The organism is Nostoc sp. NZL, assembly GCF_015714705.1.
GTDB lineage: Bacteria > Cyanobacteriota > Cyanobacteriia > Cyanobacteriales > Nostocaceae > Nostoc > Nostoc foliaceum_A.
In genome coordinates this window covers 1-57,671 of the sequence record NZ_WBKL01000064.1, presented here as the reverse complement: position 1 = coordinate 57,671, position 57,671 = coordinate 1, and the positions used below count along the sequence as shown (strand labels likewise).

At 41.6% G+C, this 57,671-nt stretch carries 55 protein-coding genes and 1 tRNA gene (1 of these 56 running past the window's edge); 32 read left to right on the top strand and 24 right to left on the bottom strand.

The genetic code is table 11. The annotated features are described in order from the left end of the window. Window positions 1–101, bottom strand: partial view of an S-(hydroxymethyl)glutathione dehydrogenase/class III alcohol dehydrogenase gene (locus F8R90_RS09305; RefSeq protein WP_190892313.1) — the beginning only. It extends 1,009 nt beyond the left edge of the window; only the first 101 of its 1,110 coding nucleotides appear in the window; its start codon is at window positions 99–101; its stop codon lies beyond the left edge, outside the window. A 285-nt stretch (window positions 102–386) separates the two neighbouring features. Between F8R90_RS09305 and F8R90_RS09300 the strand changes: the two genes are divergently transcribed. From F8R90_RS09300 to F8R90_RS09290, 3 genes are all read left to right on the top strand, one after another. Beyond that, complete coding sequence (locus tag F8R90_RS09300) at window positions 387–1,670, top strand: valine--pyruvate transaminase (protein WP_196510517.1); 1,284 nt, start codon at window positions 387–389, stop codon at window positions 1,668–1,670. A gap of 121 nt (window positions 1,671–1,791) precedes the next feature. Continuing rightward, window positions 1,792–2,499 carry a ribosome maturation factor RimM gene (rimM, locus tag F8R90_RS09295; protein ID WP_196510516.1) on the top strand — a complete coding sequence of 236 codons (708 nt, stop codon included), beginning with the start codon at window positions 1,792–1,794 and terminating at the stop codon, window positions 2,497–2,499. Window positions 2,500–3,017: 518 nt separating this feature from the next. After that, window positions 3,018–5,399 (top strand): phosphoketolase family protein, encoded by a 2,382-nt coding sequence (locus F8R90_RS09290; RefSeq protein WP_196510515.1) that lies wholly within the window; start codon window positions 3,018–3,020, stop codon window positions 5,397–5,399. A gap of 161 nt (window positions 5,400–5,560) precedes the next feature. On the opposite strand, the gene F8R90_RS09285 is transcribed toward F8R90_RS09290, so the two are convergent. Both F8R90_RS09285 and F8R90_RS09280 read right to left on the bottom strand, forming a co-directional pair. After that, the gene (locus tag F8R90_RS09285) at window positions 5,561–6,013 is read right to left on the bottom strand and encodes a YbjN domain-containing protein (protein ID WP_196510514.1); all 453 of its coding nucleotides are present in this window, start codon (window positions 6,011–6,013) and stop codon (window positions 5,561–5,563) included. Between the two features lie 94 nt (window positions 6,014–6,107). Further along, the gene (locus F8R90_RS09280; protein WP_196510513.1) at window positions 6,108–8,960 is read right to left on the bottom strand and encodes a hypothetical protein; all 2,853 of its coding nucleotides are present in this window, start codon (window positions 8,958–8,960) and stop codon (window positions 6,108–6,110) included. A 587-nt stretch (window positions 8,961–9,547) separates the two neighbouring features. On the opposite strand from F8R90_RS09280, the gene F8R90_RS09275 reads away from it, so the two are divergent. Both F8R90_RS09275 and F8R90_RS09270 read left to right on the top strand, forming a co-directional pair. Next, complete coding sequence (locus F8R90_RS09275; protein WP_196510512.1) at window positions 9,548–9,718, top strand: hypothetical protein; 171 nt, start codon at window positions 9,548–9,550, stop codon at window positions 9,716–9,718. Window positions 9,719–10,034: 316 nt separating this feature from the next. Continuing rightward, window positions 10,035–11,678 (top strand): DUF1565 domain-containing protein, encoded by a 1,644-nt coding sequence (locus F8R90_RS09270; protein ID WP_196510511.1) that lies wholly within the window; start codon window positions 10,035–10,037, stop codon window positions 11,676–11,678. 142 nt (window positions 11,679–11,820) lie between these two features. On the opposite strand, the gene F8R90_RS09265 is transcribed toward F8R90_RS09270, so the two are convergent. Further along, window positions 11,821–12,567 carry a Uma2 family endonuclease gene (locus F8R90_RS09265; RefSeq protein ID WP_196510510.1) on the bottom strand — a complete coding sequence of 249 codons (747 nt, stop codon included), beginning with the start codon at window positions 12,565–12,567 and terminating at the stop codon, window positions 11,821–11,823. Between the two features lie 103 nt (window positions 12,568–12,670). Next, window positions 12,671–14,884, bottom strand: a complete 2,214-nt coding sequence (gene glgP, locus F8R90_RS09260) for an alpha-glucan family phosphorylase (RefSeq protein WP_196510509.1) — start codon at window positions 14,882–14,884, stop codon at window positions 12,671–12,673. 609 nt (window positions 14,885–15,493) lie between these two features. Here glgP and F8R90_RS09255 point away from each other — a divergent pair. Continuing rightward, on the top strand, window positions 15,494–17,710 hold the full coding sequence (locus F8R90_RS09255; protein ID WP_196510508.1) for an FUSC family protein: 2,217 nt from the start codon (window positions 15,494–15,496) through the stop codon (window positions 17,708–17,710). Window positions 17,711–17,857: 147 nt separating this feature from the next. Here the strand turns inward: F8R90_RS09255 and fghA are convergent, their stop codons facing one another. The 7 genes from fghA to F8R90_RS09225 form a co-directional block, all read right to left on the bottom strand. Then, window positions 17,858–18,694 carry an S-formylglutathione hydrolase gene (gene fghA / locus F8R90_RS09250; RefSeq protein WP_196510507.1) on the bottom strand — a complete coding sequence of 279 codons (837 nt, stop codon included), beginning with the start codon at window positions 18,692–18,694 and terminating at the stop codon, window positions 17,858–17,860. Window positions 18,695–18,766: 72 nt separating this feature from the next. Then, entirely contained in the window at window positions 18,767–18,946 is a 180-nt protein-coding gene (locus tag F8R90_RS09245; RefSeq protein WP_230966211.1) for a hypothetical protein, read from the bottom strand. A gap of 71 nt (window positions 18,947–19,017) precedes the next feature. Then, entirely contained in the window at window positions 19,018–19,275 is a 258-nt protein-coding gene (locus F8R90_RS32785; protein ID WP_331000630.1) for a multinuclear nonheme iron-dependent oxidase, read from the bottom strand. A 126-nt stretch (window positions 19,276–19,401) separates the two neighbouring features. Continuing rightward, window positions 19,402–20,358, bottom strand: a complete 957-nt coding sequence (locus F8R90_RS09235; protein WP_196510505.1) for an arsenic resistance protein — start codon at window positions 20,356–20,358, stop codon at window positions 19,402–19,404. Further along, window positions 20,355–20,615: a hypothetical protein gene (locus tag F8R90_RS09230; RefSeq protein ID WP_196510504.1), complete on the bottom strand. Its 261-nt coding sequence runs from the start codon at window positions 20,613–20,615 to the stop codon at window positions 20,355–20,357. Before F8R90_RS09230 ends, F8R90_RS09235 begins: the two co-directional genes overlap by 4 nt. Before the next feature lie 48 nt (window positions 20,616–20,663). Beyond that, on the bottom strand, window positions 20,664–20,792 hold the full coding sequence (locus F8R90_RS33395; protein ID WP_269141749.1) for a hypothetical protein: 129 nt from the start codon (window positions 20,790–20,792) through the stop codon (window positions 20,664–20,666). Between the two features lie 169 nt (window positions 20,793–20,961). Further along, window positions 20,962–21,753, bottom strand: coding sequence for an ion transporter (locus F8R90_RS09225; protein WP_196510503.1), 792 nt, complete (start codon window positions 21,751–21,753; stop codon window positions 20,962–20,964). Window positions 21,754–21,841: 88 nt separating this feature from the next. Between F8R90_RS09225 and F8R90_RS09220 the strand changes: the two genes are divergently transcribed. Then, complete coding sequence (locus F8R90_RS09220) at window positions 21,842–22,267, top strand: nucleoside deaminase (protein ID WP_196510502.1); 426 nt, start codon at window positions 21,842–21,844, stop codon at window positions 22,265–22,267. A gap of 142 nt (window positions 22,268–22,409) precedes the next feature. Here the strand turns inward: F8R90_RS09220 and F8R90_RS09215 are convergent, their stop codons facing one another. Next, complete coding sequence (locus tag F8R90_RS09215; RefSeq protein ID WP_190900172.1) at window positions 22,410–23,072, bottom strand: response regulator; 663 nt, start codon at window positions 23,070–23,072, stop codon at window positions 22,410–22,412. Then, the gene (locus F8R90_RS09210; protein WP_196510501.1) at window positions 23,072–24,340 is read right to left on the bottom strand and encodes a sensor histidine kinase; all 1,269 of its coding nucleotides are present in this window, start codon (window positions 24,338–24,340) and stop codon (window positions 23,072–23,074) included. The genes F8R90_RS09215 and F8R90_RS09210 overlap by 1 nt, the downstream gene beginning before the upstream one ends. A gap of 381 nt (window positions 24,341–24,721) precedes the next feature. Between F8R90_RS09210 and F8R90_RS09205 the strand changes: the two genes are divergently transcribed. The 3 genes from F8R90_RS09205 (at window position 24,722) to F8R90_RS09195 (ending at window position 26,274) form a co-directional block, all read left to right on the top strand. Then, the gene (locus F8R90_RS09205) at window positions 24,722–25,219 is read left to right on the top strand and encodes a Spy/CpxP family protein refolding chaperone (protein ID WP_196510500.1); all 498 of its coding nucleotides are present in this window, start codon (window positions 24,722–24,724) and stop codon (window positions 25,217–25,219) included. A 197-nt stretch (window positions 25,220–25,416) separates the two neighbouring features. Further along, window positions 25,417–25,659 (top strand): regulatory protein SipA, encoded by a 243-nt coding sequence (gene sipA / locus F8R90_RS09200; RefSeq protein WP_196510499.1) that lies wholly within the window; start codon window positions 25,417–25,419, stop codon window positions 25,657–25,659. A gap of 57 nt (window positions 25,660–25,716) precedes the next feature. Next, window positions 25,717–26,274, top strand: a complete 558-nt coding sequence (locus F8R90_RS09195; RefSeq protein WP_196510498.1) for a peroxiredoxin — start codon at window positions 25,717–25,719, stop codon at window positions 26,272–26,274. Between the two features lie 52 nt (window positions 26,275–26,326). Here the strand turns inward: F8R90_RS09195 and modA are convergent, their stop codons facing one another. Together modA and F8R90_RS09185 are read right to left on the bottom strand one after the other, a co-directional pair. Then, a complete protein-coding gene (gene modA / locus F8R90_RS09190; protein WP_196510497.1) occupies window positions 26,327–27,127 on the bottom strand; it encodes a molybdate ABC transporter substrate-binding protein in 801 nt (266 codons plus the stop codon). A 274-nt stretch (window positions 27,128–27,401) separates the two neighbouring features. Continuing rightward, window positions 27,402–29,021: a cyclic peptide export ABC transporter gene (locus F8R90_RS09185; RefSeq protein ID WP_196510496.1), complete on the bottom strand. Its 1,620-nt coding sequence runs from the start codon at window positions 29,019–29,021 to the stop codon at window positions 27,402–27,404. Window positions 29,022–29,236: 215 nt separating this feature from the next. Between F8R90_RS09185 and F8R90_RS09180 the strand changes: the two genes are divergently transcribed. The 5 genes from F8R90_RS09180 to F8R90_RS09160 all read left to right on the top strand — a co-directional run bounded on the left by F8R90_RS09180 (window position 29,237) and on the right by F8R90_RS09160 (window position 33,534). Then, a complete protein-coding gene (locus F8R90_RS09180; protein ID WP_196510495.1) occupies window positions 29,237–30,892 on the top strand; it encodes a B12-binding domain-containing radical SAM protein in 1,656 nt (551 codons plus the stop codon). 331 nt (window positions 30,893–31,223) lie between these two features. After that, window positions 31,224–31,379, top strand: a complete 156-nt coding sequence (locus F8R90_RS09175; RefSeq protein ID WP_230966210.1) for an SDR family NAD(P)-dependent oxidoreductase — start codon at window positions 31,224–31,226, stop codon at window positions 31,377–31,379. Window positions 31,380–31,492: 113 nt separating this feature from the next. Then, window positions 31,493–32,335: an MBL fold metallo-hydrolase gene (locus F8R90_RS09170; RefSeq protein ID WP_196510494.1), complete on the top strand. Its 843-nt coding sequence runs from the start codon at window positions 31,493–31,495 to the stop codon at window positions 32,333–32,335. 138 nt (window positions 32,336–32,473) lie between these two features. Further along, a complete protein-coding gene (locus tag F8R90_RS09165; protein WP_196510493.1) occupies window positions 32,474–33,100 on the top strand; it encodes a CDP-alcohol phosphatidyltransferase family protein in 627 nt (208 codons plus the stop codon). A gap of 128 nt (window positions 33,101–33,228) precedes the next feature. Continuing rightward, window positions 33,229–33,534 (top strand): IS4 family transposase, encoded by a 306-nt coding sequence (locus F8R90_RS09160; RefSeq protein WP_230966208.1) that lies wholly within the window; start codon window positions 33,229–33,231, stop codon window positions 33,532–33,534. A gap of 523 nt (window positions 33,535–34,057) precedes the next feature. On the opposite strand, the gene F8R90_RS09155 is transcribed toward F8R90_RS09160, so the two are convergent. Together F8R90_RS09155 and holA are read right to left on the bottom strand one after the other, a co-directional pair. Then, window positions 34,058–34,540, bottom strand: a complete 483-nt coding sequence (locus F8R90_RS09155; protein ID WP_196510492.1) for a DUF4168 domain-containing protein — start codon at window positions 34,538–34,540, stop codon at window positions 34,058–34,060. Between the two features lie 109 nt (window positions 34,541–34,649). After that, complete coding sequence (gene holA, locus F8R90_RS09150; RefSeq protein ID WP_196510491.1) at window positions 34,650–35,639, bottom strand: DNA polymerase III subunit delta; 990 nt, start codon at window positions 35,637–35,639, stop codon at window positions 34,650–34,652. 211 nt (window positions 35,640–35,850) lie between these two features. Here holA and F8R90_RS09145 point away from each other — a divergent pair, with 211 nt between their 5' ends. After that, complete coding sequence (locus tag F8R90_RS09145; RefSeq protein WP_196510490.1) at window positions 35,851–36,639, top strand: DUF1868 domain-containing protein; 789 nt, start codon at window positions 35,851–35,853, stop codon at window positions 36,637–36,639. Between the two features lie 411 nt (window positions 36,640–37,050). On the opposite strand, the gene F8R90_RS09140 is transcribed toward F8R90_RS09145, so the two are convergent. Then, complete coding sequence (locus tag F8R90_RS09140; protein ID WP_196510489.1) at window positions 37,051–37,836, bottom strand: RDD family protein; 786 nt, start codon at window positions 37,834–37,836, stop codon at window positions 37,051–37,053. A 42-nt stretch (window positions 37,837–37,878) separates the two neighbouring features. After that, complete coding sequence (locus tag F8R90_RS09135; protein ID WP_196510488.1) at window positions 37,879–38,724, bottom strand: hypothetical protein; 846 nt, start codon at window positions 38,722–38,724, stop codon at window positions 37,879–37,881. Between the two features lie 80 nt (window positions 38,725–38,804). Here F8R90_RS09135 and F8R90_RS09130 point away from each other — a divergent pair, with 80 nt between their 5' ends. The 12 genes from F8R90_RS09130 (at window position 38,805) to F8R90_RS09080 (ending at window position 50,811) form a co-directional block, all read left to right on the top strand. Beyond that, the gene (locus F8R90_RS09130) at window positions 38,805–39,758 is read left to right on the top strand and encodes a stage II sporulation protein M (RefSeq protein WP_196510487.1); all 954 of its coding nucleotides are present in this window, start codon (window positions 38,805–38,807) and stop codon (window positions 39,756–39,758) included. A 466-nt stretch (window positions 39,759–40,224) separates the two neighbouring features. Further along, window positions 40,225–41,238, top strand: coding sequence for a PstS family phosphate ABC transporter substrate-binding protein (locus F8R90_RS09125; RefSeq protein WP_196510486.1), 1,014 nt, complete (start codon window positions 40,225–40,227; stop codon window positions 41,236–41,238). 111 nt (window positions 41,239–41,349) lie between these two features. Continuing rightward, window positions 41,350–42,264, top strand: a complete 915-nt coding sequence (gene pstC, locus F8R90_RS09120; protein ID WP_196510485.1) for a phosphate ABC transporter permease subunit PstC — start codon at window positions 41,350–41,352, stop codon at window positions 42,262–42,264. A 1-nt stretch (window position 42,265) separates the two neighbouring features. Beyond that, complete coding sequence (gene pstA, locus F8R90_RS09115; protein WP_069069878.1) at window positions 42,266–43,189, top strand: phosphate ABC transporter permease PstA; 924 nt, start codon at window positions 42,266–42,268, stop codon at window positions 43,187–43,189. Continuing rightward, complete coding sequence (pstB, locus tag F8R90_RS09110; protein ID WP_196510484.1) at window positions 43,183–43,977, top strand: phosphate ABC transporter ATP-binding protein PstB; 795 nt, start codon at window positions 43,183–43,185, stop codon at window positions 43,975–43,977. Before pstA ends, pstB (F8R90_RS09110) begins: the two co-directional genes overlap by 7 nt. 1,421 nt (window positions 43,978–45,398) lie before the next feature. Next, window positions 45,399–46,178, top strand: coding sequence for a phosphate ABC transporter ATP-binding protein PstB (gene pstB / locus F8R90_RS09105; RefSeq protein WP_190896125.1), 780 nt, complete (start codon window positions 45,399–45,401; stop codon window positions 46,176–46,178). 186 nt (window positions 46,179–46,364) lie between these two features. Next, entirely contained in the window at window positions 46,365–47,111 is a 747-nt protein-coding gene (locus F8R90_RS32780; RefSeq protein ID WP_230966207.1) for an IS1/IS1595 family N-terminal zinc-binding domain-containing protein, read from the top strand. A 39-nt stretch (window positions 47,112–47,150) separates the two neighbouring features. Next, a complete protein-coding gene (locus tag F8R90_RS32775; RefSeq protein WP_230966206.1) occupies window positions 47,151–47,654 on the top strand; it encodes a hypothetical protein in 504 nt (167 codons plus the stop codon). Between the two features lie 81 nt (window positions 47,655–47,735). Next, the gene (locus F8R90_RS09095) at window positions 47,736–48,440 is read left to right on the top strand and encodes an SDR family oxidoreductase (protein WP_190896129.1); all 705 of its coding nucleotides are present in this window, start codon (window positions 47,736–47,738) and stop codon (window positions 48,438–48,440) included. A gap of 106 nt (window positions 48,441–48,546) precedes the next feature. After that, entirely contained in the window at window positions 48,547–49,602 is a 1,056-nt protein-coding gene (gene hppD / locus F8R90_RS09090; protein WP_196510483.1) for a 4-hydroxyphenylpyruvate dioxygenase, read from the top strand. A 116-nt stretch (window positions 49,603–49,718) separates the two neighbouring features. Further along, complete coding sequence (locus tag F8R90_RS32770) at window positions 49,719–50,024, top strand: GNAT family N-acetyltransferase (RefSeq protein WP_331000629.1); 306 nt, start codon at window positions 49,719–49,721, stop codon at window positions 50,022–50,024. A 94-nt stretch (window positions 50,025–50,118) separates the two neighbouring features. Beyond that, a complete protein-coding gene (locus F8R90_RS09080) occupies window positions 50,119–50,811 on the top strand; it encodes an HAD family hydrolase (protein ID WP_196510482.1) in 693 nt (230 codons plus the stop codon). Between the two features lie 65 nt (window positions 50,812–50,876). Here F8R90_RS09080 and F8R90_RS33385 read toward each other — a convergent pair whose 3' ends face one another. Together F8R90_RS33385 and F8R90_RS09075 are read right to left on the bottom strand one after the other, a co-directional pair. Continuing rightward, the gene (locus F8R90_RS33385) at window positions 50,877–51,005 is read right to left on the bottom strand and encodes a hypothetical protein (RefSeq protein ID WP_269141747.1); all 129 of its coding nucleotides are present in this window, start codon (window positions 51,003–51,005) and stop codon (window positions 50,877–50,879) included. 7 nt (window positions 51,006–51,012) lie between these two features. Continuing rightward, window positions 51,013–51,086 (bottom strand) — tRNA-Pro (locus F8R90_RS09075). Between the two features lie 138 nt (window positions 51,087–51,224). On the opposite strand from F8R90_RS09075, the gene lipA reads away from it, so the two are divergent. The 4 genes from lipA to F8R90_RS09055 all read left to right on the top strand — a co-directional run bounded on the left by lipA (window position 51,225) and on the right by F8R90_RS09055 (window position 55,784). Continuing rightward, window positions 51,225–52,103: a lipoyl synthase gene (gene lipA / locus F8R90_RS09070; RefSeq protein WP_196510481.1), complete on the top strand. Its 879-nt coding sequence runs from the start codon at window positions 51,225–51,227 to the stop codon at window positions 52,101–52,103. A gap of 50 nt (window positions 52,104–52,153) precedes the next feature. Continuing rightward, window positions 52,154–53,083 (top strand): NAD(P)H-dependent glycerol-3-phosphate dehydrogenase, encoded by a 930-nt coding sequence (locus F8R90_RS09065; RefSeq protein WP_196510480.1) that lies wholly within the window; start codon window positions 52,154–52,156, stop codon window positions 53,081–53,083. 575 nt (window positions 53,084–53,658) lie between these two features. Next, complete coding sequence (gene sigC, locus F8R90_RS09060) at window positions 53,659–54,909, top strand: RNA polymerase sigma factor SigC (protein ID WP_196510479.1); 1,251 nt, start codon at window positions 53,659–53,661, stop codon at window positions 54,907–54,909. 419 nt (window positions 54,910–55,328) lie between these two features. After that, complete coding sequence (locus F8R90_RS09055) at window positions 55,329–55,784, top strand: Fur family transcriptional regulator (RefSeq protein ID WP_190728729.1); 456 nt, start codon at window positions 55,329–55,331, stop codon at window positions 55,782–55,784. 131 nt (window positions 55,785–55,915) lie between these two features. Here the strand turns inward: F8R90_RS09055 and F8R90_RS09050 are convergent, their stop codons facing one another. Then, the gene (locus F8R90_RS09050) at window positions 55,916–57,052 is read right to left on the bottom strand and encodes a peptidoglycan-binding domain-containing protein (RefSeq protein ID WP_196510478.1); all 1,137 of its coding nucleotides are present in this window, start codon (window positions 57,050–57,052) and stop codon (window positions 55,916–55,918) included. A gap of 9 nt (window positions 57,053–57,061) precedes the next feature. Further along, window positions 57,062–57,671, bottom strand: a 610-nt coding sequence (locus tag F8R90_RS09045) for a cobaltochelatase subunit CobN (protein ID WP_196510477.1), incomplete at its 5' end; no start/stop codon positions are given.

Here is a 57,671-nt window from a genome sequence, read left to right as displayed (position 1 = left end):
ACCTCAACTAACACTTCGCCAGCTTGTGGCCCCGATAGTTGAACGGTTTCAATTGTCAATGGCTTACCTGCGCTGTAAGCTACTGCTGCTTTAACTTGCAACATCAGGCCTCCTGTATAGTTATTTGACGTTATCCCCATACTTCAGCACTGGGGATTCTTTCACTTAAACATATTGAACGCATGATACACTTTTGTATCACTTCATCGTATTTATTAAGGAAAATCGCCGCTATAACGATAAATATTACTTTGTCAAAATATCATTCTCTAGCTAGATTGGTTAAAGGCGGCAACAGCTGTTTTGACAACAATGTAAACTGAATGTCAGCAGCAACACCCCAAATAATTTGTCCACCTCTCGATTAATACATTTTGTCACAGCTTATGAACCCTGCCCTAACTCAAATTGGCGCTCAAATGTCCAACCTGACTGGCGTCAGAGCAATCATGAAGGATATTATCGAAACATTACGAGCGGGTGCAGGGCAGCAATTTATTAATTTGAGTGCTGGTAATCCGTTGATTTTGCCAGAGGTAGAGCAGTTATGGCGGGATTGCACTGCACAGCTTTTGGCTAGCCCAGAATATGGTGAGGTAGTTTGTCGCTACGGCTCAAGTCAGGGTTATGCACCGTTAGTTGAAGCGATCGCTAATGATTTTAACAAACGCTACGGTTTAAACTTAAGCGATCGCAATATCCTCATTACCCCCGGCAGTCAAACCCTCTACTTTTACGCTGTGAATAGCTTCGGTGGCTACACCCCTAGCGGTGAGTTAAAAGAAATCGTTTTGCCTCTCAGCCCTGACTACACAGGTTACGGCGGCCTCTCCTTAGTTCCAAAAGCCTTAACTGCTTACAAACCAACTCTCGATATTGATGAAGCCGCCCACCGATTTAAATATCGCCCCGACTTCAGCCAACTGTCGATTACAGAAAATACGGGTTGTATCCTCTTCTCACGCCCCTGTAATCCCACTGGTAATGTCCTCACTGAGGATGAGGTGAGAAAGATTGCTGCCCTAGCTGCGCCTTACAATCTACCCGTGTTAATTGACTCAGCTTATGCGCCTCCCTTCCCGGCATTGAACTTTACCGAAATGACACCAGTGTTTGGTGATAACATCCTCCACTGCATGAGTTTATCAAAAGCGGGATTACCAGGAGAAAGGGTTGGTATTGCCATTGGGGATGAAAAGTGGATTGAAGTGTTGGAGTGTTTCCAAGCAAATATTAGTCTCCATTCTTCACGTTACGGCCAAGCGATCGCAGCTCTTGCAATCAATTCTGGTGCTTTAGTCGAAATTTCTCATACTGTCATCCGTCCCTTTTACCAAAATAAATTTACCGTTTTAGAAACCAGCTTAGAACAAGCGATGCCCAAGGATTTACCTTGGTTCCTCCATCGCGGTGAAGGGGCAATTTTTGCTTGGTTGTGGTTACAGGATTTACCCATCAGTGATTGGGAATTTTACCAGCAACTTAAGCAAGTAGGTGTGATTATTGTCCCAGGAAGTAGCTTCTTCCCCGGTTTAGAGGAAGAATGGGCGCACAAACACCAATGCTTCCGCATCAGCCTTACAGGTACGGATGAAGAGATAGCCACTGCTATGCAACGTTTAGCCAAAGTGGCTCAAGAAGCTTATAAAGGTGCGGCAGTAACTGCCTAGTACCGCAAGGCGGAATTAAAAATTAAAAACTAAAAACTAAAAATGAATACAGCGTAAGCATTTCATTGATTTGGAATGGGTGGTTTATTTCCGCCGTGTTGTACTAGTAGGAAAAATGGAAATGAAACACGAAGAAGCTAATAAAGAGATTGGAGGCAAAGGGGCAAAGAGGCAGAGGGGCAAGAGAGTAGGAGGAAATTCAAAAATTCAAAATGTCCAATCTCCAGCCCCCAATCCCCAGCCCGTAGTTCCCAGTCGCCAATCCCCAGCCCCCAATCTCGACAATTGGCTAGAAATTGGCACGATTGTTTCCCCTCAAGGATTGTCTGGAGAATTAAAGGTTTATCCTGTATCAGACTTCCCCGAAAGATTTGAAGTACCGGGAAAACGTTGGTTGTTGCGTTCAGGTGACACAGAACCACAACCAATCGAATTATTGACAGGGCGTTATATCAGTAATAAAAACTTGTATGTGATCAGATTAGCTGGCGTGGAAAATTGCGATCAGGCGGAGGCGTTGCGCGGTTGTAAGTTAATGGTGCCAGCAAGCGATCGCCCCCAATTAGGCGAAGATGAATATCATGTCCTCGATTTGATTGGCTTGGAAGTCTTCATGCAAGCATCTGGCGAACTCGTTGGTACGGTGGTAGATATCATCCCGGCTGGCAATGATTTGTTAGAAGTAAAGTTCCATGAATCATTTGCTACTGACAAAAAACAAAAGACTGTTTTGATTCCATTTGTGGAAGCGATCGCACCAGTCGTAGACTTGAAATCTAATCGCATTGAAATCACGCCGCCGCCTGGGTTATTGGAAATTAATAATTAGGTCATTAATTGAATGGGAATTTTTAATTTTTAATTCGGAGCAAAGCGACGTGACTCAAGCTTTACCAAAAATCGTAACTTTTGCAGTATTAATACCAATACAGTTCAGAATGAGCAACAAAACCCTCATGTAGAGACGCGATTTATCGCGTCTTCAAAGACCAATTACCTACACCAATAACCCTTAACCCAAGCGTATTGGTATTAATACAATACGGTTCGGTTAAGGTTTTTTGATGAAAATTCTAGATCCAAAGACGCGATAAATCGCCGTCTCTACAAGGATGGATCTTTCGTCTTGACGGCGATTTATCGCGTCTCTCTAACCATCCAAATGAATTTGACAGACTAGTAGACATAGCCCTTCGTAGACATCGCTTTCCATCCTGTGCCCAAAACCAAAGAATTTAGTCACTAAGGCTGAAAAAAATCATCATGGGTAGATGGCCATCATTTGCAAAACAAGTATAATTGCTTACTGATGAATCCGTCAAAATCCTTTTGTAATGGAGTGTCGAAATGACATTAGCAACGACTCCACAAACAAAGCCTTTAACAGATGAAGAATTACAGAAGATAAACGCCTATTGGCGTGCTGCTAACTATCTTTCCGTTGGGCAGATATATCTACTGGACAATCCGCTACTCAGAGAACCCCTAAAGCTGGAACACGTCAAACCCAGACTCTTGGGTCACTGGGGAACAACACCAGGGCTGAACTTGATCTATGTTCACCTGAATCGGGTCATCAAAAAATATGACCTTAACACGATTTATATTGCTGGCCCTGGTCATGGAGGCCCTGGACTGGTAGCCAACACCTACCTAGAAGGCACTTACACTGAGTATTATCACAACATCTCCCAGGATGCAGAAGGAATTCAGAAACTCTTCAAACAATTTTCTTTCCCTGGTGGTATTCCTAGCCACGTTGCACCGGAAACCCCCGGTTCGATCCACGAAGGCGGGGAATTAGGTTATGCCCTCGTCCATGCTTTCGGTGCTGCCTTTGATAACCCTGACTTGATCGTTGCTGCTGTTGTGGGTGACGGTGAAGCTGAAACAGGTGCTTTAGCAACTAGCTGGCATTCCAATAAGTTTCTTAACCCTGTGCATGATGGGGCTGTACTGCCGATCCTCCACTTGAATGGGTATAAAATTGCTAATCCAACAGTATTGGCACGGATAAGTCATGAGGAATTAGAAAGCTTATTTGTAGGCTACGGCTACAAGCCATACTTTGTTGAAGGTGACGATCCCGCAGATGTACATCAGCAGATGGCGGCGACTCTAGATATAGCGATCGCAGAAATTCAAAACATTCAGAGAGAAGCCCGTGTACATGGTTTCACCGAACGTCCCCAGTGGCCGATGATTGTTTTGAGAACCCCCAAAGGTTGGACAGGGCCGAAGGAAGTAGATGGTAAAAAAACCGAAGGTTATTGGCGATCGCACCAAGTTCCCTTTGGGAACATAGCCAAACAGCCAGAACACCTGAAACTCTTAGAAGATTGGATGAAGAGTTACCAACCAGAAGAACTCTTCGACGCTAACGGCACACTGATCCCAGAACTAGCAGAATTGGCTCCTAAAGGTCATCGGCGCATGGGTGACAATCCCCACGCCAACGGCGGTATTTTGCTGCGCGACCTGAAAATGCCCGACTTTCAAGACTATGCCGTAGATGTTCTCAAACCAGGCCAAGCGATCGCTGAAGCTACCCAAGTTGCCGGAAAATTCCTGCGGGATATCATGCAACTTAACCAAGAAAGCCGCAACTTCCGCATCGTCGGCCCCGATGAAACGGTATCAAATCGCTTAGGCGGTGTATTGGAAGTCACAGACCGGACTTGGGTAGCCGAGAAACTCCCAGAAGATGACCACCTTTCCCCCAATGGTCGGATAATGGAAATTCTCAGCGAAACTTGTTGTCAAGGATGGTTAGAAGGCTACCTTCTCACAGGCCGCCACGGGTTCTTCTCCTGCTACGAGGCGTTCATCCACATCATTGACTCAATGTTCAATCAGCACGCCAAATGGCTAAAAACGACCAGAGATATTCCCTGGCGTAGACCTATAGCTTCTCTCAATTATCTACTCACCTCCCACGTTTGGCGGCAAGACCACAACGGCTTCTCGCACCAAGACCCCGGTTTTATTGACCATGTAGTCAATAAGAAAGCAGAAATTGTTCGCGTGTATTTGCCCCCCGATGCAAACACTCTGCTATCGGTAACTGACCATTGTTTAAGAAGCCGTAACTATGTCAACGTTATTGTTGCTGGAAAGCAACCAGCATTGCAATACCTCGACATGGATGCTGCTATCAAGCACTGCACCAAAGGCATCGGTATTTGGGAATGGGCAAGCAACGACCAAGGTGGTGAACCAGATGTAGTGCTGGCTTGTGCTGGGGATATTCCCACCTTAGAAACTTTAGCGGCTGTGGACATTCTGCGCCAGCGCTTCCCTGAGTTAAAGGTGCGGGTAGTGAACGTAGTCGATTTGATGACACTACAGCCAAAAAGCGAACATCCCCACGGTTTGAGCGAAAAAGACTTTGACACGATTTTCACCACAGACAAACCGATTATCTTTGCCTTTCATGGCTATCCCTGGCTGATTCATCGCCTAACCTATCGCCACACCAACCATAATAATTTGCATGTGCGTGGCTACAAGGAAGAAGGAACCACCACCACTCCCTTTGATATGGTTGTTCTTAACGATCTAGATCGCTTCCATTTGGTGATGGATGTTATTGCTCGCGTGCCAAAGCTAGGATATAGGGCAGCTTATGTCAAACAGGAGATGCAAGATAAGCTGATCGAACACAAGCATTACATTGAGAAGTACGGCGACGATATGCCGGAAATTCGGGACTGGAAGTGGCCCTATTAAGAAGAAGACACACTTTTTCAGTTGAAGAGAATACACAACTTTGCCAACTCCCTTACTTTGTCGGAAAGGGAGTTTTCGTCTATGTCAGTGAACCAGGCACACTTCTCAACACTAGATCAAAAAGCGATCGCACTTAGTACTTCTAACATACCTCGCTCATATTAACCTTCAACTTGAGCGATCGCCTCAGTCGGCGATAAATCACCATCAATGACAGACATCAGAACTGGTAAGTATTTATCCATCATTCGTAGATTGGTATAAACCATTGTTTTAATTAGTGCTGAATTCAGATTAGTTACCTCAGCTTCAACGCTTGTTTTATAACGAACTTCTCCATCAGCAAAATCTAGTTCAAAGTTGCCAACCATCATACCGTAGTTTGCTCTAGTTAAAAACTCAGCCACTTGGAAGCGTTTCTCTTCTGGTGTTTCTAATGGACTTACAGAATAGAAAATAAATTGCTTTTGCACCTCTCTAACTAGGGCGTAGCAACTCCATTCTCCATTATCACCCTGAAACCCCATTCCTAAAGCTGACTCCCCCTCTAGCTTTTCAAACGGCCAGTTATCTTCTTCAAAGAACTTAATAACCGTTTCAAACATTTGTGCCATATAAATTACCTCAGAAAGCTTTTAATCAGGATTATTTTTTCTAAATAATAATCAACAAAGCTTAAATAAAAAGTTTTCATTTTTCTACATTCATTTAAAGCATATTCTTTTCCTTAGCTAGCAACCGCATCTTATCCAAGGCATTAGTTCCTCCCATAGGAGTACTTTCCATCGTTTTTAAAGATTCATTTGCATTTAGAGGAACATCATCAGGCTTCTTAAATTCTCTACCTTCCATCTCTTCGATCACATTAAAAGACTCAATCTCTTTTGCAGCTTCAAATGATATATAAGCTTCTAAATAATTATTATCTGGATTATTTTTATTAGTTAATCCTGCTTTGTAGGCTTTCCAACCTTTTCTGAGTGCAAGCTCGTACAAATTCCTCATTTGTATTTCTATTTTTTTCTTTTGACCTGGCTTTAGAAGATTATTAAAATCTTCAAAAAGTTGTGAAATATATTTTGCTTGCCTGATTAAATTACCTGCTTTCTCAGCAAGTTCAGCACTTTCCGAAAGAATGGAAGTATCCCAATCCTGTTTTTCTCGCAGATTTTCAATAATCTTTGGAGGTTCTTGTTTAGCAGTTGTATGTTCCAAAAACTTATCAGCTGGATATATAAGATTAGAATTCTCTCGAGGAATTGTAATTTGGACGTATACACCTTCAAGGCTTACTCCACCATCTTGAAGCATTTGTAGAACTTGGCGGGTCATAGCTGCATCGGGATGATAGTGACCACTTGCGTCAGTAATACCTTGCAGCATTCCATCTTTAATTTCTATTTCGCCTGCCGCAGCAACTTCAGCCCCAGCTACAAAACTTGAGTGGTGAAAAATCCATTGTTGCTTTTGACGCGGGTTTAGTCCTTGTTGATACTCAGCCGCCTGGTCTGCGGCGTAAATCTTACCGTTAACGGTCATTACAAATATTGCTTTACCACTGCTTGAACCCCATAGAGTTTTCATTTCTTTCGTCTTATAGGGCTTTCCTTTCCAAAGAAACTTGTTTTGATCCTCTTTATCTTGTTCTTTAGACTCTGAATCATGACCGTAGAGTTTGCCATCTTGAATCTTGAGCTTTTTAGCTTTGCGATCTTGTCCATATAAATGTCTGATAGCTTTACCCTTATAAGCCGGATGCCAGTTCTGCTTTTGACCAATGATTTTGCCATTATCATCTTTAACTTCACCTTGGTTTTCTTGCTGCGTTTTATTTTTTTGATTAGATGCTTTTCTTTCTCCATATACTCCTGCTCTTTTATTTGATTTAAACTTGTTGTCATCTATTTTTTTAGATTCCTGAAACTTTGTTTCTGAAATTTCAAATTTACCATCCTCTTGTTCAAACTTGTTTTCCAAAAATTGTGAGTCTTTTCTATTGAAATAATCTTCAGACTTTTGTTCTTCTAGTTGAGGTTGTGAATAGGCATCAGTTTTTTGTTCTTCTGGTTGAGATTCTGAATAGGCATCAATTTCTTGTTTTTCTGGTTGAGGTTGTGAATAGCCATCATTTTGCTCTTCTGGTTGAGATTCTGAATAGGCATCAATTTCTTGTTTTTCTGGTTGAGGTTGTGAATAGCCATCATTTTGTTCTTCTAGTTGAGGTTGTGAATAGCCATCATTTTGCTCTTCTGGTTGAGGTTGTGAATAGCCATCATTTTGCTCTTCTAGTTGAGGTTGTGAATAGCCATCAGTTTTTTGTTCTTCTAGTTGAGGTTGTGAATAGCCATCATTTTGCTCTTCTAGTTGAGATTCTATATAGCTATCAGTTTTTTGCTCTTCTGGTTGAGGTTGTGAATAGCCATCATTTTGCTCTTCTAGTTGAGATTCTATATAGCCATCAGTTTTTTGTTCTTCTGGCTGAGTAGTTTTTTTATCTTCTTGAGATTCCTCAAGTTTGTCAGAATATTGAGAGTATTTACCATAGAAAGATTCATTATCAAAATCCGCTTCAACTTCAATATCTGTTCTATCTTCTTCAGATTCCTTGTGTTCTACTTCGTTCTTATCCTGATTTAATTCACTTTTAAGTTGTGCTAACATACTTTTAACTTCATTCAACAGAGCATTTACTGCTTGCTGACGAAGTAGAAAAATTTCAGTTTTTTTATCTTCTGTGAAATATCTTGAAGACTTGATTACTTGTTTAATACCTTTGAGTAGTGAGATTCTCTCTTTTAAATCTTCTTGTCTATCTCCATTTTTTGATGGGTAATGGACAAAATAAAATAATCTTTCATCTATTGCTTTTAAAGCATCTCTGCTCGCAGTTTTACTAAATCTATATCCCTTTCTTCCCACTTTTGCTTTAGCTTGAGTTTCGTTGAGCCAGGAATTGTATTCACCGGGATTTAAATACTTACACTGAACTATATTACCCTGTAGGCTCAAAGCTGCTGCATTCATATTTATCTGATTGTGGTGCACTAACTCAGTTGTATGAGTGTTTCTCTGCTCCTGCTCATACCCCTTTTGCCTTTGCACCGTACTCTGATTCTGATGTATTTCTTTTATGACATCTGCGGCTACCTTGTCCGCTTCCTGCTCATACTTATCCCCAGGCTGTCCAATTGTAAGTTGTGGCTGAATCTGTTGCGCTAAAAGTGTTTCACGCCGTGTAAATATACCAGGGATTTCTAACAGGTTAGGCTGACCCTTACTACTTTCTTTTCTCTGCACCCAGAAGTCATTCATCTTGGCTTGCAATACACCCAAGCGTTCCTGTCCCTCTGGCGTTATCGTGCCATACTTTGCCTGGATATCTAGTTTTGTAGCCTCCATTTTTTGATTTTGGAAGGCTTGATTCTCTATTTCCTCCTGCGTGGGAAGCTTCCTCGATGTCTTTTTACTCTGGATACCGAAGGGTCGAGACGCTAACTTGGAGTTTTCTTGAAATGTTTGAGGATTCTGAGAGGTAGATTTGTGGACTCTTTGGAATTTCATTTACAACTTGTTTATAGCTTTCAATAAAACAGGTATTCTATGTAGATTATCCTTCTTTAATCATTCCCGCCAGAGTAAAAGCTTAAATCCTTGTACATTCGGATTTAGCTCACCGGGCTTCATTTCAGCAACGCTAAAATCTCTTGATCTAAAACACTGGCGATGATATTTATATCTCAGGTAGCTGAAGATATTAGTATGTAAGTGTTCAATAATAAAACGGGCGTGTCTAAAGGGGACAATAAATTCTGGAAATTAGAGTTTGTTTCCTACAACTCATGCGGAAGGACTTAATAAATATTTAGCTGTTTGCTACTTTTTATTAACTTCATCAAACCAATCGCAATACTTTGGATTAAGGTTTGCTCCTCCCTAACCCTCCTTAAGAAGGTGAGAATTAAGTCCTGTTTTTAAGGGAAGCCAGCGCGGTGAAGCAGTGTGGTCTTCTCTCAAAGGGCTACGTGGTGTACACACAAGTCTTCTAGAGTTTCCCTACAGGCTTTTAATCCACCCAACCCTCCCTTAAAAAGGCTACCGTGTACACACAAGTTTTTTAGAGTTACTGCGTAATGTAGGTAGGTTCATTTTTGCAGATCGCAACTAAGGTGCAAGTCGATGCAACTAAGGTGCAAGTCGATGCAACTAAGGTGCAAGTCGATGCAACTAAGGTTCAAGTCGATGCAACTAAGGTGCAAGTCGATGCAACTAAGGTTCAAGTCGATGCAACTAAGGTTCAAGTTGATGCAACTAAGGTGTAAGTCGATGCAACTAAGGTTAAAGTCGATGCGACTAAGGTGCAAGTCGATGCAACTAAGGTGCAAGTTGATGCGACTAAGGTGCAAGTCAAAAGACTTGTGTGTACACCGTAGCTTAAAAAGGGCAGCAAAGACCTCTCAAAGTCCTCCTTTTTAAGGAGGATTTAGGAGGATCTACAACGACTTTGGTTTTGTAGAAAGAATTTGCATAACTTTTTAACTTTGCAGCGAGAAGTAGTTTAAGTTACTTAATGCATCAACCGCTACTCACTTTCATGGTTAACGCTAGGATAGCTATGTATTTTATTAAAGTATAAATATGGATCAAGCTTTTTACGTAAATTCAGTAGCAGGCAGCGATACCAACCCAGGTAGCCAACAAGCCCCGTTCAAAACTATTACTCAAGCCCTCAAGGTAGCTACTGTTGATACCAAGATTCAACTAGCAGATGGTAATTACAATGCTGCTAGCGGTGAAGTCTTTCCGCTAACGGTTCCATCTGGCGTGACAGTGGTGGGTAATGAAGCCAATAAAGGCGATCGCATTTTCATTGAAGGTAGTGGTACCTATTTGAGCCGTACTTTTGCTGCACAGAATGTAACATTTGTGCTGCTGGATAAAGCCGAACTCCGAGGAGTAACTGTAACAAATCTGGCTAGCCGTGGTAGTGGTGTCTGGATTGAATCAACTGCTCCTACTGTCGCTAATAGCACCTTCAAAAATTGTAAGCGGGAGGGAGTATTTGCTACAGGGGATGCTAACCCAGTTATTCTAGGTAATGTGTTTAGTGAGAATGCAGCCAATGGAATTGCGATCGCTAAAAATTCCAAAGGTCAAATTCAAGGTAATACCTGCTTCAAAACAGGTTTTGGCATTGCCATTAGTGATACTGCATCACCCATTCTTCGAGATAACAAAATTTCCGAAAACCGTTCTGGAATTGTCATCTCTGGCAGTGCTCGTCCTGTATTGCGTAACAATGTCTGTGAAAATAACACTGACGATGGTATCACAGTAATTGGAAGCGCCCTACCGGATATCGGCACTACCAATAACTTAGGAGGCAATACTCTACGCAGTAACGGTAAATTTGATTTGCAAAATGCCAGTTCCAACAAGCTGGTTTCTGTGGGAAATAAAATAGATGCGTCTAAAGTCACAGGAAACGTAGAGTTTGCAGATAGTTCGGTTCCAACGCCGACTCCTACTCCTACGCCGATACCCACTCCTACGCCGACTCCCACTCCTACGCCGATACCCACTCCTACGCCGACTCCCACTCCTACGCCGATACCCACTCCTACGCCGATACCCACTCCTACGCCGACTCCTACGCCGACTCCCACTCCGACTCCGAATCCCACTCCGACACCCACGCCTACTATCGAATTAACCGATATTAGTAATCATTGGGCAGGTGGCTTTATTCGAGAATTAGTCAAATTTGGGATAGTTAATGGTTTTCCCGATCGCACATTTAAACCTGATGCTACGATGACACGGGCGCAATACGCCGCATTACTGGTAAAAGCTTTCAACCCATCGCCAAACCGCCCCGTAATCAAATTCAAAGATGTACCAGCAGATTTCTGGGCATCCAAGGTAATTCAGCAGGCATATCAAGGTTTATTTCTCTCTGGTTTTCCTGACAATACCTTCGCCCCCAACAAAAATATCCAGCGCGTGCAAGTGATTGTTTCCTTGGTGAATGGATTGGGGTTATCTGCTGATAGTGCAACCGCTACCAAAACTTTCGATGACCAAGCAAAGATTCCTGATTATGCTAAGGATGAAGTCATCAAGGCTACTCAAAAGGAGATTATCGTCAATCATCCGAACCTCAAACAACTCAATCCTACCCGCGATGCTACACGCGCAGAGGTAGCGGTGATGGTCTATCAAGCCTTGGTAGATGCTGGTCGTGTAGCTGCGATTGACTCGCCTTATATTTTGACTGCTTAATTCGTAAAATAATTTGTTTTACAAAATTGCATGATTTTTGTAGGGGTACTTCATTACTTGCCCCTACAAAAAGGGTTCTAAATTATAAGCAGAGCAAATTCATAGTTAATTTCAAAAAGGTGATTTTTAGTTTCTACTCGAACTAGGGCAAATTATTCGGATCAATACCCTGAGATTGCAAATAAGCAATCAGTCGTTCTTTTTGCTGGCGTTCTTGTTCAGCGCGTTGGCGTTCTTGTTCAATCTGTTCCACAGCCCACGGTAATAAGTTACCAGCTTGATCCCACCAGCGCAACCAATAACCAGTTCGCCCTTCTTTTGTTCCTTGCCAAGTTCCCAAAAATAAGCCCATTACATCAATCCAATGATGACCATTTTCGTCGGGTTGCTTTAACTCATAGCGTTTATTTTCTAGTTGATAATATTCCAATAAACCACCATCTGGTTCAAAAATTACGTAGATGGGAATCTGCAAAATTTGCTCGTAGAAAAACCATTTTCCTGGTGGATAAGTTCGCTTTACCGAATATTCTCCACCCTCAGTGTCGGATAAAAATTCGATAGCGATCGCTGGGATATCTCCTTCTAAATTGGGTGTATAACTTTTGCGATTGCTCACAACTTCATTCACCGATGGCACATAAACCCAATCAGGTGCTTTGGCAATAAATTGTCCGTTGACTGTTGCACAAAGACCAAAGTTTGAAGCTATCAACATCTGGGGTTGGATGAATCCACTGATTTCTAGGCTTTCACGGAAAGCACCAGCCAAAAGTGGCTGATCTGTATTCTCCACTGGTTCATCCTCTAGTTGAAAATCCTTGGGCAAGGCTTCCCAAGAGATTACCAGTTCTGTTGGTGATTTGGCTTGGCTGAGTTGGGTTGCCATAAACACAGCATGAATTTATTTTTGATCTTATCGCTTGCGATACTAGGATCAAAAAAAAGGGGCAGGTTTTCTGCCCCTCTAAACCAGGAAACTGAAGATGCTCTTAAAGCAGAACTTTAGCTAAAATCGGTTCCACACTCTTAGAAATCTCTGGGACATACACTTGTGAAACGTAGTCGGCAATCATTCTGTCGGTGTTGAATAACGGTGCATTTGTCTTAATGGACGTTTTCATCATTTGTACCCAGCGGTGGGGAATGCCTTGGGCATCTTGGTCATAGTATAGAGGAACAATTTCTTCTTCTAAGAGCTGATAAAGCGATCGCGAATCAATCCGATCTTGCAATTCTTGATCGCTAGTATGAGCATCTTCACCTATTGCCCAACCGTTAATTCCCTTGCCATCTGGCCCTGCTTGGTAGCCTTCGCACCACCAGCCGTCCAAAACGCTGCAATTAAGACCGCCGTTAAAGCAGACTTTTTGCCCACTTGTACCAGACGCTTCCAAGGGACGACGAGGATTATTCAACCAAACATCAACACCTTGCACCAATTTTTGACCACTGTAAATGTCGTAGTCTTCAATAAAGGCGACTCGATTGATAATCCCGGAATTGTGACACCATTCCATCAAACGCTGAATAATCCGCTTACCTTCTTCATCGGCTGGGTGCGCTTTCCCTGCAAAGATAATCTGTACTGGACGTGAGCGATCGCCAAAAATCTTCAGTGCGCGTTGAGCATCGCGCAAAATCAAATCCCCTCGTTTGTAAGGGCTGAAGCGTCTGGCAAATCCAATGGTCAAAACGTTGGGGTCGAGTAAGCTTTCAGTTGCTTGAATGAGTTCGTAATTTTCGCCACGCAACTCCCGCGCTTTCTTCACCTTATAACGGGTAAAGGCAACCAATCTTTCTTTGAGAATAAGATGCCGTGACCACAGTTCCTCGTCGGGAATGTCATCAACTTTAGCCCACATCTTAGGATCAACGGCACGAGTTTTCCAGTCTTCTCCCAGATACTCATTATATAAATCGCCCAACAGGGGTGCAGTCCAAGTGGGTGCATGAACGCCATTGGTAATGTAACCAATTGGTACTTTGTCTTCCGATCGCTGCGGATAGAGAACTGTCCACATTTTACGGGAAACTTGACCGTGCAATTCACTTACGCCATTGCAAGCACGAGACATCCGTAATGCTAAAACGGTCATCCCAAAGGGTTCCCAAGGATCACCCAATCGCCTTGCACCCAATGCCAAAAATTGTTCGCGGGAAAGTCGCAATTGCGGCCAATAGCTGGCAAAGAAAGAATCTATTAAATCGGGAGAGAAGACATCATGACCGGCGGGAACGGGGGTATGGGTGGTAAATACACAACTGTTTCGCACCTTGGCTTCGATGTCGTAGAAAGATTTACCAGTGCGTTCAATTTCTAGCCGTGCAATTTCCAAGGTGCAGAATGCAGCGTGTCCTTCGTTGAGGTGATAGACAGAAGGTTCAATTCCTAAGGCGTGTAGGGCACGAACACCACCAATTCCCAAAACGACTTCTTGGGCGATGCGGGTTTCCAAGTTACCGCCGTATAGATGTCCCGTTAGCCAACGGTCAATGGGATCGTTATCGTTGCGATCGCTATCTAATAAATATAATGTCACTCGCCCAACTTGCACTCGCCAGATTTGCACTTTCACAAACCGTTGGCGAACTTGTAGCTGGATAGTGACTGGTTCCCCTTGCTCATTTTTAATTAACTCCAAGGGCATCTTTTGGAAGGGATTGTCAATATAATAATCTTCTTGCCAACCGTGCCGGTTCAAGCGTTGCCGAAAATAACCTTGGCGATACAACAAGCCAACACCAACCATCGGTACACCCAAATCTGATGATGATTTCAGGTGATCCCCGGCGAGAATGCCTAAGCCGCCAGAGTAGACGGGTAGGGATTCATGGATGCCAAATTCGGCGCAAAAGTAGGCAATGGGGTGGTCTTTGGATACTTGCGGTGCGACTCGACTTACCCAAGTATCTTGCTGGTTGATGTATTGGTCAAACTCACGCGCGAGGGCGGATATCTGCTTTAAGTAAAATGGGTCTTCTGCTAATTGGGTCAGACGCTCATAGCTAGCTGATTCTAAAATTGCCACTGGGTTATGCCCACAGCGTTCCCATTCTTGGGGATCAATTGTTTGGAATAAAGAGATGCGATCGCCACTCCAACTCCACCAGTAGTTATAAGCCAAGTCTGCTAAACGCTTGAGTGGCAAAGGTAACTTTTCACTCAAGCGTCGTGCTGCGTTGATTGCACTACTATTAGCCATACTTAATCAATGTCCTCGCGCTTAACTTTTCTCTATTTCACCTGCTCACAATCGATTCCTCTTCAGGTTTATGATCCGGAGGATTAATTTATGAATCCTCCCCTGAAGTCAGAGCAGTTTATCGACATCAAACCTTATCCAAGTAAATGGTTTTTATTGTTTTCGTCTTCTAAAAATTATCTCTACTTTTGGACAGGTTTGATATTTTTTTCTATCAAATTCGTTGACATTATTTTAATTATTTTGTTTTATTGTTAATATTTATTTAGATGTTAACAATCAGCAACTAAAATTATTGATATGTCTTGATGACATTCACTTTTGACTACAGCTATTTGCATCAAGATAATGCTTTTTATACGCCAATTACAGCAATTTTACCGTTATTACTGGGAAAGCTCATATCTGTTAAATAAGCAGGACTTACGCAAAATAATGAAAAAACGAACCGCAAAGGGCGCAAAGGACACAAAGGAATAAGAGTTTGAGAGAGTTATTGCGTAAGTCCTAATAAGAATGAAGGTTGAATCATAAAGTGGCAAAATGTGCATCTTAATATTCATATCTTAAGAAAATCCAGATAAAAATTTTGTTTTTTTAAGAAAAACAATGCAGTTGAATCGAAGTAATTTTATCAGGTTGCTGATCCAGTCAGAGCCAGGAAAACCAGCAATATCTAACGGCTTACGAGCTGCGTTAGCGTTGGGAGTTCCCATGCTAATTGGACAACTCATCAACCAAAGGGAAAGCGGATTATTTGTGGGTTTGATGGCTTACTTTGTCAACTTAGCGAATGTTGGTGGCCCTTACCAAATCAAAGCTAAGGCGATGGCGGCAGCTACTTTAGGAATCGCTGTTTCAGTATTTGTGGGTACTCTAGTGGCTAGAGTTCCAGCGCTAACTGTGGTGCTGACATTTGCTTGGGGACTGGCTTCAGGTTTTGCGTCGCTGTACGGTAATGCTGGTGCAAATGTCGGTCTGGTGGTAGGGGTATCATTTATTTCCACGATCGCACAGCCAGGGAACTTGGAAATTGCACTGATGCGATCGCTGTTATGTCTCATTGCAGGTGGATGGGCGATGCTACTTTCCTTAGTAATGTGGCCTTTTAGACCTTACGACCCACTAAGAATAGCTTTGGCTAACTGCTTCAGCGCAATCGCCAACTACATTCAGGCATTTCTCAGTAAGGTGACAACACCTGAAAATATTCTCGAAATTAGACAGGCATTAGAGACAGCACGAACTACTTTAGGTACTGTACGGATTGGACAGCCGGCTCGGAGTTGGATGGATGAGCAGTTATTGGTGCTAATTCAGGATGGCGATCGCTTGCTTGGCTCAGTTATTGCCTTAACAGAGTTACTAGAAACTCACTTCCAACAACAGCAATATCACGCAGTCCAGCAATTAGTAGACGATGCACTCGAACAAATATCAGTCGTTCTGCAAGCCATAGCGAAAGTCATATCAGGTAAACCTGCCAGCATCGATCTGGGAAATCTTAGCCGCATCTGCGAGGCACTGAAAGAACAAGAAAATCTGCAAAGAAAAGCAATTGCTGGGAGTGAGACAGACTACACAACTCTCGTTGCTTTCACTAACCTAGTGCTGATGATCGAAAAGCTAATCAAGCAATTGCAATACACGGCTCAGACAGCTAAATCTCTGGTAGATCACAGCAAAATCAGTCGCCGAGATGTAGATACACATCTTTTAGTTGAAAACGAACAGCGATCGCACTTAAATTTACTCAAAGAAAACCTCACTTTAGAATCAGCAATCTTTCGCCATGCTCTCCGCATTGCTGTAACTCTAGCTGTAGGCGTAATCTTATATAGCATTACGAATTTACCAATGGGCTATTGGGTGACACTGACGAGCATTCTAGTCCTCAAACCGAACTTTGGTGCAACTTTCCAGAGGTTTTTCCAGCGAGTTGGCGGGACAATCTTGGGAGCTATATTAGCAGCTGTGATAGTTGCAAGCATCACAAGTAAGCCTGTATTAGACATCATCATTTTGCTGACAGTCTTTTTTGGCATTTCCCTGATCGGTTTCAACTATGGTTATTCAGTGATTTTCTTGTCAATATTTGTCTTACTAATTATCGATATTGGTCATCCGATTGGTTGGGAATTTGCTGGCTTTCGCGTGTTGAATACATTAATTGGGGCCGGGCTGGCTTTTGCGAGTCATTATTTCATATTGCCAAATCGGGAACGCGATCGCTTACCCAGTCAACTCGCCACCGCTTTGCGAGAATCCCACAAATACTTTCGGGATGTGATGGCTGTTTACCAGGGAACAAAAGAGCCTGACTCTACCATAATCAGTCAACGGCGACAAACTGGATTGGCAATTGGTAATGCCCAAGCCTCGTTCCAAGGATTGCTGCGCGAACCCCAAATGCCGAAAGAATTAGTAGAACCAGTGATGACTCTGCTGGTGTATGTGGGACGTTTTACTAACGCCGTGACAGTTTTGGCAGTACATCTCGAACATTTTCGAGGAACTGTGCCACTCCCGGAATTAGAAACCTTTGTCCGCCAAGTTTCGCTACTGTTAGAGCAGTTAGCTGATTCAATACAGCAGGAAATTATCCCACCGCCCTTGCCTGACTTGGAAGAAACCCTGCACAAAATCCAACCACACCTGCAAGCACTGCGTACAGCCCGGATACAAGAGCTAACTGTCAATCAAGGACATACACCTATTCGTCAGGCAGTCATTGATTACAGCATATTAGATTTGGAAATTGAGCAGATTGTCCGACGGTTGACTGCTATGCACTCAGCGATGGTACGGCTAATATCAGTTCAATAAAGCGATACCTACGGTAAGCTAAGTAAGTCGGCGTAAATAATTATTGTTGCAATAAGGCAGGGGGCAGGGAGCAGGGAGCAGGGAGAGAAAGAGTTTGAGCTTTATTTACTTTTATTTACATAGTTTGGTTTTATTGAACCGACTTACTTACGCTAACGCATGGTGGCGGATATGATCTTCAATAAAACTGGCGATGAAATAATAACTGTGGTCATAGCCTTCTTGGTAACGCAAGTTTAGCGGCTGGTTAACATCTGCACAAGCTTGCTCAAACACTTCTGGCAATAATTGTTCACCTAAAAATTTATCCGCAGTTCCTTGGTCAATGAGAATCGAACTGTGATATCCTACTTTTTTAACTAATTCACTAGCATCATAAGCACGCCAACTTTCTTGATTGCTGCCAAGATAACCACTGAAAGCCTTTTGACCCCAAGGACAATGCATAGGTGCAGTAATAGGTGCAAAGGCTGATACTGATTTGTAGAGTTTTGGGTTTCTCAACGCACAGACAAGCGCCCCATGTCCCCCCATCGAATGACCGAAAATGCCTTGTTTCTCAGGTTGGGTGGGAAAATTTGCGGTAATTAAAGCAGGTAATTCCTGGACGACATAACTATACATTTGGTAGTTTTTACGCCACGGTTCTTCTGTAGCATCAACATAAAAGCCCGCACCTGTGCCAAAGTCCCAATCATCATCCTCACCTGCAATGCCAGTATTACGCGGACTCGTATCTGGTGTAACCAATATCAAACCGTACTCAGCCGCTAAACGCTGCACTCCCGCCTTTACCATAAAATTCTCTTCTGTGCAACTTAACCCAGAGAGGAAATAGAGAATCGGCACAGGTTTTTGAGTTGTTTGTGGTGGTTGATAGACAGCAAAGCGCATTTCACCGTTACAAGTTGAGGAGTGATGACTGTAAAAACCGAGTTTGCCACCAAAGCTTTTATATTCGGAAAGGAGGTTGAGGTTAGACATTGGTTATTATCACTTTCCTGAGCGATCGCAGAGAAAGATTATTTTACCGTGAACTAGCTGGTAATTAGCACACTATAGCGAGCGCACAATATGCCGCAGTTGCGATTGCTTTGAGAACCGAAACCAAATTGCGATCGTTGGTTGGCGGTTCATTGCGTCTGGACTCACTATGCTAATAGGATAACGGAACCAACACACAATTAAGCGGCTAGTAGGTTCATAAGCTAACAGCCATGTTTTTTCATAGCGCACCAAATCACTAATCCAAGGTGGATCTATATTTTCCTCTTCAGCAATGGCGATGAAATTAGCAAAAGCGATGTCTACGACGGGCTACGCCTACGCATCTTCCCTATGTTTCTTGATTCCTTTTGGTAAATGGGTTTGAGCATATCGCCAAAACAAGGCAGTAAAATTTTTACCCAATGCCCAATATCGACTCCACCCGCTTTTGTAAAGCAGATATGCTCACTCCACCAAGGCGGGTTAAGTTGCTTAATTAGCGCTGCAAGTTTGCGTAAATAATCTGTATCTAAACCTTCAGCACTACCTAACGAAAGATTGAGAGCGTGGGGAACTATCGGGAAATGGGCAGCAAGCAGTTCTAACTCGTGCTGTTTTTGCTAAGGTGCATCTAGATAGTGTTCGGCAACAATTTCTAGAAAGTCAACCTGCTGACGGTTGAGAAAAATATCACTACTGACCATTTAAGAATATCGTCTTTTACGACGCAGAAAGAGCAATAACTGGGAGACTAGCACCATGACAGGCAGTTCAATAAGTGGTTCAATAGCCAAAACAAGGGTAATCAAAGGACGATCGGGAAAAACAGATGTAGCGATTGCTAATGAAAGTGGTGAATTGCGTGCAAGTGTTGTACAACTGAAGCAAGCAAAGTCCTCATAACTAAAGTTGCCGAGTCGTGCGATCGCTTGAGTTAATAAAAAGGTAATCCCATAGAAAATAAAGATAGGTAGTAACATTTTTAGCAGCACATCTGGACGTTGAATTAAGGTTTGTCCCTGAGAGGCAAATACCGCTGCAATTGCCAAACACAGAAATAGCGTTTGCCCTGCTGCTATTTTCAGTGGAATTTCACGCCAAAACCCATTTACCTTTGGTATTAGCCACTTAGCGATAAACGCTAAAAGTATAGGAACAGCTAAAACCAGCACAACGCTTTCAAGTAGAATTGTTGCATCAATCTGCACCAGTTTTCCAACAAAAACTAACAGATAGACGGGTAGCAGAACCATTTGCAAGATCATATTCCAAGGAAGTAAGGCTGTAGCTAAAGCAACATTACCTTTGGCAATCCCTGTAAAAATAAGATACCAGTCAGTACAAGGTGTAACCATCAACATGATCAGCCCGATCCAGAGATCGGGAGAGTCGCGTAGTAAAATAGCTCCCAATCCCCAAACAAAAATAGGTGTCCAAAGAAAGTTTATTCCCAGAATTAACCCTGTCATCTTATAGTTTTTAAATGCTTGATCTAAATGATTAAGTGGAATGTTTAGAAATACTCCACAAAGCATGACCATTAAGGATGGAGCAATCAGGGATGCAGCATTTTCCTCAATCCATTGAATTTGTCCCAGTGCCAACCCAGCAAAAATAGCAATGATAACAAACAAAGATTGTAGTTTTTCAGTAAAGCTCATGTTGAAAGTCCATATTGATTTTGTAAAAGAATGATAGTGTGATTTGAATCATAAAATAAACTTTTAAGCCAAAGAGATGTTTGAACTGTAGAGGAGGAAGATAATTTATCAAATATCTCACGCTCTATAGGCTGTAGGTGAGATGCATCAGGATGATTTGGTACTTGGCTGATCGATTGTTCACTGAATTGTAAATAACCCCGAACAATCAAGTCAAATAACGCTACATTGGCAATTCCTGTTTCTTGAGAATGCAAATAAGCGATTTCGTAAGGATCTGGTTCAGCAGGAATTAAAGGTAGAGGCTAGTTTTTGGTTGGATCTTGCACTAACCGCCAATAGACTACCAACGTTATCACGATGACAGAGCAATAAAACAGCAAAAAGTCTGGCCCATACATATCTGCAATTGGATTATGCAGTAATGCATTCATTGCCTTTACTCCTTTTCGGGAAATTATTGAAAGTAAGAGAAATTAAATGTATCAATGTTTGCAGCGTTTTTTAGAACATTTGCCTTTCTCAGGTTTGTCGTTTACTCTACCACAAGATTGTAGTACACACTAAAATTTACCCTACCGGCAGCCGCCATCACTTACTCTCTTAATCAACCCTTCGACTAGGTAACTTAGTCCCGCACCTTTTACAAAACCCAGCATCTATGTCGTGGAAAGCTAAACCACAACCTGAACAAACTGTTTCTACCTGATTAGCAGTTTTCACCACTCGCTTAATTAAATCTCCCACTTGCCAAGGAATCAGCGCAATTCCGGTGAAAATCATCAGTACTGTTAGCAAGCGCCCTAATTCAGAAATTGGAACAACATCGCCAAATCCCACAGTTGTCATTGTGACGACAGAAAAATAAAAGGCATCCAAAAATGTACCGTAATTTTGAGGATTAACTGGATGCTCGACTTGATAAATTAAGCCAGAATAAATAAAAACAATTGCAAATAATGTAAATAGTATTCGCGCGAAAATCATTCCATCTTCGGTGCTGATACTGGCGAATAAAAACTTCCTATCTATAAATCTGATTAATCGTAAAATCCGAAACCATCGCAGTAGGCGAATAAAGCTGATATCCACCATTCCTAGAAAGAATGGCAAAATCACTATTAAGTCAATAATTGAATAAAAGCTAAAAATATACTTAATTTTGTTTTCCGCACTCCACAAACGGAGTGAATATTCCACCGCAAAGATGATGACGATCGCAGTATCGGCTACATTCAACTGAAACCGCACAGAATCAGGAATGTTATAAGTTTCTGCCACAAAAATTCCTGATGATACTAACACCATAGCGGCAAGTGTTAAATTAATCGCTTTACCTAATGGTGTTTCCAGGTCTTTTAAGTAGAATTCTGTTTCTTGTCTGCTCAGTAACATATTCGACCATTAACTAATTTTAATTCTCAGTTATAGCATTAGAAATACGATATTATTAATCATTATCCTTGTGTTAACCTCAGCTTATATGAACCCAGAATATTTTATGCGTTTAGCTTTGGCAGAAGCAAAAGAAGGAGATGCACCTTATGGTGCTGTGATTGTTAAAGATAACGAAGTCGTTGCTGTAGCTCATAACACTGTAAGGAGAGACAATGATCCATCAGGCCATGCAGAAATTAATGTTATTCGTAGTTTAACAGCTAAACTTCAAAACCCTTGTTTAGAAGGTTATAGCATATATACTACTGGCGAACCTTGTCCAATGTGTGCGACTGCTTGTGTTTGGAGTGGTTTATCAGAAATTGTGTATGGTGCTTCAATTCAAGATTTGATTTCGGTAAATCAATCACAAATTAATATATCTTGCGAAGAAGTGATTGCTAAGTCATTTAGGAATATCAAAGTCACCAAAGGTGTTTTAAAAAATGAATGTTTAGAGTTATTTAAATAAGCTGCTACACATTTAAATTTTCCAGATGTAGGCGCAAATAAAAGCCTAAAATGGTGCGTTACCCTAACGCGATAACACACCCTATATAATCTAAAGGTTAAAATGACGAATTACGAATTACGAATTACGAATTACGAATTATTTAACTTGGTTCATTCAAATAGGATAAATACGTATTTGCCCAAATCGCAGCTTGAGTGCGATCGCGCAAATTCAATCTGTTTAAAATATTTGTAACATGATTTTTCACAGTCCCCTCAGAAATGTAAAGTTCCTGAGCAATTTCTCGGTTACTAGCGCCTGTAGCAATTAACCGCAAAACCTCTTTTTCTCTAGGAGTAAGTTCAGCTAAACTAGATGGTACAGGTGGTGAATGGGTTGGTGTACCATTAGAAAACTGAGTTAACAACTTTTTAACTATACCTGGGCCTAATTGGGTATATCCTTTATAAACGGCACGAATAGCCACAGCTAATTCTTCTGAAGGTGTATCTTTCAATAAATAACCCATTGCCCCATTTTGCAATGCTGCTGACACATATTCATCATCATCAAAAGTTGTAAGTACTAAAATTTTAGTTTTTGCAAAACGTTTTTGAATTTCTCGCGTGGCTGCAACTCCATCCATAATGGGCATTCTGATATCTAGCAATACTACATCTGGCTGAAATTCAGCAACTAAATTAATCGCCTGTTCACCATTTTCTGCTTCTCCCACTATCTCTAAATCTGGTTCTAATTCTAATAACGCTCTTAATCCTTGACGAATTAAACCTTGGTCATCTACCAGCAACACTTTAATCATTATGTCAACCTCGTTAAGGGAATATTAACTGTAATTTTGCAACCTGAACCAGGAGCGCTATTAATATTAAACTCACCTCCAAGTGCTAAAGTGCGATCGCGCATACTATGAAGTCCAAAACCAGTAGTATTTTGCCCTAAATCAAAACCTCTACCATTATCCTGAATTATCAATCGCAAATTACCTCTTGCCGTAGCAAGTTCCAGTTTAACCTCTGTGGCATACGCATATTTAGATATATTTGTCAATGATTCTTGAGTAATGCGGTAAATTGCAGTATTTATTTCAGGTGGTAGAGGATATTCCAGGTTAATTTGATAAATTGGTAAAATGCCATTTGAGCGATGGAAATTTTCTGAAAGGCTAGCGATCGCACGTTCTAAAGATTGTTCTTGTAAGGGATTAGAACGCATAGTAGAAACAGATTGGCGGACATCTTTTAAGGCTTTCGAACCTAATTCCTTTGCTGTTGCTAGAAATGTTTCAGCCTTACCTGGGTTAGATTGCCATAGTTTTAAAGCAGTTTCTAATTGCAGATTTAAAGCTGTGAGAGAATGTCCTAAAGAATCATGAATTTCACGAGCGATGCGGTTACGTTCTTCTAAAGTAGCTTGATTTTCAATTTGCATGGCATATTGGCGCAGTTTTTCATTAGCGATCGCTAGCTTTTCTCGACTATGCCGTTCAGATAATACTGCATTCATCATCAACAACACAAAAACTAAACTTAAGCCAAATACCAGCGACCAATTCAAGCTAAGAAATCGAAAGCGCTCTTGTGCCTGTGGGGATGCTTGAAAATTGAATAACTGGTATTTTAGTTGTGTAGTCAATAGAAATAATGTAAATGATAGACTTGTAACGAATAAACGCCCAGGTAATTTAAATATTAGGCAACTACGAGTAACTAAAATTATGTAAAGAAATGGGAAAAGACGAGCAAATCTTTCACCAAAAAGTCCAGTCGTTAAAATTAATATAATTTCAAAAACTGTGTATATCACCTTGGTTAGCTGATTATTATTAGTGGGTAATTTTAAGCCCATTAATGCAAAAACAATCAGACTATAAATTGACAATTCTGGCAATAGATTGCAAATTGATAAGTCTGGAAATAAACCACAAATCGATAGTTCTGGGGCTTTGTGACGAAATCGGCGTAATGGAGGTGGTATAACTGCTGTCAATGCAGTGATTGCTAGTAGTATCCACTCCAGATAAAGTAAAGATGGAAAAGGATGTTTTTTAATTTGAATTGGATGACTCATTAGGCACTTCGCTCCAGTTATGAGTAAGTTAGGAGTTAAAAGTTTAAATTTATTTAAGGGTTAGGAGTTTCGAATATTTGAGCGGCAACTTCCGCCATTCAAAGTTTTCGTTGAGTTAGAAATTACGAGTAAGTGTTGAATTTAAAACATGATGTAATAAACTAAACAAGGATTTATAAATTAACCATAATGAAAATTTTCATCATTCATAACTCCTAACTCATAACTCCCAACTCTTAACTATTTATTGTCAGTCACATTTATGAAAATTCAATCATGACTAAAGTCATGGGTAAAACCATGACTTTCTCCTCATGTGACTACTCAAGATAAGTTCTTATGATAGTGGCATCCAACCAGGAAGAACCCACCAGATAAATAATGAAACTCAAAGCATTATCGCTAGTTGCTGGAGCAATCGCCTTTACCTTAACTGCAACCTCGTTTGCTGTTAATGCCCAAACAGCCTCTCCTTCACCCGTGCTACTTGCACAAACTCCACAAAAAGGAAGGGGTATGTGGAAAGACTTGGGTCTAACAGATGCCCAAAAAAACCAAATTCAAGCAATTCGCCGCGATAGCCGCACCAAATTTGAAGCCGTTTTGACCCCAGAACAAAAAGCAAAATTAGAGGCGGCGAAACAAGCGCGTCAGGCTCAACGTCAAGCAGGTCAAGGACAACGGCAAGCCGGTCAACGTCGAGGAAAGGGTGGTTATCCTGACTTAAATCTGACTGAAGCACAAAAAACACAAATGCGACAAATCCGCGAGTCTGAGAAACAACAGATTCAAGCAGTCTTTACCCCAGAACAGCGACAAAAAATAGAGCAATATCGTCAAAATGCTCCTTCGCGCCGTCAACAAGGCAATCCCCAATAATAATTTTTCAAAAAATAGTTAACTTGACTGATGTCCAGTCCCTATTTTCCATAGTTAAAAATTTATAGACTTCTTGCAGAAGATGCGGAAAGGGGAAAAACTTTATCCCCTTTCCCTTTCCCTATTTATTTTCACTTAGTAGACTTTCAAGCTAGTTATGAGTTATGAGTTAATTCAAAACTCCTAGCTTGATTAAAATGTCTAAAGAATTCACAATTGGTAGTAAAGTCCGGGTTGTGGCACTACCACCTTACGTCAAAACTGCTGAACCCATGCCCATGCTGCGCCCACCTGATGTAATTCACATTGGCGAAGAGGGTACAGTCATTGACCGCAGACCTGGTGGATATTGGGGTATTCGCTTTACTAGGGGAGCCTTTCTTCTAGATAGCCAATACATTGAAAGCACAGATACCCCACCCGAATCTCATTTAGAGTGAGATTAGCAGTAACCAAGAATTGTAAACTTGTGTAAAGTTGTGATTCTGGTTTGCACCATGATTTCTCGCCGCACTTTTTTAAGCATATTATTTGCCAGCTGTATTTCTCTCATCAGCTGGCTGAATTTTACCCCTACTGCTGATGCTATTGGTGGTAAACTTCCTGCAATTAATCAACCCGCACCAGAGTTTACTTTGCCAACCAACACAGGTGATGGCAAAATTTCCCTCTCTGACTTGCGCGGTAAGTGGCTAGTCCTCTACTTTTATCCTAAAGACTTCACCTCTGGTTGTACTATAGAAGCTCGTCGTTTTCAGCAAGACTTACCCCAATACCTCGAAAAGAATGCCCAGATTATTGGTGTAAGTGCTGATGATATTGATTCTCACGCCGAATTTTGTGATTCAGAGGGACTAAAATTCCCGCTGTTGGCTGACACTGATGGTTCCGTGAGTAAAGCTTACGGTTCATGGCTTGGCTTCTTATCGATGCGTCACAGTTTTATCATCGATCCTCAGGGTGTCTTGCGCGAGACTTTTGTCAAAGTCAACCCAAATATTCACAGTTCAGAAGTGCTAGCACGACTAGAAAAATTACAGTCCGCAGCTTCTTAGACCTCAATTAACAAGACTTGGGGCAAAAGCCCCTTGTTATCTGCATTCTTCATCAACGCACAATAAACCCATATTTTTTGAGTACAGTTTTGGCTTGACTGCCAGATAGAAACTGAACAAATTCCTTGGCAGCAGAAGTATTTTTACTGCTTTTAATTATTGCGATCGGATAGACAATTGGTGAGTGAAACTGATCGTCAGCAGCTACTACAACTTTTACCTTGTTGGAAATTTTGGCATCAGTGGCATAAACTAAACCTGCTTCGGCATTACCACTTTCTACTGCTGCCAAGACTTGACGCACATTGTTAGCAAAGACAAATTTTGGTTTAAGCTGATCATAAAGTTTCAATTTCTTTAAGACTTGCTCCCCATATTGCCCTGCGGGTACACTTCTTGGTTCACCGATCGCAATTTTCTTAATCTTGCTATCTGTTAAATTGTAGAAGCTACTGATACCAACAACATCCTGAGCCACAATCAAGACTAGACGGTTATTTGCTAGGTTAGTAAGGCTACCTGGTAACAATAGTCCTTTTGCTTCTAAGGCATCCACTTGCTTTTTGGCAGCAGAAATAAAGATATCCGCTGGTGCACCTTGCTCAATCTGTTGCTGCAAAGCACCTGAAGCCCCAAAATTATAAGTAATGTTGATATTTGATTTACTTTGTTGGTATAAAGGCTTAATTTCTTCCAGCGCATCTTTTAAGCTGGCAGCTGCGGACACGAGTATGCTGGTGCTTGATTGTGCTATTACAGGAGAAGGAGAAGGAGTAACTAATGGTAAACCAATTGCTAGGAGCAAGCCTGCAACTGCTATACCCAAAAAGCCAAGAATTTGTCTTCTTTTCATAGAAAAGGTGCAATATAGGTTTTTTCCAAAAATTGATGCTACGTAGAATCGTACCAGCAATACCAACATTTAACCAACTTTATCGGTAAAATGCCTAAAAAATAACAAGGGTTGCTGCATCAGTTTTTTGAAAGTCCCTTAATTTGGCGATCGCTTACCTATTCGCTCAAAAAAAAGTTCAAAATATCATAACGTGGCTTGGATTTAGATTGAGGTTGAGAGCAACAAATAAATTCCTTCCCCCTGCTCCCTGCCCCCCTACCTCCTGCCCCCTTCAAGTTTTGTCGTACTCTATTTGTCCATAGTCAAGTTTGATAATTCGGTTTGCTAAATGAAAATAGTGATCGTCGTGGCTAATCACCAGCACTGTTTTGCCGCGCGATCGCAGTTCTGGTAGTAGCTGAGTATAAAATACTTCCTTAAATACTGGATCTTGATCAGCTGCCCACTCATCAAATAGATAAATTGGTCGATCTTCTAAGTAAGCTGTAAGCAAAGCCAGCCGTTTCCGTTGTCCTTGAGAAAGTGCTGTGGTGGAAAGTTGCCCATTTTCAACTTTAACTTTATGGTCTAGTTGCAGTTGTTTTAAATATTTTGTAGCTTGAGCATCCAAGTCAGAATTTTTTAATCCTAAAAGTTCTTCAAATAAATAAAAGTCGGAAAATACCACGGAAAAATGCTGGCGATACCATTCTCGGTTCTGTTCGTTAATTAACTCATCATCGAAACAAATCTCGCCGTTTTCAGGGATGTAAAGTCCAGTAATTAGTTTAGCTAATGTAGATTTACCGCTACCATTACCGCCGACAATGAAGACTAATTCTTGAGGATACAATGTCAGGTCGATAGGGCCAAAGATAAAGCTATTGTCTTCTTGATCTGTGTAGTAAGTGTGGGTAACACTTTTAAATTTTAAGCTGTGCCAGTCAGATTTAAGGGCAGGTGGAACAGTCGATATTTCAGTTCGACTAGCTAGAGATAAACCCAGTGACTCGATTTTTTGCAAGGCAATGCTGGCTTTGCTTAATAGAGGAAGTTTGCTGATGATGTTATCCATTGGTAACACCAAGTAAGTAAAAGTCAAAATGTAGCCAGAGAGAGTTTCGGGATTAATGGTAAGCAGATTAGGCAGTGCAAACAGTACAAAACCGAGGGCAAAGAAGAATATGAGTTGACCCCAACTTGAAGTTATGGCAAAAAGGGTTAGACCATTAACGTTGTGATGACGGAATTCGTTAGCAGTTGATTGCAGTTTTTGTTCTAAAAAATCTTCGCGCCGCCTGTAATTGAGCTTAAGTTCCTTGACTCCTTCGGTAATGGTGCGAAAATGTTTAAATAGCTGATCTTCATCTTCACGAGCTAAGGCCAGCAATTTCCCGCCTCTATTTAATAACCATTGACAACTACCGATCGCTACTACTGAAATTCCACAAACCATCAACAATACTAACCAAGAAAGCCAAGTTATATACGTTATGCAACCTAGGACGATCGCTAAATTAATAAATATAAAAGGCATCTGATAAACAGCATTGGCAACCGCTTGAATATCTTCTGTGAGAGTTGCCAATAATCGAGGATTCCCTAAACTTTCCAGATGACTTAACTCGGAAGCAAGAATTTGGCGACTCAAACGCATCCTTAATTGCAAAACTGCATTCTGAGAAAGGCGGATCAGCATCACTTGGGAAATGATGCTGGTAATCAGTGCAACTATAGCCAGCCCCGCAAAACCCCAAGTTATGGATGTGAGGCGGGAAGCACTACCGCTACTTGCAGCACGGCTAATTAAGGCAATCAAGCCAGCACTACTACCACCACTCAGGAATCCAGTAGCGATCGCGATCGCTACCATCCCCCACGAAGAACGCAAAAGAAAATAAATCAAATTCATGATAGATGCCTATGCCCCATGCCCCATACCCAATGCCTCATGCCCTATTTTCAAGATAGTTGTTTGCAAACCAATTGAGGTCGCGCTTTTAGGGTAAGTTTTCTATCTTACAGTTAAAAACTTCTGAAATATCACGGTAAGCTAGTTGGAATTACAGCTAATTATGTCAATAAACTGTCAAATTAGCTGCTCAGTTTTCCAGGGTGAAATTTGCGATGACTGTGAATCTAAAGTCTTTAGAGAACCCAACTTATATAGCGGCCGATTCCAAAACCGCTCCTGTCATTCAAGGAACCCGCTACGTTCCTTCGCACCATCGACGCATTTTGTGTATCTTTCCCAAGTACAGCCGCTCCTTTGGTACTTTTCATCACGCCTACCCACTTATGGGTAATGTTCGGGCTTTTATGCCACCCCAAGGTATTTTAATTGTGGCTGCCTACTTACCTAAAGAATGGGAAGTGCGGTTTATTGATGAGAATGTCAAATCAGCAACGAGGGCTGATTACCAATGGTGTGATGTGGTGATTGTGAGTGGAATGCATATCCAAAAACCACAGATTAATCAGATTAATGAACTTGCCCATCGAGCCGGCAAAATCACAGTTTTAGGTGGCCCTTCAGTATCTGGTTGCCCAGAATATTATCCTGAGTTTGACATTTTACATTTAGGTGAGTTGGGAGATGCAAGCGATCGCATGATCGAGTATCTAGACCAAAACCTGGAACGTCCTCAAGCGCAAATTCGCTTTGAAACCAAGGAACGTTTGCCTCTAACAGAGTTTCCCACTCCAGCTTATCATTTGCTGAATATCAATGATTATTTCTTGGCAAATGTGCAGTTTTCTAGTGGTTGCCCTTATCACTGCGAGTTTTGTGATATTCCCGAACTCTATGGCAACAGTCCCCGGATGAAAACACCAGAGCAAGTGGTTGCTGAGTTAGATGCAATGCGACAATCTGGTAATTTGGGGGCAGTGTATTTTGTTGATGATAACTTTGTTGGCGATCGCCGCGCCGCCATGAAGTTACTTCCTCATCTAATTGACTGGCAAAAACGCAATGGCTACCCTATCCAGTTTGCCTGTGAAGCAACGCTCAACTTAGCTCAAAGTCCAAAGCTGCTGGAGATGATGCGTGAAGCTTATTTCTGCACAATCTTTTGCGGTATCGAAACACCCGAACCAAATGCTCTCCACGCCATTTCCAAAGACCAAAATCTGAGTATGCCAATCTTAAAAGCAATTCAGGTTTTAAATAGCTATGGCATGGAAGTAGTATCAGGAATCATCATCGGGTTAGATACAGATACACCAGAAACAGCAGACCGAATTATCGAATTTATTCGGGCATCTCAAATTCCCATGTTGACAATTAACCTACTTCATGCATTGCCAAGAACTCCTTTATGGCGGAGGTTAGAAGCAGAAGGACGACTAGTCTTTGATGAAAGCCGCGAATCAAATGTGGAGTTTTTGATGCCCTACGAGCAAGTTGTTGAGATGTGGCGGCGCTGCATTACAACTGCTTATGAGCCGGAATTTTTATATCAGCGGTTTGCCTACAACATGGAACACACCTATCCAAACCGCATCGAAGTACCTAACAGCCCAGCTCGCACTTCTGGGGCGAATATTCGCAAAGGTTTAACTTATTTAGCTAATATTTTGCTGCGGATAGGCTTATTTAGTAACTATCGTCAGACTTTCTGGAAAATGGCCAAGCCAGCATTGAAAGCAGGTAATATTGAAAACTTGATTCATGTTGGACTTGTCGGACACCATCTAATTAAATTTGCCCAAGATTGCGCCAAAAACGAAGAATCAGCTTCCTTCTATTCCCAAAAAATCCTTACCAAAGTTCGTAGCTAATGTAATAAGCAAAATAGATTTTGAGAGATTGAAAGTCATATTTCACCATTGCTGTGTGACTTACTTCTTCTTTAAAATTGGAGATTTGCCAGACGTGCAAGTTAAACAGAACCTCTCTAACTAAATGAGGGTTAGAACTATATACGGAACTCTATAAAAGTAACCTTAAAGACACATTCGCCATACTTCCTTGGAAAGACGCAACCACACTGCTAGCTGCGTAACATTGTAAGGGTTGAAAGCCCACAGTCTACGCAGAACTATTTGGTAGCGAGAGAAGCAAGCCATAGCAAGCGAGTGTGGAGCAGTTACATAGGAGTTTTGGACGGTTATGAACAGCTCGTTGACCCGACCCCTGGCTGTCGTGACAGGTGCCTCCAACGGCATCGGTTACGAACTCGCCAAACAGTTTGCCCAAAACGGCTTTGATCTCCTAGTCAATGCTGAACAGCACCGCAAACTCAGTGAGCCTGGGTCAGCTAATTAACCGAATATGCTCAGTCGGCACTTATTAAGCTGCGATCGCCTTAGCTGCACCAGTAAGGCGGCAATCTCACACATTTAGGATGGTTTGACAGTCAGAGTCGTAACGGAGGATTCATGCAAATTCATCATCTCAATTGCGGCTGCATGTGCCCGATTGGTGGGGCCTTCTTCGATGGCTTCAGTCGCGGTCTGACGGCTCACCTCGTCTGCCATTGTCTGCTCGTCGAGACAGACCAAGGACTTATTCTCATGGATACCGGCTTCGGACTGCGCGATATCAAATCGCCTTACTCCCGCCTTAGCCCGTTCTTCATTCATTTCAATGGCATCCAGTTTGATAAAAAATACACGGCACTCGATCAAATTGAGCGGCTGGGATTTTCCGCGCGAGATGTGCGTCATATTGTGATTACCCACCTTGATTTCGATCATGCCGGTGGTCTAGAGGATTTCCCGGAAGCAACGGTGCATGTAATGCAGAGTGAGATTGAAACCGCCCAAGATCGGCACGGCTTCATTGCCAAAGGGCGTTATCGTCCAGAACAGTGGGATGAGGTTAAGCACTGGAAGTATTATTCAGCAGGAGGTGAACCTTGGTTTGGTTTTGAAGCAGTACGTAACCTCGACGGACTACCGCCAGAGATTCTTCTCATCCCGCTTGTTGGTCACACGCGGGGCCATGCTGGTATCGCCATCGATACACCAGAGGGTTGGCTACTACATGCAGGTGATGCCTACTTTTATCGGCACGAGATGGACTCATCCAAAACACGTTGCACGCCAGGTTTGCGTGCTTACCAATGGATGATGGAGGTGGATCGCAAAGCTCGGTTGCTCAATCAAGATCGGCTACGCGCCTTATCAAGCGATCGCAATAAGGGCGTGCGCCTCTTCTGTAGTCATGATGCTATCGAGTTCAAAGCGTTCGCTGACCAATCCAGCGGCTCTCAAAACTAGAAATTTCATCCATCAATGAAGAGTTTCACAAAATGGACAATTTGTAGTCATCTTAAATAAAAATATATAACTTTAGATGGATGTGGTAATTTACAGTGTTATCGATATTCAAAGACCACATCAAATTCAAGTTCATCTATGAACATAAAGCCTTGGGATGCTCAACTGGCTTACTGGCTAGTTAGACCTTTAAAAAACAGTTGGGTAAACCCCAATCATCTGACTACAGTGCGGCTTGTGACAGGGTTGGCAGCTGCCGTAGCGATGTCTATGACGGGCTACGCCAACGCGGTTAGTAATGCCATCTGGGCTAACATTGGGGCATGGCTATTTGCTTTATCCAACTTTCTAGATCACACTGACGGTGAATTAGCTCGTCTGAGTGGGAAAAGCACTAAATGGGGACATCAGTACGATCTTGCTAGTGATGCCATCATCCACATTCTTTTATTTGTGTGTATTGGATATGGGCTTAGGGAGGGAAAATTTGGTTGGTGGGCGTTGCTTATGGGGATAGTATCTGGCGTATCTGTTGCTTGCATCTTTCATTTGCGAAACCAAATGGAACAGCGCCTAGGTAAAAACGCCAGCCGTCAACCAAATTTCGCCGGGTTTGACATCGAAGACGTGCTGTATTTGTTTCCCATAGTTACTTTACTGGATGGACTAGAGCTGTTACTAATGGCAGCTACAATTGGTGCGCCAACTTTTGCTGTATGGGTAATTTGGCAATTTCGGACACTCCCGCAGTCTAAACCAAACTAGATAAGGAAGCAGGGGGAGAATAAATAATTATTAATGAAGCTTGAAACTGAAATTTATAAAGCTATAGCAATTGTTGATTACCAGAAACTTCAAGCTAAGTTTCAAGCTCAGAGGATGTTTGAAAAGTCATGATTGATGTATCAAATATTTTGCTGTGGCTAACTTACTTAGCTCGTGATGAGCCTGATGCTAGTTGTGAAGAGGTTTTAGCACCTCACGAATGGCAAGTCCTGTATGCGTTCATACATCATCAACTTTATCCTCATCCAACACCACCGACTCTGGCTCAAGTTGTCGATTGGATTGCTCGGCTCGGCGGGTTTTTAGGTCGAAAAAGCGATGGCTCTCCTGCTGTGAAAGTTCTCTGGCGTGGATTGAGTCGATTACATGACATTGTTGAAGGTTGGCTTGTTGGTCAGTGTCTTAAGAGTTAATTATGTCCTGATTCTCTACTCAGTTTACTAAGGGTGTTGTCACTCTGACATTTCTTCTCATGAGTTTTTTAGACTGAGATAGTTATGAGAAAGTCACACTTTTTCAAACTCTCTTACTTCTGACACCCATTTTCTCCAGTCACTGGTACTTTTTCCTCTTCCTTCCTCCTACATAACTACTCGCTTTTGTCAACTTTTCTGTTAAGAAAGATGTTGATAATGGATAGCTTGCAAAGGGGGGGTGATTAAAATCACAGTCAAATACTTTTCAAACATCCTATAACGCTTGCTTCCCCGCAGGGGTACACTATCCGCTTTTGTGTTCAGAATTAATGGCTTTATTTATTCTTGATAAAAACTGATTTGGAAAATGCAATAGGTTATTAGCCATTAATCTAGTATCCACCAACAAATATTTGATGAATCAATGTAGTGTTTTTTAGAAAAGCAATACTAGCCCTCGCTTTCATGCGGGGGTAGTTATTTTTAACATGCTCCTCTCTAATTTTTATGTTAGTTCTAACTACGGAGAATCAGGAGTTTTTTGCAGGCGTAATAAAGTATTGTAAACCTGCCGTTTTAAGATATTGTTATTTTGTAGCTCTATAGTAATTTTGTTGAACTGATCAATACTCAAACCATTATCTTGGACAATTTTTTGAGAGCGGGTACAGTAATTCACTGCGATATCTTGAGCCTTCCTTGGAAGACCATTTAAGCTGTTAGAATCGTTACAAACAATCTTGGGAATTTCTCCATTGCCAATAAGTTTTTTAATTTCTTCAAAGGCATTTTGACGTGCTGGCTCCATTGCTAGCACGGCTTGAGCGTAGCTGTCGATTTCAGTATTGTTAACTATTGGTGCTGGAGTTTGACCATAAGCTTTTGAACTCAATGAAAAAGCGTTGGAAATTACACCCGCAGTAGCGATCGCGCCGAAAAAGAATGATTGGGAAAGGATTCGCTTTCGGCTAGGACGAGAAAAGAAATCGGAAATTTTCTTCATATAGTGTGTGACACAGAACTACATCAGGGATATTATAAGAACTTTGAATTATTTTCAGAGTTGGAAGTTCCGGCAACTGCTCAATACATCATGCTTTTATATTTGATTGTCAACTTCCTCGGCATACTTGACAAAGTTCGATAACTTTAGTCTGGAATGTTGACATTTCTGATGCTCCTTGCTTGAGACTCACTTCTAACTCCAGTAGTAGGGGGAAGCAAGATATTAACTGTTGCACAGAAAGCAGCTTGATTTCTTGCTGTAAGAAGTAGATGCGTTTGGGATTACCGATATCAGCAGCAATAGCGATCGCTTGTTGATTGCGCTCCCCACTTTCTATCATAATCTTGACCCAGAGCCACGTGCGAAATTGTCCAATGAGTGTGGCAACTATCCGTAATCCCGGCTCGGAAGCATTAATCAAATCTGCCAGTGTTGTCAAAGCTTTAGCTGTATCCCCTGTTCTAATTGCTGCTGCTAATTGTAAACTATTTTGCGTAGTATTTCTTACTAACTTGGTAACAGTATCTATGTCTAAAGGCTTATTGCTACCTTGGGCATATAGCCGCAATTTCTCTAACTCATTGTAGAGTAAACGTGTATCATTTCCGACAGAATCAGCCAACAACTGGGCAGTATTAGCAGTCAGTTTCACGCCCACAGTCTGAGCTGCTTGATTAACAGATTGCACCAGCAATTCGGTTTTCCAAGGGGGAATGAGGGGAAATTCTCGGAACTCCGTGGCAAATTGTTTTAACAATTTCGTAGATTTGAGGCGTTCATCTGGCTTGTTGCGACTGGTGAGCAATAAAAATGAGTTTTCAGGAATGACTGGTAGCGATCGCACCAATTCTGCTAAAACATTCTCTGGACAGTGCTGACACAAGGTTGTATTGATTAGCCATACCAAGCGCCCACCAGCGCCAAAAGTGGGTGTCATGACCTGATTTAACCCCTGAATAGCGGCATCAGCTTGATCTGGGGTGAATGAAGTGTAATTAAAACTTATCCATTGGGGATCGAGGACGCGATCGCGCAGCGTAGCGATCGCCTTTTCTATGGCAAAATCATCTTCACCCCAGTAAACATAGATTGGCATAGGTAAACCTCCTATTAGATGGGGTCATTGGGCATTGAACATTGGGAATAGGTAAAGAATTTAACTTTTGATCTTCTGCCTCTTGCCCCTATGCCCCTCATCCCCCGATAAGCTTCCATTACACCCAAAAACTAAATACTTTTGCAATCATTCTCTTAATCAAGGTAATTTTCCCTAAAATCTATCAAGTGAGAGCGTGAGGCTATGAAGATTGGACGACAACTATCAAACTTACTTAAATCGGTTAGCACGACTGACGCTGCCAGAAACCCACAGATCCCAAGTCCAGCATATCCAGGAATCTTCTAAATTTCAGCCACATTCTGGGTTGAGACAAGCAGCGTCCTTTCCTGGCTATACGCTAATTACACCGCCCGCAGGAGAAGAATCACAAAACTCTGCTTTCTATGCCAAATTACAGACTTACCAACAGGAACTTTTACAGTTGCCTGTAAACCGTGATTTGATTGTGCCTCTACCTCCTGCTAGCTTCCATCTAACTTTAGCGGATTTAATTTGGGACAATGCTTACCTTGATGCCTGCGAAAAAAATCCCAAATTTGACGAGGAGTTACACTCTTGTCTAGCCGAAATGTTTCAGCAATATCAACAATTGATGACAAATAGGAGTCATCCGATTAAATGGCAAATGCTGGGACTGATACTGATGCCAAGAGCTGTAGCCGTTTGTTTAGTACCTCAAGATGAACGCTGCTACGAGGAAATTATTAAATTTCGTCGAACAATTTATCAAAATCCCAAGTTAATTGCTTTGGGTATTGAGCAGCATTATCACTTCACAGCCCATGTTACTTTAGCCTATTTTGGGGAGGTTTCATCTGATTTAGACCGCACAAGTTTTAGCACAATGCTTTCTCAATTGAATGAAAAATGGCTGTTGAATTTGCCAGAATTTTTGATCAATCGTGTTGAATTGCGAAAATTTGACAATATGACACGCTATTATCGTGAACCAGACTGGCCGATTTTAGATTTTTGACCTGAAACCGGATCATCTGAACAACATGAAACTTGGGTTTACTAATATAGCGGTTTTCAGTTGAGTCTAATACAGACCTAACAAAAACAGCCCCTTTCCTAACTCTCTCCTACGAGGCTACGGTGTACACACATCTTTTTGCTGGGTGCAAAATGTGTATTTATCCCCCTAAATCCACCTTAAAAAGGGGGACTTTGAGAGCTTTTTGCCCCCCTTTTTAAGGGGGGTTGGGGGGATCAAAAGCCTGTAGCGCAACTCTAGAAGACTTGTGTATACACCGTAGCCTACGAGGAGAGAGAAGCGGAAAAACTTTTGTTGCTAGAAGGGGAGTAAAATTCAAAGCCTCTCTCCAAAAGGAGAGAGGTAAAACTGTATTGTATATAAACGAAAAGTGCTATAGTTTTTTATTATCTAAAATTCCGGTTGTTGATATCCCAGGTAAATTGCTTCTAAAAAAACATCAGGTGTAACAGCTTCTGGCAACTTTTCTAAATTAATAATAGCTACAACTTGCTCGGCTAACTTTAGCGATAGCGAGGCTCTTGCCTTTAATGACATTGCACCACGTCGCTGCAAATACTCACGAATCACAGCAAAATCATCTGGCATCAATGGTGATAAATCGGCAATTTGTACTAACTGTTCACGGAGTATCTTTGCCGGTTCTGAAATTGTCAATGTCGTAGATGCAGTAGGTGTTTGGGCTTGAATCACAATTGTCCCAGCGGCCAAATCACCTAAGCGCTTTTCGCGGCTACCCAACATAATTAAAAAAGCGCCAATAAACAAAGTTTCATCAAAGGGTCGCAGTAAAGCACGTAGCGTTGCTTGTTGTAGCCCGATTAGTCTACCATCATCTCGAACTACGCGAATTTTAGCAAACCGTTTACCAGGAGTTTGTCCAAACCATAAGGTTTCAAAAAAGACAAAATAGCTGATGTAAATTGCAAAAGCGATCAGAAAGAAAATTGCTATTAACCAAAGTCCTAAATTCTGAGCATTTGTAATTAAATCCTCAAAAAAATTGAACAATTGTGTCGAAAAAACAGTCCATGTAAGGAAAAATACAAGCAAGGTTACAGCCAAAACTGTATAGTCAATCAGGAGTGCCAAAGCTCGATTACCGATTCCCGCTAGAGTGAATTCCAACTCTACACTTTCTGGAGTCTGGAATGTGATGCGATTAAAAAAGCGCATATAACTAATTCAAAATTAATAGAGTTGGATTAAGGTGTTGAGTTAACGAAAATCTTGCGAGGGAGGTTCTCGTAATTGCAAACCTAAACCCTCACGCCGACTACGTAAGTCCAAGTATAAAACAGCTTTTAGTGCTTGCCAGAAGGGCATAATTAAAATTCCGCCTATCAAGCTTCCAATCCAAGAAATCAAATAGACAATAGAGTAGATGGCAGAACCTTGTTCAAGCCTTATTAAGAATAAGCTAGGTATGTAGTTTAATACAAACAGCAATGGCAATGTAACGATAAAAGCAACTAAAACAACGCCCTGAATGCGAAATACTGAGGCTTTAGTTAACTCCCAACTTCTGGCAACACTTTCGCCACCATTGATATTTTCCTCAACGGCCAAGGGCACTTCAGCTACTATCCAACGGGAGTAGAACCAAGTTAGTCCTAACAATACAATGCCTGCCGTTAGAATTATTGCCAATGTGGTTGCGACTATAATGCTTGAAGTCCCTAATATCCCTCCTAATACTACTCCGATCAAGCCAGCTAGCACACCGCCCACGATCGCGAGTCCAAAATAAACTACCAGTAAAGATATACCTACTTGGAAACCAACTCTCAAAAATGACCACAGACGTGGATTGATATGGCTGCTGGCTGTTTGAACACCTTCAGGTTGGTAAATCAATTCTCCAAAAGCCAAGCGAGAAATTAGTCCAGAAATGGCTGCATATTTTGCCCAGCCATAAATCGGAACTAGAATCCACAAGTGAGCGATCGCAGCCAGATTAAGATAAGTTTTTAGATGAGAACGATACAAGCGTACCGCAGCACTGACAACGTTACCGATACTCAGTGGTTGTATCTGACCGGGAGATCCAAAGTTTTCAGACATAATAGCAAATTTTCCTTGAAACTACGGAGATGAATGTGAGGTTATCTTAAGCTAAGTTAAACTCAGTGTTCCCAAAATTCATGAATATTCAACGTTGGATTGCACGACGAGAAGCAAATTGGCAGCGTCTGGATGCCCTACTAAGGCAGATAGAAAAAAAAGGGTTAAAGTCCCTACGGTCAGCAGAAATTAGAGAGTTAGCGAGTTTGTATCGTTCCGTAGCAGCAGACTTGGCACGTGCCCGCACTCAGCAAATCGGCAATACTTTGATCCAAAGTTTACAATCTTTAACAACTCGTGCGTACACGCAGATTTACCAAGGTTCGCGGCGACAAGAATGGCAGGCAATTCTAGAATTTTACCGCTGGGGATTACCATCTGTAGTCCAGAAAACATTTGTATACATTGCTGCTGCAACGGCGCTGTTTCTACTGGGGGCATTAGTGGCTTGGTGGTATTCTTGGCAAAACCCCAGCTTTATGCCTTTGATCGTACCTGAAAACTTGATTACCAAGGTACGAGATGAGCATAAATTATGGATGGGGTCAATTGTCGGCATTGAACCTCTGGCATCCAGCGGTATTATGATCAATAATCTATCGGTGTCTTTTGGGGCCGTCGCTGGTGGGATCACGGCTGGGCTATACACAGCCTATTTGATGGTATTTAATGGCTTGTTAATTGGTGCTGTTAGCACTTTGGTGGGTCAAAATAATCTGGCTTATCCTTTTTGGGCGTTTGTGTTGCCGCATGGTTCCTTAGAATTACCTGCGATCTTTTTTGCTGGGGGTGCGGGATTTTTATTAGCAAGAGCAATTTTATTTCCTGGGAAATATCGCCGTGGGGAAGCACTGAAATTCTATGGTTCTCAGGCGGTGCAGCTAGTATTTGCAGTTGTACCAATGTTGATTATTGCTGGTGCGATCGAAGGCTTCTTTTCACCTAATCCCAGCGTCCCTGATGCGATTAAATATTTGGCAGGAATAGGATTATTTGTACTTTTGGTAATGTATTGTAGCCGCAATAAACCATGAAAAGACGAACAAAGGCAGTTAGTTTTGACTCTGCCTAGAGTGATTGAAGAGGCATGTTAACTAGCTATAGCGAAGAACATTCGCTATAAATTAATAGTATTTTTTTAAATCAGTTTCGAGGGTTTGTAGTAAGCACTTTAGTGCTTAAAAAATAAGGACTAAATTTCATGCTATGCCACTATTTTTAGTTCTGACTCGCTCAATAAGAGCAGTTTAAATATTTTATCTTATTGATGTATTGTTATTTGCTGCTTACCTAGCTCAGTTCTGCTATATTTTGGCTGAAAAATATATCAATCTTGATTAACCTTTAATTAACTAAAATTTAACTCACACATTAACTACTCATGTCATCTTCTTGACTATGGACATTCCGTTAATTCACTAAACTTTTAACTTGAAAAAGTAGTTATGTCTTGAGGTGAATTAACGGAAATTTAATGTCCAACAAACTAGGAATGTTTTTATGAACAAGATGAACTTTAAGCTTAACAGCCTGACAGTATTAGGTATAGTCTCATTAGTGACCGCTACCTTTGGTCTATCAATATCTGCGGTTCATTCCCAAAGCGTCAGCACAGTTACAGTTGATGGTTCTAGCACCGTTTTCCCAATTACGGAAGCAGCAGCAGAAGACTTCCAAAAGGCGCAAAGAGGTAGAGTCAGAGTTACAGTGGGCGTTTCTGGTACTGGCGGCGGCTTCAAAAAGTTCTGTCGTGGCGAGACAGACATCTCTGGTGCATCTCGTCCCATTCTACAAAAAGAAATCGATGCTTGCAAAGCTGCGGGCATTCGTTATGTCGAACTACCAGTAGCTTATGATGCTTTAACAGTGGTGGTTCACCCCCAAAATTCCTGGGCAAAAAATCTCACAGTTGCCGAATTGAAGAAAATTTGGGAACCTGGGGCACAGGGTAAAGTCAACAACTGGAATCAGATTCGCAACGGATTCCCTAATGCACCACTGAAGTTGTTTGGCCCTGGTGCAAACTCTGGAACCTTCGATTACTTTACCGAAGCGGTTGTTGGCAAAGCCAAGTCTAGTCGGGGTGACTTTACTGCTAGCGAAGATGACAACGTACTTGTACAAGGTGTTAGCCGTGATAAGAACGCCCTTGGTTACTTTGGTTATGCTTATTACGCAGAAAATAAAAATAAACTCAAGGCAGTGCCAGTTAACGGCGTATTGCCTTCGGAAGCGACAGTTAAAAATGGTAGTTACAATCCACTATCTCGCCCCATTTTTATCTATGTCAGTTCTAAGTCTATTGACAAGCCAGAAGTAAAGCAGTTTGTGCAATTTTACTTGCAGAATGCAGCTAAGTTCTCTCAAGAAGTAAAGTACGTTGCTCTGCCAGCATCAGCATATACTACCGCCCAGAATCACTTCAATAAAAAGAGATATGGCACGATTTTTGGTGGTCAAGAATCAGTTGGGCTGAAAATTGAAGAACTATTAAGTCGTGAAGCTAAAGAATAAGCCTGATTGTGAATTTTGAATTAGTTCAAAATCTGCAATTCATCAAAGGGAGGTGTAGTACCTCTCTTTGCCTATTTAAATTTATTATCTCAGGAGCGATCGCATCCCAGCATGAGTAGTGCAAAACAAACTCAACTTTCTCGAAAGCTAGTGCGTGATTTGCAAGAACGGGCAATAGAGTCTGTCTTGTTTCTAGCGGCACTTTCTTCTGTGGCAACGACAGTAGCCATTCTTGGTATCTTATTTTACGAATCTATAATATTTTTTCAAAAAGTATCTTTATGGGAATTCCTTACAGATACCCAATGGACACCTTTATTTGATGATAAGCATTTCGGTATTTTACCGTTAGTGACAGGAACTTTAGTCACCACATTCGTTGCTTTATTAGTAGCAGTACCACTAGGTACGATTATTGCTATTTACCTAAGTGAATTTGCTTCACCCATCGTTCGGGAAATTGTCAAGCCAGCTTTAGAATTGTTGGCGGGTATTCCTACAGTAGTTTACGGTTATTTTGCGCTCTTATTTCTCACACCGCTGTTGCAGGTAATTTTGCCAGATTTACCTGGTTTTAGTATGTTAAGTGCGGGACTCGTCATCGGCATTATGATTATTCCTTATGTTAGTTCCCTGAGTGAAGATGCCATGCGTACAGTACCCGCACATATACGCGAGGCTTCTTATGCAATGGGGGCTACCCGCTTCCAGACAGCTTTGCGAGTCGTATTACCAGCTTCTATTTCTGGCATCTCTGCGGCTTACATTTTGGGAATTTCTCGTGCGATCGGTGAAACGATGATAGTGGCGATTGCTGCGGGTGGACAACCAAACCTGACCCTTAACCCGATGGAACCAGCCGCTACCATGACAGCCTACATTGTATCGGTGAGTCTCGGCGATCTACCTCATGGCAGCCTGGAATATCAGACCATCTTTGCAGTTGGACTCACGTTAGTGCTAATGACTTTAGTCTTTAACATCATTGGTCATTTTCTCACCAAGCGCTATCGAGAAATTTATTGATATGACAACTCTTAATATTCAAGAAGTCCGTAAGACTATTAGCCGGAATAAGCGATCGCAATATATTTTCAACATTATTGGCATATTGTCAATGCTGTTTGGTATTGTCACATTACTGGCACTATTGTTTGATTTAATCACCGATGGTTTCCCACGTCTTTCGTGGCAATTTTTGACTTCGTTTCCTAGTCGCAGGGCGGAAGAAGCAGGCATTCTCTCAGCTTGGGTGGGAACGCTCTTGGTAATGTTTGTAACGTCTTTAGTAGCCATACCCATAGGTATAGCATCGGGTATTTACTTAGAAGAGTATGCCCGAAAAAATTGGTTGTCTGATGTAATTGAAATTAATGTCACCAACTTAGCTGGCGTTCCCTCGATTATTTACGGACTTTTGGCTTTGGGCGTTTTTGTTTATGGGTTCAACTTCGGCCGAAGCATTATTACCGCTGGGTTTACCTTGGCGTTATTGGTTTTACCAGTGGTGATCGTTTCTACCCGTGAGGCTCTGCGTGCTATACCAAATAGTATCCGTGAAGCTGCCTATGCAACTGGGGCTTCTAAGTGGCAAATGATTTGGGATCATATTTTGCCTTACTCAACAGGCACAATTCTCACTGGTATTATTGTTGCCTTGGCAAGAGCTATTGGTGAAACTGCACCCCTAATTACCATCGGTGCGCTGACATTTATAGCCTTCTTACCAGAACCACCAATTACTGGGCAGTTTCCCTACATCTCATTCTCTTGGTTACTCGCTCCGTTTACAGTTATGCCCATTCAAATGTTCGATTGGGTATCTCGTCCCCAAGCTGAGTTTCAGGTGAATGCAGCAGCAGCAGGTATTGTTCTAATTGCCATTACTTTGGCTATGAACGCTGTGGCAATTTATATCCGCTATCGTTTACGCAAAAAAATCAAATGGTAGAAACTGCATCATCAACCCTAGAAAAATCCATCAAAGCTTCGGTCAATTATCTGAATTTCTACTACGGTGGAACAGTCCACGCTCTCAAAGACATTAATATGTCAGTGGGTGAAAAACAAGTAACGGCGCTGATTGGGCCTTCTGGATGTGGTAAAACCACCCTGTTACGTTGTTTCAATCGAATGCACGATCTATATCCTGGAAATAGCTATAAAGGGGAAATCACTCTCGAACCAGATGGGATTAACCTACTCAGTAATAAGGTTGACCCAATTGAAGTGCGGATGCGGATTAGTATGGTATTTCAAAGGGCTAATCCCTTTCCTAAGTCCATTTACGAAAATGTGGCTTATGGTTTGAAGGTGCGGGGTGAATCTAAACGTACAATCCTTGATGAAAAAGTAGAGAAAGCTTTGCATGATGCAGCTTTGTGGAATGAAGTAAAGGATCGTCTAAATGATTTAGCTTTTAACCTTTCTGGTGGTCAACAGCAGCGGTTGTGCATCGCCCGCGCTTTGGCGACTGACCCTGAGATTGTTCTATTTGATGAGCCAACATCAGCTTTAGACCCCATAGCTACCGCCAGCATTGAAGAGTTGATTGATCAATTGAAAGAAACGGTGACGATTTTGATTGTGACTCATAATATGCAGCAGGCCGCTCGTGTTTCTGATTACACTGCGTTTATGTATTTAGGTGAGTTGGTGGAATTTGATCGTACAGAAAAGATTTTTAATCACCCCTTGAAGCAACAAACGGCAGACTATGTGAATGGTCGTTTTGGATAAGAATATTTTATAGAAAACTCAAAGCTTGCTATATCTGGTTTCTCGCTCCTTGAAGCGATGTCTACGAGCGGGTAAAGCGATCGCACTTTGCGAAAATAGAACAAGTTTAGCTAAGAATGATAATCACTTAAAAGTTTGGAAAAAGCGCTTGCATCAACAGGCGCTTTATTTTTTTATTTTCGTAGGAAATCTAATGATGATTAGAGTTTTTAAGTATCTAGTGAGTCTCTGAGGCTGAGGATATAACAAAAAAACTTAAAACATAGACTATACAAGCATTTTAAACCCACATTCCGTACTTTTAACTTTCACAGTTCCTACGATGGTAGTAAACTAGTACCGCACGGCGTAAATAAGCCACCCATTTTAAATGTCTGAAATCCTTGCAAACAATTAATTACGAATTACGAATTACGAATTACGAATTCCGCCTTCCGCCTTGTGGTACTAGTACACTGTAGCGGAAGTTTGCCCTACCTTTATTTAACAAGGGGATTTTGCCCGTTCCGAGATTTAGTTTACCCCAGACATAGCTTCCAAAAGCTGAAAATAGTTGTTGCATTTTACATACCCCTCTTCTGTCACTCTCCGAAAACTTTTGCCATTTCTGAATTCTAGAGCTTTTGTATAGCCTGCGATGTCTACGACGGGCTACGCCTACGCGCGATTATTTTCTAATAACAAATACAAGACCGATTTTTTTCTAATAGTATAGCTTGTATTGATTGCCTCATAAGGTTTATAGCGATCGCCTTCCCGGAGAGTGACAGAAGAGGGATATTCTTCTATATTATCTTGAAGAAAAAGCACCGAAAAGTTAATTAATGAAGTTATTCTAGATAAACATAATCGACGTTTTATAGCAGTTTAGCCAATATTTTTAATTAAAAAAACACGCTATCTAAATATTATCAAAAATTTCCAAACTGAACTATAAAAACAGAAAAACGTAGTTAAAAATATCATTAGCTGTGAGGCATTTTTTAGCAACTAATCTTTTTAATGAGGAGGTACTAATCTAATGATTTAATTAAGTAGGATTACAAAGCACAAAAATTATAAAAATGAGATGCGATTTTGATTTTTAAAAGAACCTTTGCCTTTTACTGATAATATTTTATCAATTTTTCAGAAAGGTTAAGTCATGAAGATATGACGAGTCAGGGCAAGCAATCTTTCTACTTTCTCCCTTAACCAAGAGGTATTAGTCAATGTTGAGAAGGTGGTAGAAAACGTCTGTAAAAAATAAATTTTGGGACACAGCATTATATAAATATCTACTAACCACTTATCTGCTGGATGACCACTGTATAGCTACGTAATTTCCATGAATATCTCATTTTGGGAGTAACATAGTGAAACAGCGTTGCTGATTTGTACTGTTTTACTGAATCAAGTTTTGTTTCACACGTTTTGGGAATATGAGTAAACTAATTCCAGCCATCAGAGTCAAAAACTTCAGCTTCTATTACGACACTCAAAAGATAGTTGAAGGCGTGTCAATGGATATTTACCAAAACCAAGTCACGGCAATTATTGGTTCTAGTGGTTGTGGAAAGTCTACTTTTCTTAAATCGTTAAATCGCATGACTGAATTAGAAGGAGATGTGAGGGTTGAAGGAAGAGTAGAATTTTATGGGCAGAGTATATATGAGCGTCGTGTCAACATCAATCGCTTACGTCGCCAAGTAAGTATGGTTTTTCCCAAGCCAAATCTTTTTCCCATGAGCGTTTACGATAATGTTGCTTATGGGGTGAAATTAGTTGGATGGCATCCGAAAGTAGAATTAGATGGAATCGTAGAATCTGCCATCAAAGCTGCCGAACTTTGGGATGAAGTCAAAAATAAGCTGCACAAGTCTGCTTTAGAACTTTCTGGTGGTCAACAACAAAGATTATGTATTGCCCGTGCTTTAGCAGTCAAACCTAATGTTTTGTTGATGGATGAACCTTGTTCAGGTCTTGATCCTACTGGTAGCATGAAAATTGAGCATTTGATCCATAACTTACGCTCTGAGTTGACAATTGTAATTGTTACTCACAATATGCAGCAAGTTGCTCGCCTATCTGATTTTACGGCTTTCTTTTATAGTAATGAAAATCGTATAACTCAAATGGTTGAATTTGGTACTACAAATAAAATCTTTACTAACCCTGTGGATTCTCGCACTCGTGACTATGTTTTCGCCCGCGTTAGTTGAAGCATTTCTCAAATTCTAGTTATTCAGAGAGCCATAACATAGTGCAAGCGGAAATGAGGAGTTAAATTTAATTTCCGCTTGCTTTGAGTTTTTCTTGTGTTCAGCAATACGAACCGACATTGACAGTATTTTTTTATACTATATACTTAAAGAAAAGTATCTGCTCTAGACCACCTGAATCACAAAATGAAATGTCCTCTGTGCGAATCTACTACATGTCGTCAAAATGGTCGTCGGAATGACAAGCAGAATTACCTCTGCAAAAATTGTGGTAAACAATTCCTTGAGCCTGCATTTCCTCGTTCCTTGGAAAGTGACTTGCTTGCTAACAGCAACGGGCACAGTAAAATATCTATGGCTGAAGCGACGGAACTTTCTTTAGTGAAAAACCTGCTAGAAGAAAAAGTCACAGGGAAAAGTCTTGACTCTTTTAGTTTTATATTAGCTGAAGAACTACTGCAAACTATATTATCGCCTGATTGGCTAGAATCTGCTGTGTTCAGGCAATTGAACCTGAAAAATCAGCAAAAAAAGGAAATTAAACATAAATTAGAAACAGGAATCTCTCTTCTGCTTTTGGATGCAGAAAACTTAAAACTAGATATTAATTCTGAATTATTTTTAGCCAGGATTTGTGAGTATCCCCTCCAAGTTAAAATGGCATTTGCTAACTGGAAAAATCCCAGTATTGGGAAGCAAGATATTGAACTATATAGCCGTGGCTATCAACTTGTCCATGTTCCTGAAGGTAAAAATAGTGCTGATGCAAAAATGATTGCATTCGGTGCTTGCATTTTACGCTCTTATCCAACAGTTAAAGAAATATTAGTCTGTTCTAGCGATGGAATTTTAATTCACCTCTGTAACGAACTCCAAAACCAGGGATTGATTGTCTATTGGGTACGTAGGCAAGGGCAAAGTTTGCATATATAAAATCGTAATTCTGGTAAATTAACTCATTATTCCTTAGCAGTGGCAACAGAAGTTCCATCCTTGGAAAAAGTGGTTGATACAATTCAAGATTTAATTAAAACTGAACAGGAATCAATTAATGCTCGATTAAACAGCTTAGTGGCTGTTGCGACTTTATTTCAAGAAAAATGTGATATCAATATTCAACATAATACAAAGCAACCAGAAAACGAGAAAACAATCACTATCTTAGACAATTCAGTTAAAGAATCTGTTCAATCAAAAGAAAAACAAGAAGATTCTAATAAAATTTCTAATGGAAAAACATTAGATAAATTACTATTAAAAATTATTCAAGATATACAAAAAAAATCTCCTAAAACTAAATTATCTGTGTCCCAATTAGGTACAGAGATACGGAAAATAACTGGAGAATCTCCTAATTCAATTATTAAAAAATTAAAATTAGGTTCTAGTTTTGCTAAATATTTAGAATCATCTCCCATATTTACATTAAAGGCGAGTGGCAAGGAATACGAGGTAACAGCACTACTCTGCGAATAGATATTTTCTGGATGTTTACGTACAACCTGAGCCTGTAATTCAGTATTATGTAAAAACATGTAAAGAATTATAAATACTACGATGCAAGATAAAGTCGTTGTTATTATCGGTGCTACTGGTGGTATTGGTTCAGCTTTAACACACAAACTTGCGCCTACCGGAGTCCGGTTGGTACTGGCTGCGAGAGATGCGGTTCGTTTAACAACATTGGCAAATGATTTACCAGGGGAAGTTTTGACCGTTCCTACTGATATTACTGACCCCCAACAGGTAGATACTTTGATAGAAAAGACCATTGCTGAGTTTGGTCAAATTGATATTTTAGTGAATGCAGCTGGTGCTGGTATACTCAAGCCCTACAACAGCCTGGAACCCGCTGATTTAGACAAGATGCTAGATGTCAACTTAAAAGGCAGTTTTTACACCACTCAGGCGGCTGCTGAAGAGATGCAAAAGCGTAAGTCTGGTCACATCTGTAACGTGGTAGGAATTCTGGGCAAGCATTCGATGGGAATGGCAGCGGCTTATTCTGCTTCTAAGTTTGGTGTTGTTGGTTTTAGCAAGTGTATGGCAGAGGAACTCAAGCGTTTTGGTATCAAGTTCACGCTATTCTACTTTGGTGGGGTAGATTCTCCTTTCTGGGATAACGTCAATTTAAAAGTAGACCGGAAAAAAATGCTGAGTCCTGAAACTGCTGCCAATGCGATTTTCTTTGCCCTTTCTGCCGAACCGCAAGCTGTGCCAATGGAAATTAACATTCAACCTGATAGCCATCTCTTCTTTTAAAGTGGGAGTGCGTCTAGATAATTCTTGCCTGGGAAAGACCTGAAAATTTAGCAAAAAAGGCAAAATTTACAGATATATAAGCTGTTATGCTGGATTTTCAGTATCTATGAAAATTGATCACGTTCATTTCTATGTAGAAGACGCTAAAGTATGGCGGGATTGGTTTGTACACCATCTTGGTTTTCAAACAGTAGCCGATCGCAGTAGTTCATTTCACACTTGTACAGAAGTGGTGAAAAGTGGTGCTGTCTGCTTTTTTCTGTCTTCACCACTGTTACCTACAAGTCCAGTCGCTGAGTTTTTGCGTCAATATCCACCCGGTGTGGCAGATGTCGCTTTTGCTGTGGAAGATGTGGAAGCTGCGATCGCACTAGCTCAAAAACACGGTGCTACAATCCTACAACCCATCCAGGAACAGAATGTAGGCGCAACATCCCTCAAGTCGAGCAAAATTGCCGCCTGGGGTGGACTGACTCATACGTTAATAGAAAGGTCATTGGTTTTTGACAAAGGACAAATGACAAATGACAACACTTTTACCGCCATAGATCACATAGTGTTGAACGTAGCAGTTGGCGAATTAGAGCGTGCTGTCGCTTGGTACGAAAATATCTTAGATTTTCAACCCCAGCAAGCATTTAAAATTAAAACTGATCGCTCTGCTTTACATAGCCAGGTGATGGTTTCGCGTAACGGTAGCGTCCAATTGCCAATTAATGAACCAGCTTCTAGTAATTCCCAAATTCAGGAGTTTCTAGATGTCAACCGGGGACCAGGAATTCAACATATTGCCTTGCGGACGACTAATCTTGTGAGTGCGATCGCTAAATTTCGTGCCAGTGGTTTATCTTTACTCTCAGTTCCCCAAAGTTACTATTCGCAGTTAAAACAGCGTCCAGGACTTACACTATCACCTCTAGAACTAGAAGCGATCGCTCAACAGGAAATTCTGGTGGATTGGCAAGAATATGCTCCTTTAGAGGGAAGAAATATCGCACCCTTGTTACTACAAATTTTTACCCAACCAATATTTGAACAGCCAACATTTTTCTTTGAGTTTATAGAACGCCGTTTCCAAGCTCAAGGTTTTGGCGAAGGTAACTTTCGCGCCTTATTTGAAGCTATTGAAAGCGAACAAATTAAACGCGGTACGCTACAATGATGCCTGATTACAAAATATTAATTGAAATTCAGCCAGACTCTAAACAAGTTGATTTTATTGACAAGCAACTTCAAGATTTTAATGTAGGTAAGATTGGAGATTACTAATATACGCCACTGTTTCTATTACTTCGTGATTCAGAAATAAATGTAGTGGGCGGCTTGGAGGGCTTTATCGGCTTGGGATGGTTCCATATCGGTACTCTCTGGATTGCACAAGAGTTAAGAGGTGATGGATATGGAACAGCACTTCTTTTGGCCGCAGAACAAGAGGCTGTTAATCGTGGTTGCTTACATGCGTATGTTTTTACTTACAGCTTCCAAGCTCCTGGATTTTATCAGCACTTGGGTTATGAAGTGTTTGGAGAGTTGGAGGATTTTCCTCCAGGTCATCGTCGATACTTTCTGAAAAAGACTTTATAAAAAAACACTTACTTCAATTCAATAGTGCAGATTCGCGATCGCAAAATAGCCACACAGCTGCGATAATTTTAATAAAATTTAACAATTTCCGCCGATGCTAAGACTTATTACTGACTTCGACGGCCCGATTATTGATGTTTCGGAACGGTACTACCGTGTTTATCAATTTTGCTTGGAAAAAACCCGTCGCCCAGACCAAGTAGTACAAGAACTTCCAAAAGCGGAATTTTGGCAGTTAAAGCGATCGCGTGTTCCTGAAAAACAAATCGCTTTAAATTCAGGGTTAGACGAAGCTCAAGCCCAAGAATTTGCCCAGTTGCGGCGGCAAACTGTCCATACAGAACCTTATTTCAACTATGATACTCTTGCACCCGGTGCTGTGGATGCACTGTTAAAAATTCAACAAGCTGGAATTGATTTAGCAGTTATGACCATGCGCCGAGTTCGGGAACTAGATTATGCCTTCAAAAAACACGATTTAGGGAGATTTTTCCCAGAAAATCGTTGTTATTGCCTGAGTAACGACTATGTTAAAACTCGTGATATTGAAGATAAGCCCTTGTTGATGGCTAGGGCATTAAAAGAACTGCCCCCGGCGGCTGATACTTGGATGGTGGGAGATACGGAAGCCGACATCACTGCTGCTAAAAATCACGGTATTAAGGTGATGGCTGTGGAATCTGGTATCCGCGATCGCACCCAATTGGAGCTTTACCACCCTAACTTAATCGTTAAAGATTTTAGCGCTGCTGTAGATTTAGTCATAGAACCTAAACGCCTTGTCTAGAAAGGCTCTTTGACATACTCCCCCGAATTTAGGGAAGCGCATTCGGGGGAGTATGTCAAAAGTCGCTACACTATTTGCAGAGCCATTAACTGAGCAAATAGCCCTTCAACAGTAGCTAGCTCTTGAAAAGTTCCTTGTTGTACAACCCGGCCTGCTTGCAATACATGGATGCGATGAGCGTTGCGAATGTACATGTACAAATCGGGATGACTGGATTCGAACCAGCGGCCCCTTCGTCCCGAACGAAGTGCGCTACCAAGCTGCGCCACATCCCGCCATAATAATGGCATTGTAAATCAAGAATATCACACCTTGTGCCAAATGACAGAATTACATCTATATATATGATCGCTTCACCCAAGGCTTTGCTTGCTACGATTAAATTTGTATAACTCTAGTGGTAAAAGCGGATTGTGACTGTAAAACCAGACTGGTTGCGGGTAAAAGCACCTCAGCGTGAGCGCATCGGTAACGTTAAAGACATTTTGCGGGATTTAGCCCTCAATACAGTTTGTGAGGAAGCGTCCTGTCCGAATATTGGTGAATGCTTCAATGCCGGTACTGCCACGTTTTTGATTATGGGCCCGGCTTGTACACGCGCTTGTCCCTACTGCGATATTGATTTTGAGAAAAAACCCAAACCACTAGACCCCACCGAACCTGCACGACTAGCAGAAGCTGTTCGCCGCATGAAACTTAACCATGTTGTGATCACTTCTGTAAACCGAGATGATCTGGCAGATGGTGGCGCGTCTCAGTTTATAGCGTGTATTAATGCGGTTCGCACTGTTTCACCCAACACCACAATCGAGGTCTTAATTCCTGACTTGTGCGGTAATTGGAATGCTCTAGAGTTGATTCTACAAGCTGCGCCAGAAGTATTAAACCACAATACCGAAACTGTGCCACGCCTGTATCGCCGGGTGCGTCCCCAAGGAAACTACGATCGCACATTAGAATTATTACAACGCTCTCGCCAAGTTTCTCCTAGCACATACACTAAATCCGGGATCATGGTTGGACTCGGTGAAACTGATGCCGAAATTCGCCAAGTCATGCAAGACTTGCGAACCGTCGATTGCGACATTTTGACAATTGGGCAATACCTCCAACCCAGTCAAAAACACTTGCAAGTAAATGAGTTTATCAACCCAGAACAATTTGCAGCTTGGAAGGCATTCGGCGAAGAAATCGGATTTTTACAAGTTGTTTCCTCACCTTTGACAAGAAGCTCATATCATGCAGAACAAGTTAGGGAATTAATGGAACGTTACCCCCGCAGCCAATTTTAGATTTTAGATTTTAGATTGGTGAGCTAAAAGGATGGGGAGACTTTTGATTAATGACTAATTTAAAATCTGTAGCGATTCTTGGTGCGGGTGCTTGGGGTGCATCTCTGGCAAATCTTGCCGCAGCGAATGGTCATAGGGTGGGCGTGTGGTCGCGTCACGGTTCCCAAACTCTCCAAGCAGTTTTAAAAGATGTCCAAATAGTCGTATCCGCTATCTCGATGATTGGTGTGAGAGATGTTGCTTCCCAAGTCCATTCTTTCCCCCTTTCTCCAGAGACAATTTTTGTGACGGCGACGAAAGGCTTAGACCCCCAAACCATCTGCACGCCGTCGCAAATTTGGCAAACAGTATTCCCTAACCATGCAGTGGTTGTTTTGTCTGGGCCTAATTTATCAAAAGAAATTCAAATGGAATTACCAGCAGCCACGGTGGTAGCCAGTAATATTCCCACGGCTGCGGAAATAGTGCAGTTAGTATTTTCTTCTCATCGTTTCCGGGTATATACCAATCCCGATCCCTTGGGTGTGGAACTGGGGGGAACACTGAAAAATGTCATTGCGATCGCAGCGGGTGTGTGCGATGGTTTACAACTGGGAACCAATGCCAAAGCTGCTTTAGTCACCCGTGGACTTACAGAAATGGTTCGCATCGGCAATGACTGGGGTGCGAAGACGGAAACTTTTTATGGTTTATCGGGTCTAGGAGATTTGTTAGCAACGTGCAATAGTCCCTTAAGTCGCAATTACCAAGTCGGTTACCAGCTAGCTGGTGGTAAGTCACTTATAGAAACTCTCGCAAATTTACAAGGAACTGCTGAAGGAGTGAATACTTGCCGGGTTTTGATGCAACGAGCCAAGCAACAAAACATTCCTGTCCCAATTACTGAACAAGTTTATCGGTTACTTCAGGGTGAAGTCACACCCCGACAAGCACTTGATGAACTAATGCTGCGAGATATCAAACCAGAATACAACTACTAGTTAGTAGTCGTACAAGTTCAAATTGACGGCTTACAGGGGATACCGAAGAAGACGCAGGGACATTTTATTCTCTGCGTCTCAGGTCTCACCCTCTCTGTGTCAATAAAATTTTTACCGTTAATACTAATCACTTACCCGATATCCATTAGTTCTACTTATACCTGAATAATCCTGAGAAAAAATTGATAAATCGTCAGGATATTACTTTCATAGCCATGTAAATGTGACTATGCCAACTATAAACATGATATTCACTGAAGTATGTTTATACCCTGTTATAAAAGTTACTATCAGTAACCATCAAGGTTGAAATGTTAACTAAGTAGTTTAAATATTGAAAACCTAGCTGCGGATTTGAATAGCTATTGGTTCAATCAAAAGTTTAGCAGCCGATTAAGTTCAGTAATAGTGTATCCAATAGAACCATTACAACTAATTTCTAAAAAAATTGTGATGGAATCTTCAACTATGTTAGTTCATCGTGAATCACGGGAACAATAGCAACAGTTGAATAGCTGACCGTAATCTAAGCTGACCGAAATCTATTGTTACCTGGAGCCATTGAGACGATCTTTATGCCAGCAACATCTTTTTATGCAGATGCCCCCTACAACACCAAAAAGTCCCACCAGGCTTTGGACTCGGATCTCACGGTTGATGAAAGTGAGTTATCGGTAGATGATTTACAGGAGCTAGAGATGGCTTCTGTTGACCATGCTAACTTTGCTGCTAGCACTAACCGTCGTAGTACAGACCTAGTACGTCTATATCTTCAAGAAATTGGTCGGGTTCGCTTGTTGGGGCGGGATGAAGAGGTTTCAGAAGCTCAAAAAGTCCAACGTTACTTGCGGATGCGGATAGTGCTTGCTAACGCCGCCAAGCAAGGGGATGAAGTGATTACGCCCTATTTAAGGTTAATTGAAGTTCAGGAACGTCTGACTTCGGAACTAGGACATCGCCCGTCTTTAGAAAGGTGGGCTGCTACTGCTGACATAATTTTATCGGATCTCAGACCGACTTTGGCAGATGGCAAACGTCGCTGGGCTGAAATCGCCAAGTTGACAGTAGAAGAGTTGGATCAAATTCAGTCCCAAGGACTCCAAGCAAAAGAACACATGATTAAGGCTAATCTTCGCCTAGTTGTGTCTGTTGCTAAGAAGTATCAAAATCGTGGTTTGGAATTGTTGGATTTAGTCCAAGAAGGTACGCTAGGTTTAGAGCGGGCTGTAGAAAAATTTGACCCAACTAAGGGTTACCGCTTCAGTACCTATGCTTACTGGTGGATTCGTCAGGGAATTACACGGGCGATCGCTACTTCTAGTCGCACTATCCGCCTCCCTGTCCATATTACCGAAAAGTTAAACAAAATCAAAAAGGCCCAACGCAAAATTGCTCAAGAAAAAGGTCGCACCCCAACTCTAGAAGATTTAGCAACTGAGTTAGAGATGACACCGACCCAAGTACGAGAAGTTTTGTTGCGGGTTCCTCGCTCCGTTTCTTTGGAAACCAAAGTAGGCAAGGATAAAGACACTGAGTTAGGCGAATTACTCGAAACTGACTGTGTAACACCAGAAGAAATGTTAATGCGAGAATCTTTACAAAGAGACTTACATCATCTTCTGTCAGATTTGACGAGCCGGGAACGCGATGTTATTTTAATGCGGTTTGGTTTGGCAGATGGTCATCCTTACTCTTTAGCAGAAATTGGCCGCGCTCTCGACTTATCGCGGGAACGAGTCAGACAAATTGAATCCAAGGCTTTGCAAAAGCTACGTCAACCCAAGCGTCGCAACCTCATCCGCGACTATTTGGAATCTCTAAGTTAGTCATTTGTCATTAGTCATTTGTCATTAGAAAACTACACTTGACAAATGACTAGGGACAAAGGGCTGATTTGATCCCCAGATCAAAAGCCTTTTAAAGGCTTATAGCAAATAATTTGCATTTAATAGAATAATACTTTCCCCAGACCTTTGCTCAGATATCTTGAAGGTGTGGATCAAATAAACAATTCAAAATTCACTAAATCAAAATTAAAAATCAAGGGATGCAATCGTTACAAGTATCCTAACTATTAGCTGTATGCAAATTAAATGCAATACAGCTTATTAGTTGAATTTTAATCAAGATTTGATGAATTGTTCTTAAATATTTAGTAATGATTCTCAATAGGCAATGATTGTTGCAAATTGCTCCCAAGATTTGTTATATTCTCAATTAACGAGCTTTGTTGAGAAATATTAGTATGACTGTCTACACAACTACTTCACTCAAGGCAGAACTGAACGAACGAGGCTGGCGATTAACTCCCCAGCGCGAAACAATTTTACACATTTTTCAAGAACTTCCGCAAGGTGAACATCTGAGTGCGGAGGATCTTTATCAGCGACTAGAAACTGATGGTGAAGGGATCAGCCTGTCAACTATTTATCGGACTTTGAAGTTGATGGCAAGGATGGGAATTTTACGGGAACTAGAACTGGGCGAGGGACATAAGCATTATGAGATCAACCAGCCCTATCCTCATCATCACCATCACTTAATTTGTGTTAGGTGTAACTCCACCATAGAGTTTAAAAACGACTCAATTTTAAAAATTGGGTCGAAAACCGCTCAAAAAGAAGGTTTTCATCTGCTTGACTGTCAAATGACCATTCATGCAGTGTGTCCCAAGTGCCAACGGGCGCTGATGCCGCTTTAGCACTTGGGTGGATAATAAGACGAAACTACTCAAATTAACCAAATAAGTGGAATTTTGAGCAGTTCGTAATTTGCTGTTACTGGAGGCAAGCAACCAGTTGGGAATTGATACTAACAACACCAAAGCGGATGTTAAAAGCGTCCGCTCTTAAGATCCTTAAGACTAATGCCGTAGAATTCTTGGGCTTGTTTAATCGCTTTTTTGGTGTCATCTGCCATCACACCATTCAACTTGCCTTTATAAAAACCCCGCTCCCGTAGTCGCGTTTGGATTTCTAGGGTATTAAACTCGCTTTTGCTAGCAGTATTAACTGAGCTATATAACTTAGCTCGCGTAGTTGGGCCAGCAACGCCACTTGCTGCCAAGTAATTAGCTGCCTGAAATCTCCTTACAGCATCGGCAGTATAGGGGCCATAGTAGCCATTTGGCTCTCCCTCTAAATATCCTGCCTGGATCAATTGTTCTTGAATAATTCTAACTGGCTCACCGCGATCGCCTACACGGAGTTTATCTCGATTGACTACCTTTTGGTTTTTGGGAGCCTCTTCTCCATCACCGATGCCAACTCCCGGCAATTTACGCAATGTTGCTGGGCCAACAACTCCATCAACGCTTAATTTGTAAGAATCTTGGAACCGCTTGACAGCTTCTTCGGTAATTGGGCCAAATATCCCCGTAGCGTTTCCGTAATAAAAGCCTGCGACTCTTAAGCGTTCTTGTAAAACCCTCACATCTTCACCTTCATCCCCCTTAGTAAGGTAGTTGGGATTACGGCGCTGGCTGCTAGCTGAACTAGTAGTACTGGGCTTTTTGGCTTGTGTACTTACAACAGTAGCTTTTTTAGCTTGTGTAGTTGTAGTACTGGGCTTTTTGGCTTGCCAGCTTTCTAATTTTTGCAGGGTGCTTGCTCCAACAATGCCATCTACTGGTAAACCGGCGGCCTTTTGGAAGCGCCGCACAGCTTCTTGTGTGGATACGTCATATACTTGGGTGACTGGAGCTTGATGAAAACCTGCTGTTTTCAACTTTTGTTGTAGATTTCTGACAGAAGGGCCTCGATCGCCTTTTTCCAGTGCCATGACGCTGGTAACAGCGCCAAGAATAGACAAGGACAGAGCGAGGGGCAACATATACTTCCAAGCCCTACCAGAAAGCCGTTTCCAGTCTGGTGCAGCTGCTTTGTTAAACAAAGAACTGAGGGAGACCAATTCACTGGGTGTGCTGTCTTCGTAGGCGAAAGCTAGGTGCAAATACGCAAGATTTTCCATATTTCTTTCCTACACCATTGATTTTTCTTCGATAACTGCTTCAGCTTGATGTACTAGGTTCCTCAAAGCTTCTAATGTTCCTATATTTACATCCTCCCACAAATTGCGCTTGTGTGCTTCTAATAATCTTTCAGCAATATCACGCAGAGCATAAGGGTTCTTTTGCTGAATAAATTCTGACACAACTGGATCGAGCAAGTAAGCTTCTACTATGCCTTGATACATATAATCTTCGACACATTTAGCTGTTGCATCATAGGCGAATAAAAAATCTACCGTCGCTGCCATTTCAAAAGCACCTTTGTAACCGTGGCGCATGGCTCCCGCAATCCACTTAGGATTAACTACGCGAGAACGATACACCCGGGCAATTTCTTCTTTCAGTTGGCGGACTCGTGGTTGGGCGGGTATGGAATTATCACCAAAATACGTTTGGGGATTTTTTCCCTGTAGAGAACGCACCGCCGCTGTTAAGCCACCCTGAAATTGGTAATAATCATCGGAATCTAGTAGGTCGTGTTCACGGTTATCTTGATTGTGCAGGACAACTTGCATTTGCGCCAAGCGTTGCTTGAAGGCTTCGGGGGAGGGGAGTGGGGACTGGAGACTCTTAAGAGGC

Bases quoted from the DNA above. Each gene is read 5' to 3' on its own strand.
- F8R90_RS09300 (WP_196510517.1), top strand. From the start codon at position 387: ATGAACCCTGCCCTAACTCAAATTGGCGCTCAAATGTCCAACCTGACT.
- rimM (WP_196510516.1), top strand. From the start codon at position 1,792: ATGAAACACGAAGAAGCTAATAAAGAGATTGGAGGCAAAGGGGCAAAG.
- F8R90_RS09290 (WP_196510515.1), top strand. From the start codon at position 3,018: ATGACATTAGCAACGACTCCACAAACAAAGCCTTTAACAGATGAAGAA.
- F8R90_RS09285 (WP_196510514.1), bottom strand. From the start codon at position 6,013: ATGGCACAAATGTTTGAAACGGTTATTAAGTTCTTTGAAGAAGATAAC.
- F8R90_RS09280 (WP_196510513.1), bottom strand. From the start codon at position 8,960: ATGAAATTCCAAAGAGTCCACAAATCTACCTCTCAGAATCCTCAAACA.
- F8R90_RS09270 (WP_196510511.1), top strand. From the start codon at position 10,035: ATGGATCAAGCTTTTTACGTAAATTCAGTAGCAGGCAGCGATACCAAC.
- F8R90_RS09265 (WP_196510510.1), bottom strand. From the start codon at position 12,567: ATGGCAACCCAACTCAGCCAAGCCAAATCACCAACAGAACTGGTAATC.
- glgP (WP_196510509.1), bottom strand. From the start codon at position 14,884: ATGGCTAATAGTAGTGCAATCAACGCAGCACGACGCTTGAGTGAAAAG.
- F8R90_RS09255 (WP_196510508.1), top strand. From the start codon at position 15,494: ATGCAGTTGAATCGAAGTAATTTTATCAGGTTGCTGATCCAGTCAGAG.
- fghA (WP_196510507.1), bottom strand. From the start codon at position 18,694: ATGTCTAACCTCAACCTCCTTTCCGAATATAAAAGCTTTGGTGGCAAA.
- F8R90_RS09235 (WP_196510505.1), bottom strand. From the start codon at position 20,358: ATGAGCTTTACTGAAAAACTACAATCTTTGTTTGTTATCATTGCTATT.
- F8R90_RS33395 (WP_269141749.1), bottom strand. From the start codon at position 20,792: ATGAATGCATTACTGCATAATCCAATTGCAGATATGTATGGGCCAGAC.
- F8R90_RS09225 (WP_196510503.1), bottom strand. From the start codon at position 21,753: ATGTTACTGAGCAGACAAGAAACAGAATTCTACTTAAAAGACCTGGAA.
- F8R90_RS09220 (WP_196510502.1), top strand. From the start codon at position 21,842: ATGAACCCAGAATATTTTATGCGTTTAGCTTTGGCAGAAGCAAAAGAA.
- F8R90_RS09215 (WP_190900172.1), bottom strand. From the start codon at position 23,072: ATGATTAAAGTGTTGCTGGTAGATGACCAAGGTTTAATTCGTCAAGGA.
- F8R90_RS09210 (WP_196510501.1), bottom strand. From the start codon at position 24,340: ATGAGTCATCCAATTCAAATTAAAAAACATCCTTTTCCATCTTTACTT.
- F8R90_RS09205 (WP_196510500.1), top strand. From the start codon at position 24,722: ATGAAACTCAAAGCATTATCGCTAGTTGCTGGAGCAATCGCCTTTACC.
- sipA (WP_196510499.1), top strand. From the start codon at position 25,417: ATGTCTAAAGAATTCACAATTGGTAGTAAAGTCCGGGTTGTGGCACTA.
- F8R90_RS09195 (WP_196510498.1), top strand. From the start codon at position 25,717: ATGATTTCTCGCCGCACTTTTTTAAGCATATTATTTGCCAGCTGTATT.
- modA (WP_196510497.1), bottom strand. From the start codon at position 27,127: ATGAAAAGAAGACAAATTCTTGGCTTTTTGGGTATAGCAGTTGCAGGC.
- F8R90_RS09185 (WP_196510496.1), bottom strand. From the start codon at position 29,021: ATGAATTTGATTTATTTTCTTTTGCGTTCTTCGTGGGGGATGGTAGCG.
- F8R90_RS09180 (WP_196510495.1), top strand. From the start codon at position 29,237: ATGACTGTGAATCTAAAGTCTTTAGAGAACCCAACTTATATAGCGGCC.
- F8R90_RS09175 (WP_230966210.1), top strand. From the start codon at position 31,224: ATGAACAGCTCGTTGACCCGACCCCTGGCTGTCGTGACAGGTGCCTCC.
- F8R90_RS09170 (WP_196510494.1), top strand. From the start codon at position 31,493: ATGCAAATTCATCATCTCAATTGCGGCTGCATGTGCCCGATTGGTGGG.
- F8R90_RS09165 (WP_196510493.1), top strand. From the start codon at position 32,474: ATGAACATAAAGCCTTGGGATGCTCAACTGGCTTACTGGCTAGTTAGA.
- F8R90_RS09160 (WP_230966208.1), top strand. From the start codon at position 33,229: ATGATTGATGTATCAAATATTTTGCTGTGGCTAACTTACTTAGCTCGT.
- F8R90_RS09155 (WP_196510492.1), bottom strand. From the start codon at position 34,540: ATGAAGAAAATTTCCGATTTCTTTTCTCGTCCTAGCCGAAAGCGAATC.
- holA (WP_196510491.1), bottom strand. From the start codon at position 35,639: ATGCCAATCTATGTTTACTGGGGTGAAGATGATTTTGCCATAGAAAAG.
- F8R90_RS09140 (WP_196510489.1), bottom strand. From the start codon at position 37,836: ATGCGCTTTTTTAATCGCATCACATTCCAGACTCCAGAAAGTGTAGAG.
- F8R90_RS09135 (WP_196510488.1), bottom strand. From the start codon at position 38,724: ATGTCTGAAAACTTTGGATCTCCCGGTCAGATACAACCACTGAGTATC.
- F8R90_RS09130 (WP_196510487.1), top strand. From the start codon at position 38,805: ATGAATATTCAACGTTGGATTGCACGACGAGAAGCAAATTGGCAGCGT.
- F8R90_RS09125 (WP_196510486.1), top strand. From the start codon at position 40,225: ATGAACAAGATGAACTTTAAGCTTAACAGCCTGACAGTATTAGGTATA.
- pstC (WP_196510485.1), top strand. From the start codon at position 41,350: ATGAGTAGTGCAAAACAAACTCAACTTTCTCGAAAGCTAGTGCGTGAT.
- pstA (WP_069069878.1), top strand. From the start codon at position 42,266: ATGACAACTCTTAATATTCAAGAAGTCCGTAAGACTATTAGCCGGAAT.
- pstB (WP_196510484.1), top strand. From the start codon at position 43,183: ATGGTAGAAACTGCATCATCAACCCTAGAAAAATCCATCAAAGCTTCG.
- pstB (WP_190896125.1), top strand. From the start codon at position 45,399: ATGAGTAAACTAATTCCAGCCATCAGAGTCAAAAACTTCAGCTTCTAT.
- F8R90_RS32780 (WP_230966207.1), top strand. From the start codon at position 46,365: ATGAAATGTCCTCTGTGCGAATCTACTACATGTCGTCAAAATGGTCGT.
- F8R90_RS09095 (WP_190896129.1), top strand. From the start codon at position 47,736: ATGCAAGATAAAGTCGTTGTTATTATCGGTGCTACTGGTGGTATTGGT.
- hppD (WP_196510483.1), top strand. From the start codon at position 48,547: ATGAAAATTGATCACGTTCATTTCTATGTAGAAGACGCTAAAGTATGG.
- F8R90_RS09080 (WP_196510482.1), top strand. From the start codon at position 50,119: ATGCTAAGACTTATTACTGACTTCGACGGCCCGATTATTGATGTTTCG.
- F8R90_RS33385 (WP_269141747.1), bottom strand. From the start codon at position 51,005: ATGTACATTCGCAACGCTCATCGCATCCATGTATTGCAAGCAGGCCGG.
- F8R90_RS09065 (WP_196510480.1), top strand. From the start codon at position 52,154: ATGACTAATTTAAAATCTGTAGCGATTCTTGGTGCGGGTGCTTGGGGT.
- sigC (WP_196510479.1), top strand. From the start codon at position 53,659: ATGCCAGCAACATCTTTTTATGCAGATGCCCCCTACAACACCAAAAAG.
- F8R90_RS09055 (WP_190728729.1), top strand. From the start codon at position 55,329: ATGACTGTCTACACAACTACTTCACTCAAGGCAGAACTGAACGAACGA.
- F8R90_RS09050 (WP_196510478.1), bottom strand. From the start codon at position 57,052: ATGGAAAATCTTGCGTATTTGCACCTAGCTTTCGCCTACGAAGACAGC.